Genomic DNA, 55,229 nt, shown 5'->3' on the forward strand with positions numbered 1-55,229 from the left:
GCTCCAGTGTGACCGCACGGAGTTCATCGGCTGCGCGTTTGGACGGACGCATGCATATCCCTTTCGACTTTCGTTCCGGAAAAACCGCCGTTTCTCCAGTGTATTCGTTGGGGCCTTGTAGACCCCAACTTCCTTCGCCGTAAAGGCCTTGCGTTGTGATACTTCACGCAAGCCCCCTTTTGCGCCTATATCTTTTTGATGAAAGCCCGGTCGACCCCGGTGAGTGGTCACATTCGGAGAACAAGCCTTGAGCCTCAGCGACCTCGACAAGAGATCCCGTGAAATCTTCCGTTCGATCGTGGAAACCTATCTGGAGACCGGCGAACCCGTCGGGTCCCGGAACGTTTCGCGCAAGCTCGGCATTTCGCTGTCCCCTGCCTCGATCCGCAACGTGATGTCTGATCTGGAACATATGGGCCTGCTGCATTCGCCGCATACCAGCGCAGGCCGGCTGCCGACCGAAATCGGGCTTCGGTTCTTCGTTGATGCCCTTCTGGAAGTGGGCGACCTGACCCAGGACGAGCGCCGGGCGATCGATGCCCAGGTGCGGGCCTCGCAAAAGGCGAATTCGGCCGAACAGGTACTGACGGAAGCCAGCCAGATGCTGTCCGGCCTGTCCATGGGCGCCGGTGTTGTCTTGACCCACAAGTCGGACATGCGGCTGAAGCACATCGAGTTCGTGCGCATCGAACCGCTGAAGGCCTTGGCGATCCTCGTCAGTGAAGACGGGTCCGTCGAGAACCGCGTTGTCGATCTGCCGGGTGACCTGCCGTCCTCGGCTCTTGTGGAGGCCAGCAACTACCTGAATGCCCAGATCAAGGGCAGGACCCTGTCGGAAATCCGCTCCGAACTGGAAAAGGTCCGCGATGCGGACCAGGCCGAACTGGACCTCTTGAGCCAGAAGGTCATTGATGCGGGTCTTGCGGTCTGGGGCGGCGAAAGCGCCACCGATCCGGGCACGCTGATCGTGCGGGGCCGGTCCAATCTCCTGACCGATCTCGACGCCGTCGAGGATCTGGAGCGCATTCGCCTGCTGTTCGACGATCTTGAAAGCAAGAAGGATCTTATCCAGTTGCTGGGTCTTGCCGAACAGGGCGACGGGGTGCGCATTTTCATCGGCTCGGAGAACAACCTGTTCTCGCTGTCCGGATCCTCCCTGGTGGTGTCACCCTACAGGGACAGCAACCAGCGCATCGTCGGTGTTCTCGGTGTCATCGGACCGACCCGGCTGAATTATGCAAGGGTGATCCCGATGGTCGACTACACCGCCCGGCTGGTGAGCCGGATACTCGGATAAACCTGCCGGAGACCGGATTTCCCGAGCGGGCACGGGCTTGACCTGCCGCCGCCACCACCCCCATGTGTACCCGAGACCAGCCAGACAGGACTTGACATGCTTTCGCCCGCCGAACTGGAACGCTACGCCCGCCACATCGTGCTGCAGGAGATCGGCGGTGCCGGCCAGCAGAAGCTGAAAAATGCACGCGTGCTGGTGATCGGTGCCGGCGGCCTCGGCGCGCCGGTGCTGCAATATCTGGCAGCTGCCGGTGTTGGCACGCTGGGCGTTGCCGACGACGACACGGTGTCTCTTTCCAACCTGCAGCGGCAGGTGATCCACGATACCGACCAGCTGGGTGAGCCCAAGGTTGCCAGTGCGGCAGAAGCGATTGCGCGACTGAACCCCAATGTGAAGGTCGAGCCGCACCCCACCCGCCTTGCCGGCCACAATGCCATGCAGCTCGTTTCCCGATATGACCTCGTGGTGGATGGATCGGACAATTTCGACACCCGCTACCTGGTGTCCGATGCCTGTTTCTTTGCGCAAAAGCCGCTAGTGACGGCCGCCGTCGGCCAGTTCGACGGCTCGCTGACCACCTTGAAGCCCTATGAGACAGGCCCGGACGGCAGCGCCAACCCGACCTATCGGTGCCTGTTCCCGCAAAAGCCGCGCGACGGCCTGCTGCCGACCTGTGCCCAGGCCGGCATTCTGGGTGCGCTGACGGGCATCATTGGCGCCATGCAGGCCATGGAAGTTCTGAAGGAGCTGACCGGAACGGGCGAAGGACTGGTTGGCCGGATGATCCTCTTCGACGCCAGAACCGTGCGCATGGAAACCATTCGCTACAAGCGTTCCGCGAAGAACCCACTCAACGGCGACACTCCGAAAACCTGGGCGGAGCTACTGGAGGGGGCGTGACACGAGATCGCCCTCCCGCAGGGAGTGAGAAACCTACTGTTGGCCGCTTCCCTAAAGTCTGACCGGACAGTCTTTCGGGCAAACAAAAACCCGCCCCGGTTTCCCGGCACGGGTTCTGTAAAACTATGGTCTGACTGACCTTAGTTCGGCTTCTGCTCGGTCGCCTGCTGAGCAGCGGCCTGCTGGGCCATGTTCTGGCGGTAGAGCTGAGCGAAATCGATCGGGTCGAGCATCAGCGGCGGGAAACCGCCGTTGCGGGTCGCTTCGGAAAGGATGTTGCGGGCGAACGGGAAGATCATGCGCGGGCACTCGATCATCACGAACGGATGCATGTGCTCTTTCGGCACGCCGGTGATCTTGAACAGGCCTGCGTAGACCAGCTCGACGTTGAACATCACCATGTCCGGGCGTTCTGCCTTGGCGGTCAGGGTCAGGACGACTTCAAACTGGTCGTCACCGATCTGCTGGGCACCGACGTTGACGTTGATGTCGAGCTTCGGCTGGTCGCCCTGTGCCAGGGAGCGCGGCGCATTCGGGTTTTCGAAAGACAGGTCCTTGATGTACTGGCCAAGGATGTGCATGCCCGGCGCTGCTGCGCTTTCCGCCTGCGGCTGAGCGCCGCCGTCATTGGTGTCGGTCATCATCTCATTCCATTGCGCGGTGCTGATCTGAAATGAAGAGCTATTAAATCCCTCCGGCTGGCCGCCGGCCCGCGTGATCCGGACAGCCGTGTTAGCGGGTGGCTACCACTTACGCCTTGTCGGCACAAGAGCCCCGGCCTTGCCAGCCGCCGGAATCCGCTTCAAAAGAGGGAAGTTGCCGTTCTCCAAGAAGTCCAGATGCACGAACAACCGACATCCAATATCACCCTGCCGCACCGGCGCCTGAAACTCGACACGCTGGTGCGCCTGCGCTGGCTTGCCGTGGGCGGCCAGTCCGCAGCGCTCCTGGTAGTGCATGTCGGTCTGGGCTATCCGACGCCGGCCGGACCTGCCTTTGCCATGGTGGCCCTGTCCGCCTGGCTCAACATTTTCCTGAAGATCCGCTGGCCCTCGGCCATGCGCCTGTCGGAACGCGCCGCAGCCCTGCAGCTTGCCTATGACATCCTGCAGATGAGCGGCCTTCTGTTCCTGACCGGCGGTCTGGGCAATCCATTCGCGTTCCTGCTGATGGCGCCGGTGATGGTGTCCGCGACGGGCCTGTCGGCCCGTTACACGGTGATCCTCGGTATTCTGGCCACGGTTTGCGCCAGCCTGGTTGCGGTTTTCCACCTTCCTCTGCCATGGCCGGTGGGTGACGACTTCTCGCTTCCAATCGTCTATTCGGTCGGCATCTGGACCGCGCTCGTCTCAACGCTCGGGTTCATGGCAATCTATGCGTTCCGGGTGGCCGAAGAGGCCCGCCAGATGGCGGACGCGCTTGCGGCAACCGAACTCGTGCTTGCCCGTGAGCAGCATCTCAACGCGCTTGACGGGCTGGCAACCGCGGCCGCACATGAGCTCGGCACACCGCTTGCCACCATCTACCTGGTGGCCAAGGAACTGACGGACGAATTCGAGGCGAGCGACCCCAGGGCCGAGGACGTGGACCTGATCCGCTCACAGGCCGAGCGCTGCCGGTCGATCCTGCGTCAGCTCACGAGCCTGTCGAGCGAGGAGGACCGGACCTACCAGCGCATGCCGGTGTCGCAACTGCTGGAAGATGTTGTCGACCCGCACCGGGGCACGGGCGTTGCGATCCATTCCACCGGGTCCGGTACCGGCGCCGAGCCGGTGGGTACACGAAACGCGGCAATCCGTTACGGACTTGGCAACCTGCTGGAAAATGCCGTCGACTTCGCCAAGACCCGCGTCGATGTGTCCGCCAGTTGGGACGAAACGACACTCTCGATTTCCATCAAGGACGACGGTCCCGGATTTTCGGTCGAAATTCTGGGCAAGATCGGCGACCCCTACGTTTCCGTGCGCGGCGGAAAGTCGCCGCAACGCGGCACCGGCGGAGGGCTTGGTCTTGGCATCTTCATTGCCAAAACCCTGCTGGAACGCACGGGTGCCAAGCTGCATCTGGAAAATTCGGCCCCACCCCAGACAGGGGCTCACATCCGTGTAAGCTGGCCGCGCAAGGTATTTGAACAGGACGGCAGAGTGGACGAAACGGCTTTTTCACCCCATAACGGCAATAAAGCGCAAACAATGCATGCTGTGCCCGTGAATCCATCCGGGGTGCAGGAGAAGACGCAAGAATAAGACCGGTAGAGCCAAATGACGGACCAGACACCTGCCCTGAACAGTTCGGAGGACATGACCCTCCTGATCGTTGACGACGACAAGCCGTTTCAGCAGCGCCTCGCACGCGCCATGGAAAAACGCGGCTTTACGACGGAAACAGCCGACAGTGTTCAGGACGCAGCCGGCAAGATTGCCCAGAATGCCCCGGCCTTCGCCATTGTCGACATGCGGCTTGAAGACGGCAACGGTCTTGATGTCATCGAACAGCTTCGCCAGCGCCGTCCGGATGCCCGCGCCATCGTGCTGACCGGATACGGCAATATTGCCACTGCTGTCACGGCGGTCAAACTGGGGGCCATCGACTATCTCGCAAAGCCCGCCGATCCGGACGATATCGTTGCCGCGCTTGCGCGCAAGCCCGAAGACAAGGCGCAGCCGCCGGAAAATCCGATGTCGGCCGACCGGGTCCGCTGGGAGCATATCCAGCGGGTGTACGAGCTTTGCGACCGCAACGTTTCGGAGACCGCACGCCGGCTGAACATGCACCGCCGAACCCTGCAAAGGATCCTGGCAAAGCGCGCGCCGCGCTGAGAAAGCCGGGGCTTCCCGCCATTGCGGGCTTGCCCTTAGACTGCCACTTTGCCTAAGTATTCCCAAACGGTGCTAACCTGCGCTCCCACGGAGATCGCTTATGCGGCTTGATGCTGCCCATGTTCTTGTTACCCCCGCGCTGAAATCCGGCCTGCTGGCCGCGTGCAGTGTGGTTCTTATGATGTCGGCTTTGCCTGCACAGGCTCAATCGGTTCCCGAAACCGTGCGCATCAACGTGGAACCGCCGCAACCCGGCATCCGGTCCATCACCGTGAACAAGAAATACCGGCCGATCATCAGCCGCGACGACAAGGGTGTCGTCATCGACACGATGGGCAGCGACAACAAGTTGCCGCCCTGTGATGTCAAGCTTGAAGTCACTCTGGAAAACAGCCGCGTCCTGCATCGGGATGCCAGCTTCTGCTCCGGTGGCACGCTTGTGGTCGACGTCTCGAACGACGGCAAGCCGGGCGCGGTCGCCCGCATCGTCGGCACAACTTCGGGAACGGCCGCCGGCCCGGTTTCCAATGCTCCGGCGGCAACACAGTCTTCCCAGCAGGATCGACCTGCCGAAGGACAACAGACCGCTTCCAACTCCAACGGATCATCGACCCCATCCGTTGAGGAAATCAAACCGCCTGCCGAAGAGGGCGGGCTGAAGCCGCTCGACCAGGTCGATACCCCGATTTCCGCACCCGGCACCGAAACGGCCTCCCTGCCTGATGACATCGACACGGTAACCGGTGACGGTTATCCGGGTGCCGCCAATTCCGAACCGGTTCTGGTGAGCCCGAACGAGGCGCGCGAGTGGCTGGCCGAACCGGGTACGCAGCCCGGAACACCATCGCTGCTTCAGCACGCCGTAGCGCAAACCGACGACCGGGATTTCCGGGCCGATTGCACCACCCAGTCCGGGTTTGCCAAGATCACGTTCCAGCAGGCTCCTGCCGGGCTTCTGGAAGGCATGCCGCAGGCCGTGCGCATTTCCGCAGGCGAATTCGACAGCGTCTACAATGCTTTCGGTTCTTCCAGCGCCAATGAAGCCGGCACGTCGCTGCCCGAAGTCAACATTGAAATGACCGACCCGCTGTGGGAGGCCATGATCAAGCAGTCTGCCCTGTCGATCGCGGTCGAAGGCCTGCCTGCACACGAAGTTTCCCTGAAAGGCAGCGCCAACCCGGTGCGCCTGTTCGTTGCCACCTGCGCCCAGCCTCAGCAGATCGTTTCAGACGATGCCTACGGCAGCGGTGCGGAAGAAGCGAACTCGGATCTTTCCTGCTCCGAGGCCGGCCGGGTGCGGTCGGTCGAAGCCGTCCGGCCTGGTCAGATCGTGTTCCGCAACGCCAGCCGTCAGCCCATTGAAGTGAGCTGGGTGGATTACCGCGGTGGCGAGCGGCCCTACGCGCGCCTTGAACCGGGGCAGATCCTGGAACAGCAGACCTATGTTTCCCACGCCTGGACCGTGCGCGGTTCCAGTGGCGAATGCCGGGGCATCTATGTCACCAAGACCCCGTACCGGGAGGTCGTGATCAACGGACCGGCGAACTTCGGTGCCCCCGGTAACAACGGCTTTGGTAACAACGGGTTCGGCAACAACGGGTTCGACAACAATGGCGGCACCTGGGGTGCCCCCAACGGTGGCGGTTTCGACGGTCAGCCCGGCAACGATTTCCCGTCCGGCCCTGTCCCCCCGGGATCCATCGAAGGTTCAAACCAGCCGAATTTCCAGCAACAGCAGACGGCTCGCGCCAATGTGGCCGACTACCTGTGCACCGCCGGCATAGATCTGAATGTCGTGTTTTCGCCGGACATGCAGTCCGCGACCGTTGCCGAAATGGGCTATGGCGCAGTCACCCTGCAGAGACAGGGCAGCGCCAACACGTTCTATTACGAATCCCAGGGGCATGTGCTGAAGGGCCAGGTTCAGAATGCCACCTGGTCCCGTCCCGGATTGCGGGACGTGTTCTGCGCCCGCAGATAAATTTCAGACACACCTGTAAAAAACGTCAGGTTTAATACTTGGTAGAAATCCGGACTGTCTGACAGTTTTCGGAGCCTTAATCGTTTTAACGGCATAAATCTTCTGTCTTCTTAAGCATTTGGTCAATTATTGAGAGGAAATCTTGTCGGACAGAGTTCGATAGGAATCACTTAACCATGTCCTTCGCCCGTTGGCCCATTACCTGGAAGATCAGCCTCCCGATCGCGACCATCCTGCTGTTCACAGCCGCGATCTGTGTGGTCAGTCTCAACAGTCTTTATTCGGCGATGTTCGCGGAACGCCTCAAAAAGATTGAAGAAATCACCGAAGGCGCGGTTTCGATCGCCGCCTATTACCATGGCCAGGAAGCAAGCGGGAAAATGACCCGCGAAGAGGCCCAGGCCTCAGCCCGGGAAGCCATTGGCGCCATCCGGTTCGAAGGCGACAACTATGTCTTCGCCTATGACTACCAGGGCATGAACCTGGTTCATCCGAACGCAAAGCTCGTCGGTACCAACATGATCGGCTTCTCCGACAAGACGGGTGTGAAGATCGTTGCCGAACTGATCAAGGATGCCAAGGCCGGCGGCGGTTCGCTGCTCTATTACTGGCCGCGCACAGCCGGCGAAGAACCGATTGAAAAATATAGCTGGGGTTCCGGTTTCGAACCCTGGGGCTGGATGATCGGCACCGGGGTTTACGTTGACGATCTCGAAGCTGCCTACTGGAGCGCTGCCACTTCGATCATCGCTCTGGCGCTTGTTGGTGCCCTGATTGCGACCGGCATTGCCTTTGTCGCCGTCCGAAACACGGTTCGCCCGCTGCGCGCGCTGACCGACAACATGAGCCTGCTGGCCGATGGCAACACCAGCATCACCATTGACGGCACCGACCGCGGCGACGAAATCGGCCAGATGGCAAGCGCCATGGAGGTTTTCGTCCGGAACGAAGCTGCCCGGCGCGAACTTGAAGAGCAGCAGAATTCCAGCCAGGAAGACGCTGCCCGCAAGGGAGCCGAAATCCAGCAGCTCAGCGGCGACTTCGATCGTCAGATCATGGAAATGCTCAACATCATCGACAGCTCCGTGCAGAACCTGCAGGCTGCTTCCGCCGACATGACCGGCGTCGCGGCACAGACCACGGAACAGAGCGGTCGCGTTTCCAACGCCTCCTCCCAGGCAGCCCACAACGTTGAAACCGTTGCGGCGGCGGCGGAAGAACTGTCGGCCTCGGTCAACGAAATCCGCCGTCAGGTGCAGTCTTCCAGCGAGATTGCGGCCCGCGCTGCCGGTGAAGCCCAGGCAACCAACCAGCGCATGCATGGCCTTTCCGAAAGCGCCAGCCGCATCGGCGAGGTCGTGAACCTGATCCAGGCGATCGCCGAGCAGACCAACCTCCTGGCGCTTAACGCGACCATCGAGGCGGCACGCGCAGGCGAAGCCGGCAGGGGATTTGCGGTCGTTGCGGCGGAAGTCAAGGAGCTGGCCACCCAGACTTCCAAGGCGACCGAGGAAATCTCCAGCCAGATCACGGCGATCCAGGATGAGACCGGTCATGCGGCCAGTGCCATCTCCTCGGTTACCGAGATCATCAACAACATGAACGAAATCGCCTCGTCCATTGCCTCTTCCGTGGAAGAGCAGGGCGTCGCGACGCAGGAAATCGCCAGCAACGCGACCGAAGCCTCGCGTAGCACGGTTGAAGTGACCACGAACATCGAGACCGTTGCAGCGGCTGCCGAAAACACCCGCGACACCGCGGAAAAGGTCGACAGTTCAGCCCAGCAGCTGAAGGAAAACGCCTCGATGCTGCGCAATCAGGTCGGCACCTTCCTGCAGGAAGTGCGCAAGCGCTCCGTGGCCTAAGGTCCGGGCACCAGACTCAAAAAAGCCCGCAGTCCGTCAATGGCTGCGGGCTTTTTCGTGTCTGCTTCCACGTGGTATGTCAGCCCGGCGGGGTCGTCAGAAGGCCTTCTCCAAGAACCTTGAAAGCGTCGATCACCTTCTTCAGGTCCGCTTGCGGGTCATCGCTTGCCGCAATCCAGAGCGCTGCATTGAAGGCAGCGCCGTTCAGAAGCCGCGCAGCGGCTTCCGCGTCAACGGGTTTTACCAGGCCTTCGGCGATCAGACGTTCAAGCGCATTGGTCGTTGTCTGCAGGCAAACATTCTGGCTCGGCCACTGTGACGGATCGCCAAGTACGGATGGTCCGTCCAGCAGCACGATACGCTGCACTTCCGGTTTCAGAGCCATCTCGATATAGGCGATGCCTTCTGCCATGAGCGACTCCCATTCGCTCCCGCCAAGCCGGCTGGCGGCTTCCTTGGCTTCGGCTGCAATTTCGCCATCGAGCTGATTGACCACCGCCTGCAGCAGGCCCTTCTTGTCTCCGAAATTGTGATAAAGCGCGCCGCGCGTCAGGCCGACAGAAGCGGTCAGTTCATCCATGGACGCAGCCGCGTAGCCCTGTTCGGCAAAGGCTTTTCGCCCTGCCGCTATCAGCTTTGCCCGCGTTTCCTCCATCATTTCGGCTCGTTTTCCAGGCGCCATCCTTACCTCGCAAATTCGCATACGCTGCGTATGCCAATTGACATACGGCGCGTATGTGAGTTATTCACATACGCAGCGTATCTCAATAAGCGCTCCCCGTTAAGCCCGGTTTCACACCGAAGCTCCAACCCTGAAAGGACTGAACATGACCAAGAGCCAATCCGTTTTCCCGGAGGGCCGTCACGCCCTTTATGACACGCATAAATATTCGGCTGCTCTTCGCTCCGGCGACCTTCTTTTTGTATCCGGTCAGGTCGGCAGCCGCGCAGATGGCACGCCTGAACCAAACTACGAAGATCAGGTGCGCCTGGCCTTTGAAAACCTGCAAGCCGTACTCAAAGCGGCCGGCTGCGGACTGGACGATATCGTCGACGTCACGACCTTCCACACGGACCCGGAAAACCAGTTCGAGAGCCTGATGAAGGTGAAGGACGAGGTTTTCGAAGAAGCGCCTTATCCGAACTGGACGGCTGTCGGCGTCAACTGGCTGGCCGGTTTCGATTTTGAAATCAAGGTCATCGCACGAATTCCCGACGACGCCTGACACCTTTTCGGCAGACCTGCCTTCCGGTTTCATCGAGCCTGAAGGCAGGCCGGACCGAAACCAACCGTTCAACCGTTGCAAGCAGCGACGTGGCACACCACGTGCGGATGGCGCTGGGAGACGGGCACTGACCTTCTCCAGCGCATGTCTGCCGATGCATGTTCAATGGAGACCAGGTTATGAACGACACCACGAATTGGCACCTTTCCGAAGAAATCCGGACATCTGCCGGTGTCGTGATGGCAGGCCGGGCAGGTGAAGGGCCGTCGCTGGTGCTCGCACACGGCTGGCCGTGGTCGTCCTGGTCCTGGCATCGGCTCATTCCGGAGCTCTCCAGGAAGTTCCGCGTCCACTGGTACGACATGCCGGGATACGGCCGGTCGGCAAAGTCACCTGAGCAACGCACATCCCTCGACATTCAGGGGAAGATCTTTGCCGAAATGCTCGATCATTGGCAACTCGAACGGCCCTCGGTCGTGGCCCATGACTTTGGCGGGGCAACAACGTTGCGGGCGCATCTTCTGCACGGCTGTGATTTCGGGAAATACGTCTTGATGAACGTCGTTGCCCTCAGCCCCTGGGGGTCGGAGTTCTTCGATCATGTCGGCCGCCATGTGGAAGCCTTTGTCGGGCTCCCGCCGCATATCCACCGCGCGGTTGTCGATGCCTATATCGGCGGCGCCCTTGTCAACGAAATCGGGGCCGAGGCCCGCGCGGCACTGGCTGGCCCCTGGCTGACCGAAGAAGGCCACGGCAGCTTCTATCGCCAGTTCGCCCAGGCAGACGAAGCCTATACCAACGAGATCGAACCGCTTTACGGCGACATTCGGTGCCCGGTGAAGATCCTTTGGGGAGAGGACGATCCGTGGATCCCGATCGACCGGGGCCGGGCTCTGCACGAAGCCATTCCGCAGTCGACATTCGAAGCGCTGCCGAACGCCGGCCACCTGCCGCAACTCGAGGTGCCGGATCTTGTTCTGGCCAAGCTGGGCACCTTCCTCTAAGGGACAGGTGTCAGCTGCAGTTCAGATCTTGCGCAGGGCGACCTTGGCAATCTTGTGACTGGAATCCTTGGTCAGGATCAGGTCGGCGCGGGGCCGCGTCGGCAGGATGTTTTCGCGCAGGTTGACCAGGTTGATGTCGTTCCAGATGCGATTGGCGGTCGTGACGGCTTCCTGATCGGTAATCCGCGAATACTTATGGAAATAGGATCCCGGATCGCGGAAGGCCGTCTCGCGCAGGCGCATGAAGCGGTCGACATACCAGTTCAGCAGCAGGGTTTCATCGGCATCGATATAGACCGAGAAGTCGAAGAAATCCGAAACGAACGGCACAGCGCGCCCGTCCTTGGGCAATTCGCGCGTCTGCAGCACGTTGAGGCCTTCGACAATCAGAATATCGGGGCGGTCGACCGTCACCGTGTGGCCGGGCATGACATCGTAGTAGAAGTGCGAATAGACCGGTGCCCGGACGAACCGCTTGCCTGCCTTGATGTCGGACAGGAATTTAAGCAGACGTGGCCTGTCGAAACTTTCCGGAAAGCCCTTCTTGGACATCAGCCCTTCGGCTTCCAGCACCGCGTTTGGATACAGGAACCCGTCGGTGGTGATCAGGTCGACCTTGGGACTGGCCGGCCAGCGGGCCAGAAGCTCACGCAGGACGCGCGAGGTGGTCGACTTGCCGACAGACACCGACCCGGCAACACCGATGATGAACGGCGTCTTGCCGTCGCGGGTGCCGAGGAAGTTCTGCGTTGCCTGAAAGATGCTGATGGTTGCTTCGGCATAGAAGGCAAGCAGACGGGAGAGCGGCAGGTAGATTGTCTCGACCTGCTCGATCGAGACCGGCGCATTGAGGCCCTGCAACTGGGCCACCTCGTGCGCATCCAGCGTCATGGGCGTGTCCGCACGCAGTCTTGCCCACTCGCGCTCGGTGAACACCTGGTAGGGGGACAGATCCATGTCCAGGGCCGTGGCGACTTTCTGATCCATTACTTCGCAGTTCCTGCTGCGCGGCTGAACGCCGGATCCGGTACAGAGCCTGCAGGCCCTGGATTATTCCTGAGGCCGGGACGCCTTTTCTTCCAGTCCGGTCTGTCCCGTACGGCTCGCAAGCTCCTTCATAACATCCCCGAGGGGGACATTGGAGACATTGAGAACCACCAACAAGTGATAAAGCACATCGGCGGCCTCGGCCGTCAATTCCTGCCGGTCCTTCTGAACGGCGGCAATCGCCGCCTCAACCGCTTCTTCCCCCAGCTTCTGGGCGCATTTGGCAACGCCCTTGTTGACGAGCTTGCGCGTATAGGACTTGTCGTCCGCGCTATTCGCACGTGCAGCAATAATGGCGTCCAGATCTTCCAAAGTGAAGTCGGTCATTCGGCTAGTTCCCTTGAGGCCGTTTCAGGCGTCGAGGCGCATCGGTACGCCGGCGTCGTTCATGTAGTGCTTGGCTTCCTGAATGGTGTATTCGCCAAAGTGGAAGATCGAGGCGGCCAGCACCGCAGTGGCATGGCCATCACGGATGCCTTCCACCATGTGGTCCAGGTTGCCGACACCGCCCGAGGCGATCACCGGCACCGGCACCGCATCGGCAATCGCCCGGGTGAAGGCGATATTGTAGCCGGACTTGGTGCCATCCCGGTCCATGGACGTGACCAGCAGTTCACCGGCGCCCAGTTCGACAACCTTCCTGGCGAACTCAACAGCATCGATGCCGGTGGCATTGCGGCCGCCATGGGTGAAGATCTCGAATTTTTCCGGTTCGCCCGGAGCGTTGACCTGCTTGGCATCGATGGAAACGACGATGCATTGCGCGCCGAATTTTTCCGCTGCTTCGCGCACGAAATCCGGATTGGTAACGGCCGCCGTGTTGATCGACACCTTGTCGGCTCCGGCAATCAGCAGCTTGCGGATGTCTTCCACCGTGCGCACGCCGCCACCGACGGTAACCGGCATGAAACAGGCCTCGGCCGTGCGCCGGACAACGTCGTAGATCGTGTCCCGGCCCTCGTGGCTGGCCGTGATGTCCAGAAAGCACAGTTCGTCCGCACCGGCCGCGTCATAGGCCTTGGCAGCTTCCACCGGGTCACCGGCATCGACCAGATCAACGAAGTTGACGCCCTTGACGACACGGCCGTCCTTGACGTCGAGACAGGGAATGACACGGGCTTTCAAGGTCATGATGCTTTGCTCCGCGCGGCCTGGATCAGATCCATGGCTTCTTTGGGATCGAGACGGCCATCATAAAGCGCCCGTCCGGAGATCGCGCCTTCCAGGATAGCGCAGTCGGGCTCCAGCAGACGGTGGATATCGTCAATCGACGCAAGGCCGCCAGAAGCGATGACCGGAATGGAGACCGCCCTGGCAAGTTCCAGAGTCGAGGGAATGTTAAGGCCCTTCAGGACGCCATCCCGGTCGATATCGGTGTAGATGATCGCCGCAACGCCTGCGTCCTCGAACTGTCTGGCCAGGTCGACAGCAGTCAGTTCGGACGTTTCCGCCCAGCCCTCGACAGCGACATAGCCGCCCTTGGCGTCGATGCCGACGGCAATTTTGCCCGGGAACTTGCGGCAGGCTTCCTTCACCAGCTCGGGATCGCGCACGGCAATCGTGCCAAGAATGACGCGGCTGATGCCCTTGTCCAGCCAGGTTTCGATATGATCCAGCGTCCTGATCCCACCACCCAGCTGCACCGGGTTCTTGGTTGCCCCCAGAATGGCATCGACAGCCGCGCCGTTGACGCTCTCGCCGGCAAAGGCGCCGTTGAGATCGACCACATGGAGCCATTCAAAGCCCTGGTCCTCGAACGCCCGGGCTTGCGCGCCCGGGTTGTCGTTGAACACGGTTGCCTGGTCCATGTCGCCCAGTTTCAGGCGAACGCACTGGCCATCCTTCAGATCGATGGCGGGAAAGAGGATCATGTCGTTTTAAATTCCTTCAACGATGACGATTTCGCCATCGGCTACTTTCTGGCGGATTTTCACCGCTTCCTGATATTCCGGCGAATTATAGCAATCCACCGCGTGCTGGAAGCTCGGAAATTCGATGATGACGTTGCGCGCCCGGCCCGGGCCTTCAATGGCATCGGTCTTGCCGCCGCGGGCAAGGAAATTGGCGCCGAACCGCTCGAAGGCGGGCTTTGCCGTTTCCACGTATGCCGGATATCCGTCGGCGTCATGCACGTCGACACGGGCGATCCAGTAACCTTTGCTCATGTTGGCCTCCCAGGCGCTTTTAGATTAAGGGGTCCAGTCCAGGAAATTGGCGATCAGCTCCAGACCGAGCCGCTGGCTTTTTTCCGGGTGGAACTGGGTGCCGATCATGTTGTCCTTCGCCACCATGGCGGTGAAGGTGCCGGCATAGTCGAACGTTGCCAGGCGGTCTTCCGCCCTGGCGCAGGCAAAGTGGAACGAGTGCACGAAATAGGCGTGCAGGCCATCCGGTCCCGTTTCCAGCCCCTTGAAAACCGGGTGGCTTTCCGGGCGGACCTCAATGGTGTTCCAGCCCATGTGGGGGATTTTCAGCGTCTTGTCTGCCGGTTCCATGGCTGTAACGTCGCCTTCGACCCAGCCAAGGCCTTCCACGGTCTCGAATTCCAGGCCGCGGCTTGCCATCAGCTGCATGCCGACGCAGATACCGAAGAACGGCTTGCCGTCCTTGCGCACGACCTGTTCCAGCGCCTCGGGCATGCCTTCGACAGCCCACAGGCCGCGCTTGCAGTCGGCAAAGGCGCCGACACCCGGCAGCACGACACGGTCGGCCTTCAGTACCCTTTCGGGGTCGGACGTCACGATAACGTCGGGCGTGTGGGCGTGGGCGCGGGCCGCGCGCTCAAACGCCTTTTCGGCCGAGCGCAGGTTGCCCGAGCCGTAGTCGATAATCGCAATTGTCATTGACGGGTCTCCGGACCGAGAGTCAGGCCCACCACCTGCTCGCTACCGATCCTCGGGATGATCGGTTGGGAGGCGGGGCGCTGTTGCCGGTCGATTTGAGGTCTGGGCGGCGACACTCGGTCAGCCGCCTTGTGGAGAAATCGGAATTCGGCTTCGCTCTTGTTGTGCGCGTCGACGATGCCGACAACGCGCCAACCCTTGCGCTCCAGCGACCAGCGGCGCAGCGCCTGGGCCTCAAGGCCGAACAGGATGGAGGTGAAGAGGGCAACGACGGCCATGGCTTCCTGACTGACGGACAGCGCCAGCAACTCGATCACCAGCGTCGCGGCGAGATAGCCAAGCAGCACCAGCCACATGCGGTTGACCAGCAGCCAGATGACGGCAAACAGGAACGCAAGTGTCGAGAAGCCGTCCGGAACGAAGGCGAGCCTGTCGGTCTGGCGAGGATCGCCAGCCACGTCTTCGAATTCTGGCGGAGCCATCACAACATATGTGCTCATGCGCCGTTTCCTGCCCTAGCTGCCGAGCTGGCCCTTGGTGGTCGGAATGCGGTCTGCCTGCCGCGGATCGATCTCCACCGCCTTGCGCAAGGAGCGCGCAACCGCCTTGAAGCAGGTTTCAGCGATGTGATGGCAATTGGAGCCATAAAGGTTGGCAATATGAAGGGTAATCCCGGAATTCATCGCAAATGCCCGGAAAAACTCCTCGAACAGCTCCGTGTCGAATTCACCGATCTTGTCCCGGTCGAAGGTGACGTCCCAGACCAGGAAGGGACGGCCGGACACATCCAGCGCGCAGCGGGTCAGTGCTTCATCCATGGCAAGATGGGTATCGGCGTAACGGGTGATGCCCGCCATGTCGCCCAGCGCTTCGGAAATTGCCTGGCCCAGCGCTATGCCGGTATCCTCGACCGTGTGGTGAAAGTCGATATGAGTGTCGCCATCGGCACGGGCCTTGATGTCGATCAGCGAATGTCGCGACAATTGCTCCAGCATATGGTCGAAGAACCCGACGCCGGTCTGGACGTCGTATGCGCCCGTGCCGTCCAGGTTGATCTCGACCGCGATGCGGGTTTCCTTGGTGTCGCGCGATACACTCGCTGTGCGCATGTGCTGATGCCCCGTGGGTAATGGGAAAGAAGAACCGCGGTGTTGTAGCAGCCTGAACCGTCTAAGAAAATAGCGGTTTCATAGTGAAAGGGTTCTGTGGCCGGTCTATCTTGCAGACAGGCAAATCGGCATTCGTCTGCCGCCGCGTTCCTGAAATCCATTTTGGGGGAAATCCATCATGTACAAAAAAGCCATTTCAGAAGGCGGGATTGCCGTCGTTACCGGTGCTGCCAGCGGCGTCGGACTGGCCGCAGCCACCCGCTTCGCCCAGGCAGGACTGGGCGTCATTCTTGCCGATCTGCCCGGTCCGGCACTTGAAGAGGCAACGGAAAAGGTGCGTGCCGCCGGTACGGTCGGTGTCGATATTTTCGCGGTTCCGACCGATGTCGGTGACATGGCGCAGGTCGAAGCCCTGGCCGAGAAGGCTTTTCAGACCGGGCCCGTCGCGGTCCTGATGAACAACGCCGGTATCAGCCTGCCGACCTCTGCCTGGGAGGGGTTCGACAACTGGGTCCGCCTGATGGACATCAATTTCTACGGCGTCCTGCGCGGTGTCCATGCCTTCACGCCGCACCTGATCGAGGCTGCCCGCCCGGCGGTCATCGTCAACACCGGATCGAAGCAGGGCATCACGACACCTCCGGGAAACCCTGGCTACAACACCACCAAGGCAGCCGTGAAAGTGCTCAGCGAACAGCTTGCCCATGAACTGCGGCAGGCCGGAGCGCCCATTTCCGTGCATCTGTTCGTTCCGGGGTTCACCTACACGGGCATGACCGCAAGCCATTTTCCGGAGAAGCCGGCCTCGGCCTGGACCAGCGAGCAGACCGTCGATCACTTCATCGAGCGGATGTCAGCGGGCGATTTCTACATCCTGTGCCCGGACAATGATGTCGACAGCACCAGGGACAATCGCCGGGCAGAATGGGCCATCGGCGATATCATTGAAAACCGGCCGCCGCTGTCGCGCTGGCATGACGACTACAAGGATGCCTTTGCGGAATTCGAGCGAACAGGCAAGGCGTAGTTCTGGGTAGTTCTGGCGCTGGGCGATCCTTGGTGCTATGCACTGGCACCTGCCCCAAAATCCGAGGATCTGCCCATGCCGACCAGCCCTTTCTCCCCGAAAACCGCTCTGGATCGCCTGATGCTGCCTGTCGACGTGCCGACGGTTGCCGAGGCCGAGAAGCTGGTAAAGCAGACTGAAGGCAAGGTCGGTGTCTACAAGATCGGCATGGAACTCCAGTTTGCCGGCGGGCTGGAATTCGCCCGTGACCTTGCGCGTGACGGCAAGAAGATCTTTCTGGACGTCAAACTGCACGATATCGACAACACCATCGAAAAGGCCGTACGCAACGTCGCCAAGATGGGCATGACCTTCATGACCCTGCACGGCTACCCGAAAACCATGCGTGCTGCCGTGAAAGGCCTGCGGGAAGAGGGTAATCCCGATCTGTGCCTGCTTGGGGTGACGGTGCTGACCTCCATGGACGAGCAGGACCTGGTCGATGCAGGGTATCGCGGCCCGATTGCCGATGTGGTGGAAGCGCGGGCGAAGGACGCCCGTGTGGCTGGCATGGGCGGCATCGTCTGCGCCGCCACCGAAGCCACAAAAATGCGCGCCATCCTTGGAGACGAGCTTGTGATCGTCACCCCCGGCATCCGCCCTGCCGGCAGCGATGCCGGAGACCAGCGCCGGGTGATGACCCCGGCGGACGCGATTCAGGCTGGTAGCGACTACCTGGTAGTCGGCCGCCCGATCAGCCGGGCCGAAGATCCGGGTGCGGCGGCCGATGCCGTGGTTGCCGAAATAGAAGAGGCGCTGAACCTGCCGCCGCTAGTCGATAACACCGGTAACCGGAAAGCCGCATCCTTCGGCAACTTTTCGATATGACGCGGTAAATCCGCTCAGGGAAGCGGTGTAGATGAGGCCACTCGGTCCGACGATATCGATCTGCCCGTTTCGTTGCATCGCCTGCAGGACGCGCTGAGCGTCCTCTATCGGGAAATAGGTCTGGGCGACGGCGAAACCGTCTTCATCGAAATAGGCTTGGACAGTTGCCTGCGCGCTGTCGCCGTCATCAAAGACGAAATTGACCTTCTGGTCATTCTGAAGAACCGTCGCATGGCCGCGGACGGCACGTTCCGTCAGCTGGACACCGGGGAAGAAGTCCGGCGGCAATGCATCGCTGTTGGACGTCGCAAAGCCTACGGTGGGCAGGCCGTCGCCGCCGGTCCACATGGTGCAGTTGATACGAAAGTCTTCGCCCGTATCAAACGACTGAATCTCTACATTCCAGTCCTTGTAAGAAAAATACTGTTCCTTGGCCTGAACAGCGGAAGCGGCAAGCAGGCCGAGTCCGAGGCCGGTCAAAATTCTGAATGTCATCAAAAAGTCCCCGAAAAGGTAGGATGACGCCAACTCAACACCGAAAACCTTAAAATACGTGACTGATGTCAGGCGTTTTTTGGCATTACCCTTGTCGGGTCCAACTTCCTCTCCTGAACCACGCGGACCGGGTTCCGCCATGCTTTCCCGGGATGACACAAGTACTTTCCGGAACCGTTTCTTTCCCTCGAGAGCAGGGGTAGCGGCCGGTTGACCAAGGCCAGAAAAAAACCACCGCCGAAGCGGTGGTCCAGTTTGCTACAATCACGTGATCTCAGGTCACGCTGCCTGGTTGTCTCCATTGGCCGCAGACCGGAGAACCATGCCGTAGAGGTCACGCGGGTCGTCCGGATCAGCCAGCAGGTCGAGCTTCTCGAAGTGACCGGTTCTGGGCAGAAGATCGCGGACGTAGCGCAGGGCGGCAAAGTCCTCGATGGCAAAGCCGACGCTGTCGAACAGCGTAATCTGGTCCTGCGAAGTGCGGCCTTCGGCCTTGCCGGCGTAGACCTGCCAGAGTTCGGTAACCGGATGATCGCGGTCGAGCTGCTGGAATTCACCCTCGATATGAGTCTGGTCCGGGAACTCGACAAAGATATCTGACCGCAACAGGATATCGCGATGCAGCTCGGTCTTGCCCGGGCAGTCGCCGCCGACCGCGTTGATGTGAACGCCGGTGCCGACCATGTTGTCGGTCAGGATCGTCGCCGATTTCTTGTCCGCGGTTACGGTGGTGATGATCTGCGCGCCTTCGATCGCATCTTCCGGCGTCTTGCAGATAGTCACGTTCAGTCCGGAATTGGCGAGGTTGCGGGCAAGGCGCAAGCTGGCGGCGCTGTCGATGTCGTAGGCGCGGATGTCGGTGATCCCGAGCATGTCCTTGAACGCCAGGCACTGGAAGTCGGACTGTGCGCCATTGCCGATGATCGCCATCGTGGTGGACCCCTTGGGTGCCAGGTATTTGGCGGCAAGTGCCGAGTTGGCTGCCGTGCGCAAGGCCGTCAGGATGGTCATCTCGGTGAACAGCACCGGATAGCCGGTCGTCAGGTTCGACAGAACACCAAAGCCGGTAACAGTCTGCAGACCATCACGGGTGTTGCCGGGATGACCGTTGACATACTTGAAGCCGAAGGTCTTGCCGTCACTGGTCGGCATCAGCTCGATGACACCCTGAGGCGCATGCGCCGGAATACGCGGTTTCTTGTCGAAGCTTTCCCATCGCAGGAAATCCTGCTCGATATATTCGGCGATGCCACGCATGAAGGTTTCGACGCCAATCGCGCGGACATTGCGCATCATGTTGTCGACGCTGACGAAGGGCACATAGGCCAGATCCGACGGCAGAAGATTGATGGGGCTGTTTGACATTGTTCGGTCCTCTAGAAGCTTCTTGTCGGCCGGTCGAAGACCCGGCGGCCAAACAGGCTGCCGGTCAGTTCGACCATCAGACGCGCGGTTTTTCCGCGTTCGTCCAGGAAGGGATTGAGCTCGACCAGGTCGAGAGAGGTGACGAGACCACTGTCATGCAGCATCTCCATCACCAGATGGGCTTCGCGGAAGGTCGCGCCGCCCGGTACGGTGGTGCCGACGGCCGGGGCGATTGACGGATCCAGAAAATCGACATCCAGGCTGACATGCAGAAGGCCGTTTTCGGCCCTTACGCGCTCCAGAAACGGCTTCAGAAGAGTGCCGATGCCTTCCTCGTCGATCCGGCGCATGTCGCTGACACCGACGCCGTGGCTGACCAGCAGGTTGCGCTCGGCATCATCGATCGAGCGAACGCCGAGGATCTCGACATTCTGCGGCTTCAAGGTGTGTTCCAGCGGGCTGCCGAGCAGATCGTCAAATCCGGGCAGGCCGCACAGAAACGCAAGCGGCGTACCGTGAAGGTTGCCGCTGGCGGTGCTGTCCAGCGTGTGAAAATCCGAATGCGCATCGAGCCAAAGCACGAACAGCGGGCGTCCGAGTGCGGCTGCCGCCCTTGCCTGACCCGAAACGGTGCCCGCCGCCATGGCGTGATCGCCGCCAAGATAGATCGGAAAACCCGGTCCTTCGCCAAGTTCCGCCGCCTTCTGGTGGAGCGCCCGGGTCCAGGCAACATAGGCGCGGTAATTCCGCAGTATCCTGTTGGGAGGGGTGAGGCTGCCAACCTCCGCCGGGCTCAGATTTCCGTGGTCGACGACCGAATGGCCGAGTTCCTGCAGCGTCTCCTGCAGGCCGGCGGTTCGATAGGCGTCCGGTCCCATGAGGCAGCCGCGCTGACCGGCGCCTTCATCCACCGGAGCTCCAACCAGCACAATCTGTTTCTCAACGACGTTCACGTCCTGCTCCGCCCCAAAATTCAACTGTCAAAAGTGTGCTGAAACGCCGCGGCGGAGTAAATCCGGACACTTGATCAAAAGAGCAGCCAGATTTATCATTTTGATAAGCTGAATTTATCGGAATGGAAAAATGGACGATCTGGATCTTCGATTGATCTCGCTTCTGCGCCATGACGGGCGACGGTCAGTGTCCGAATTGGCAGGTGATCTGAAGGTCTCGCGCGCCACCGTGCGCTCTCGCATGGAGAAGCTGGTCGACACGGGAGAAATCCTGGGATTTACGGCCGTTCTGCGCGACGACTGGCGCGATCTGCCGATCCGCGCTGTGACGCTGGTGGTCGTAGACGGCCACAACACCGAACCGGTGATCCGCTCGCTCAGCGCCATGACGGAGGTTCGCGCGATCCATTCCACAAATGGCAAGTGGGATCTGGTACTAGACGTCGCCACGCGCGATCTTGCTGCCTTTGACGATGCACTCAATCGCATTCGCCTTATCGAAGGTATTACCGGCACGGAGACGAGCCTGCTTCTGACCACCCGCAAGGGACCGGCGGTTTCGGCCAGCGAATTCAAGGATGTTCTGGGGTAGGAACGCCAATCCCGGTTTCTGTGCCGTCATTCCGGCCGAATGAAGCGGAAACTGGTACCAAAGCGCCAAGGATCATGAGACGGATCGCAAATCGGGTCGATCCCCCGTTGTTCGCCGACTAAGATCGGAGCAGACTTCAAGTTCAGCATGAAGAAACCGCCATGACCAAAGCGCTCGACCTTACCAGCCTGACGTCCGAACCGACCCCGATCTCCATCGGCGAGGAGGCTGCACAGCACTACGACGTCGTTCGCCGCACCTTGAAACGGATCACCGAAGACTGGCGCGAGCAACCCACGCTGGACCAGTTGGCCAGGGAAGCCGGTCTTCAACCCATCCAGCTACAACGTGTGTTTTCGCGCTGGGCCGGACTGACGCCAAAGCAGTTCCTGCAGGCAATCACGCTGGATCACGCCAAGGCGCTGCTGCGCGAGTCCGCCAGTGTTCTCGACGCAACCTACGAAGTGGGCCTGTCGGGATCCGGCCGGCTGCACGACCTTTTCGTCACCCATGAAGCCATGACGCCTGGCGATTACCGCAATCGTGGCGCGGGTCTTTCAATTGCCTACGGCTTTCATCCATCCCCTTTCGGCCAGGTTCTGGTGATGGCCACCGACAAGGGTTTGGCCGGTCTGGGATTTGCCGATCCGGGCGAGGAAACCTCTGCCCTGGAAGACATGTGCGAGCGCTGGCCCGCAGCCGCTTTCGTCCAAGATCAGGATGCGACGGTGCAATTTGCCCGGCGCGTCTTCGATCCGAAAAAGTGGCAAGAGGATCAACCGCTCAACATCGTTATGATTGGTACCGATTTTGAAATCAGGGTCTGGCAAACGCTGCTGAAGATCCCGATGGGCAAGGCTACCACCTATTCCGACATCGCCGCCTGCCTCGGCAACCCGAAGGCATCCCGCGCTGTCGGCACCGCAGTCGGCCGCAACCCGCTCTCGTTCGTCGTCCCCTGCCACAGGGTGCTCGCCAAAGGCGGCAAACTCGGCGGCTACCACTGGGGCCTCACCCGCAAACGCGCCATCCTCGGCTGGGAAAGCGGCTTGTCCGGGCCGGTTCTGGAGTGTGTTTGAGGGGGCAAAATGAACCCACTGTCCGTCATTCCGGACAAGCGCAGCATCGATGCGCGCAGATCCGGAATCCAGACATCAGCATGAGCGAAGCGAAACCCGCTTGAAAGAAGAAGCGGCCGCGCCTTAGGCGCGAAAAGCATCTGGATTCCGGATCTGCGTTCGGCTTGCCTCACTTGTCCGGAATGACAGCCGGATGTCCTAAAACACCGGCCCCTTCGGCATCGGATAGTTGCCGGTGATTTCCCAGCCGAATGCGGCGATGCGTTCGGCGGCCATGGGCGTGACGTCGCCGGTGATCAGGAAGTCGACGCCCGTTGGCGGGAAGGGCAAGGTGCCGAGGCCTTCGTGCATGGCGGAGAAGGTCTGCGCCACGGTCTGGGTCCAGGCCACATGATCGAAAGGCATGACGATGGCGGCGATGCCGTCACGGCGCAGGGCGACGGGAATGCCGGACACCAGCTTGATGTCCCCCAGCGGCGAAACCGTGCTGTTGTAGGTTTCCATGAGAACGACACGACGAAGCTGGAAATAGGCAAGATCCCGGCTGTCGGCATCAGCCGCCTTTTCGGCAATCAGGTAAAGGTCCTTCACACCGGGCATTGCCTGCATCTGATAGGCGATCGCGGCCTTTTCCGACGCCGTGTAGAACGGATTGCCCATGAGCTTGGCGTTCGTCACCTCGGGCACGCCCACGGCGCGAAGAACGCTGGAGGTGCGTTCCTGCAGCTCGGTCGGCGTGCTGTCGACGATGAGATTGCGGAAATTGTCTGCCTGCCGCGCGGCATTGACGATGATACCACCGGGCAGGAGGCTGGTAATTGCGCTTACCGTCCAGTTGCCTGCCGTGGTCACGCTGGCGGTTTCGTCGAGCTTTTCCGATAGCGGCCGGTAGAACGTATAGGGATCGACACCCACATCGACCGCAAGTTCGCGCCGGGCCTTGGCCTGGCCGGTGATCGACTTGGCAAGTTCCGCCGGAGAGCCGCCCTTGCCGCTGACTGCGGCCTCGACGCCCTTGGTGAGGCGGCCGAACATGCGGCCGACACCCGAAACGGTGTTCTTTGCGGTTCCCACAGGATCGGTCACCGTGCTTTCGACAAACTCGACCGGCTTCATGGCCGCCTGCTTGAGGCCGTCGACGAAACTGGCGTCGTTTTTCAGACTGTCGAGGGCAATCAGTACCTGGATTTCGTGCAGGCGCAGCTTGAGCATGCCGTCGCCTTCGATCTGCTCGACGCCGAGATCGGTCTGAACCTGATAAATCCGCAGGAAACCGTCGCCGCGCACCGGCGAGAGTACCGCATAGCCGGGACCGAGTTCCTTGCCGTCAAGAAGTGTGGCCGGATCCTGCTCCGGTGGCGTTTCATATTGTTCGGTGAGTGCGTTTGCAGGCACGCTCAAGAGCAGAGCGCCCAGGAAAGCGCCTGCGAGCTTTGGGCGACAGGTTTCAAAACCGAACATTCAGGGCCTCCTCGGGCAGAGGCCGGTGACGCCTCAGACCGGCGCCAGACCGCTGCGCGCCAGAACTTCACCAGCCAGATAGAGCGACCCGCAAATCAGGATCCGGGGCGGCTCGCCATCTTTTGCCGCACAAGCTGCCACATCTGCCAGCGCTGCGTCCAGTGATTGAAACGGCGTCGCTTCAAGTCCCGCACAGCGGGCAAGATCGGCCAGGTCTTCCGGCTCCCTTGCGGTGGGTGTCGTGGTGATCGGCACGGTGCCCACGTGGCGTGCCAGTCCGTGGAACGGACGGAAGAATCCGACGGGATCCTTTGTCGTCAGCATGCCGGACACGAGGTAAAGCGGCCGGGGTGAGCGCTCTTCCTGTTCGCCCATGAACTGGGCGATCGAAATGCCCGCGCCGGGATTGTGGCCACCATCGACCCAGACTTCCGACCCTTCCGGGCACAGGTCATGCAACGGTCCGCTGGTGATCGGCTGCAGCCGTCCGGGCCAGTTGACCGTTTTCAGGCCGTGGGCAATCGTATCGCCATTCGGCAACATGCCCGCCGCCTTCAACGCCGCAATGGCGACAGCCGCATTGGAGAACTGGTGACGGCCACCAAGCACGGGCACAGGCAGGTCGATCAACTCGTCCTCGTCCTGAAACGCCATGCGGCCCTGGTCTTCCTGCGCTGCGAAATCCTGCCCGAACACTTCGATCGGCGCCTTGTTGCGCGCTGCCTGACGCGCAATCGTTGCCATGGCGCTGTCTTCCTGCGCAGCGCAGATGACCGGCACGCCCGGCTTGATGATACCGGCCTTTTCGGCAGCGATCACCGACAGGTCGTCACCCAGAAACTTCTCGTGGTCCATCGAAACCTGGGTGATCACCGTGGCAAGCGGCCGGTCGATCACGTTGGTCGCGTCAAGACGGCCTCCGAGACCGACTTCAAGCAGCAGCACATCTGCGGGATTTTCCGCGAACAGGAGCAAGGCAGCAGCGGTGGTGATCTCGAAAAAGGTGATTTCCTCACCGCCATTGGCTTCTTCGCAGCGGTGCAGGGCCTCATAGAGGACAGGATCGGAGACGAATTTGCCATTCGAGCCGAGCCGAATGCGCTCGTTGAAGGAAACCAGGTGCGGCGAGGTGTAGACGTGGCAGCGTTTTCCGGAAGCTTCCAGGATCGCCCGCATGGTGGCGGTAACCGAGCCCTTGCCGTTGGTACCGGCGACGTGAATCACCGGCGGCAGGCGCTGTTCGGGATGCCCGAGCGCTTCCAGCAGGCGGTACATGCGACCGAGCGAGAGATCTATCTCCTTCGGATGCAGCGCCAGCAAACGGTCCAGAATTTTCGTGATTTGATCCAAGGCGCCCTCCGCAGGGTCCCTTTTTCCCGGTTGCGTTTGACTAACGCCTTTACGGGAAGGCCGCCCGCGAGACAAGCGGACAGCCCGGAAATGTCGTGTCAGGCCGCTTTCGCGACGTATTCGTGTAACGAAGCCACCTAGCTGGCAGCTTCCGCGCCCTTGGCAGGCTCCGCAGCCGCTTCGGCAGGCTTGGCTTCGGCTTCCGGTGCCGGCTCCTTCGGCGCTTCAAGCTTCGGCAGTTCGACTTCCCGCTTCATCAGGATACCGCAGATGCGTGCCAGTGTTTCCTTCATCTTCTGGCGCGGCACCACCATGTCGATCATGCCGTGGTCGAGAAGATATTCGGCAGTCTGGAAATCGTCCGGCAACTTTTCGCGCACGGTCTGTTCGATCACGCGGCGGCCTGCGAAGCCGATCTGGGCGCCCGGTTCGGCAATGTGCACGTCGCCAAGCATGGCGTAGGAGGCCGAGACGCCACCCGTGGTCGGGTTGGTCAAGACGACGATATAGGGCAGTCCCGCTTCGCGCAGCATCTGCACACCGACCGTGGTGCGTGGCATCTGCATCAGCGACAGAATGCCTTCCTGCATGCGTGCACCGCCGGAAGCGGCAAACATGACGAAAGGCGTCTTGTCCTCGACCGCTTTCAGCATGCCGGCAAGGATCGCTTCACCCGCGGCCATGCCGAGCGAGCCGGCGATGAAATCGAAGTTCTGCACGGCAATGGTCAGCGGCATGCCGTTGACCTGGCCCTGGGCCACGATCACGGCTTCGTCTTCGCCGGATTTGGTGCGGGCTTCCTTCAGGCGGTCGGTGTAGCGCTTGCTGTCGCGGAACTTGTGCGGATCGGCATGCACTTCCGGGGTATCGACCTCGGTGTATTTGCCTCCGTCAAACAAAGCCTCAACGCGTTTGCGCGCCGGGATGCGCATGTGATGACCGGAATTCGGGATCACCCAAAGATTGGCTTCCAGGTCCCGGTGAAACACCATTTCACCGGTTTCCGGACACTTGATCCAAAGGTTTTCCGGAACTTCGCGCTTTTTCCAAAGATCACGGATCTTGGGGCGTACGATAGAATTGATCCAGTTCACGTCAAACGCGTCCCGCTACTCGAGTTACCATTGGACGGAGATATGGGGTCCGTCCGAAATCCTTCAATTCAGACCAGCCGATGGCTGACCAGTCAGGCTGTTCTTGACCGGGCGCATCCGGAGGCCAGGTCGGACACCAGGTCGACGACGGTCTGAACGGTTTTGTCAGTCGCCTTGCCGGCCTCATCGAGGCTGTCACGGATGGCATTGACCAGAACCGACCCGACCACGACACCGTCGGCATCCTTGCCGATTTCCGCTGCCTGGTCTGCGGTCTTCACGCCGAAACCGACGGCAACCGGCAGGTCCGTATGGCCCTTGATCCGCTTGACCGCGGTGGTCACCCGACCGGTGTCGGCGATATTGGCGCCGGTGATGCCGGTCACGGAGACGTAATAAACGAAACCGGAGGTGTTGGCCAGAACGGCAGGCAGACGTTTGTCGTCAGTGGTGGGTGTTGCCAGGCGAATGAAATTGAGACCTGCTTCCAGGGCCGGAATGCAGAGTTCGTCATCTGCTTCTGCCGGAATATCGACAATGATGAAGCCGTCGACACCAGCGTCCTTGGCTACTTGCACGAAAACCTTCGGGTCCCGCACGTAGATCGGATTGTAATACCCCATCAGGATGATCGGCGTATCCTGGTCCTGCTTGCGAAACTCACGAACCATGTCCAGGGTCTTGTCCATGGTGTGCCCCGCAGCCAGCGCACGCTGGTTGCCAAGCTGAATCGGGATGCCTTCGGCCATCGGGTCGGAAAACGGCATGCCGAGTTCGATAACGTCGGCACCTGCTGCCGGAAGGGCGTTCAGGAGGGCTTGCGAGGTCTGCAGATCCGGATCGCCTGCGGTGATAAAGGTGACCAAGGCCGGCCGGCCGGCATCCGCACAGGCTTTAAAACGGCGGTCGATACGCGTATCCGTCATTCACTGCTACCCTTTTTCGCGCCGTCCGGGACCCTCCGGGGCGTTTCCGTTTCAGCGATGTACGGGGGCAGTGCGTGCAATGTCAATTGTCTCATGCAGATTCGGAGCGTTGAAACAGGCTCCGAACCCAGACCGGTCAGCGGCTTGGATAGTCGATCAGGCCGATAGCGCGCAGGGCGGCATCCGCCCGGTAGACATGTTCGCTGCCCATGGGCTTCGCCCGGCCGGAGCGCGTGAACGGGTTTCCGGCACCGCGAAACACGGTGGCGAGGGGCGCTGCCGATGGCGCGCTGATATGGAGGGCCTGCAAGGTGCTCATCTCAAAAACCAAAAAAGATTGATGCCGCGATCCGGAATCGCAACCGGGCCGCACCTTATGGCTTTTTCGCAGTGCAGCAAGCTGTGGAAGCGCGGGTCAGACCCGCAAAAAATGCATGGCTGATAGGCGAAATGTGCACAAATTGCGCCTAGAAAAATGCACTGCGTGCACTTATTGTAAAACGAACCACTGAGCCACCAAACAAATAAGGAGCTGAAAATGGCCCATTCCCTGTTCGAACCCGCTCCTCAGCCTTTCACTGAAAAGCTGTGGCGCCGGATGAGGGATCTTCACCTGGGTTTTGCCCAGCGCAAGGGTGTTGCCGAAGTTTCTTCCGCGCAATCAGAGCCGGTGCTGGCACAACAGGCGACCGGTCTGGACGCCCGGGGCCGCCAGCAGTTGCTGGAAGCCATGTTGACGGCAAAACCCATAGCCGTGCCACCGCGCGCTGCTTACAAACGCAGTGCCTGACCGGCTGCAGCCTTAGCGCCGTTTGAAATGACGGGCGAAGGCGCGGCTGGTGATTTCGCTGCGTTCCAGGCCGAGATCGGCAAGCTGGGCGTCGTTCAGGTGGTTCATGCGTGCGATTTCGCCGGCAACCTTGCGGGAAGCGCGAAAGTCGCGGACGAAGCCGGTCAGAAGATCGAAAGCCATTTCGGGGTTTCCTCAAGCGGCCGGCAATAGCGCCGACCCTGTTTCATTCGCGGCTGATTTAGTCTTTCCCGGCGGATTCACAACGCACAAGTTTGCATTGCAGCATTTCCAAACTGGCGGGGCTGGTTAACCGGCGTTAGGGGCCGGTGGCAAGCCGCGTTGTCATCGCGGTCAAAGCGGAACGTCGGCCCTATCCAAAACCCGCATTGATGACCAGCAGGCTCCAGGTCTTTCTCTTGGCGGAGGGGATGACTCTCCGGACCGGCCAAAAGAAAAACCGCGCACCTTTCGATACGCGGTTTTCCAGGGTTCCGTTCGAAGCGGGCTGTCAGAGATCGAAGCCCAGCATCTGGCCAACGGCAAAGACGTCCTTGTCGCCCCGGCCGCACAGGTTCATGACGATAATCTGGTCCTTGTCCATCTGCGGGGCCAGTTTCACGACATGGGCCAGCGCGTGGGCCGGCTCCAGCGCCGGGATGATGCCTTCAACGCGCGTCAGCATCTGGAAAGCTTCCAGAGCCTCGTCGTCCATGACCGGTACATAGTCCACACGGCCGATTTCCTTCAGCCAGGAATGCTCCGGCCCGATGCCCGGATAATCGAGACCGGCGGAAATCGAGTGACCTTCCAGGATCTGGCCGTCGCCGTCCTGCAACAGGTAGGTGCGGTTGCCGTGCAGAACGCCCGGCTTGCCTGCGGTCAGGGATGCGCAGTGTTCTTCCCCCTGCAGGCCGCGGCCACCAGCTTCGACGCCGTAAATCTTGACGTCCTTGTCGTCCAGGAACGGATGGAACAGGCCAATGGCATTGGAACCACCACCGACGGCGGCAACCAGCGCATCCGGCAGCCGGCCTTCGGCTTCCATCATCTGTTCGCGCAGTTCCTTGCCGATCACCGACTGGAAGTCGCGCACCATTTCCGGATAGGGATGCGGGCCCGCGGCAGTACCGATCAGGTAGTAGGTGTCCTCGACGTTGGTCACCCAGTCGCGCAGCGCCTCGTTCATGGCGTCCTTCAAGGTGCCCGCACCGGCGGTCACCGGCACGATTTCCGCGCCCAGAAGTTTCATGCGGAAGACGTTCGGCTTCTGCCGTTCCACGTCGGTCTTGCCCATGTAGACAACGCAGGGCAGGCCGAAGCGGGCACAGACTGTCGCTGTCGCGACACCGTGCTGACCGGCGCCGGTTTCCGCGATGATACGGGTCTTGCCCATGCGCTTGGCGAGCAGGATCTGACCGACGCAATTGTTGATCTTGTGCGATCCGGTGTGATTCAGCTCATCACGCTTGAAATAGACCTTGGCACCGCCGAGTTCCTTCGTCAGACGCTCGGCAAAATAAAGCGGCGATGGCCGGCCGGTGTAGTGCTTGTTCAGCGTCTCGATCTCGGCCTTGAAAGCCGGATCGTTCTTGGCGTCCTTGTAGTGTTGTTCCAGGTCCAGGATCAGCGGCATCAGCGTTTCGGCAACATAGCGGCCGCCAAAAATACCGAAATGCCCGCGATCGTCCGGACCGGTCCGGATGCTGTTAGCCATATCGTTCACGCGTTTACTCCTTCACCCGGGCTTCAGCCCGGAACCTTGACGCCCTTGGCCGCCGCCAAGAATGCGCGAATGAGACCACTGTCCTTGACGCCCTTTTCCCGCTCGACGCCGGAGGAAACATCCACCTCGCTGACGCCGCTCAAACGGATCGCCTCGGCGACGTTCTCCGGATCAAGTCCTCCGGAAAGCATGAAGGGCTTCTTCAGGTCAAGGTCTTTCAGGATCGTCCAGTCGTAGGACACGCCGTTGCCGCCGGGCAGTTCGGACCCTTTCGGCGGCTTGGCATCGAACAGGAGACGATCTGCCACAACAGCATAATAGTGCGCCTGCTCCAGATCTGAACGGTCGGAAATCGAAATCGCCTTCATGACCTTGGTGCCCTGCATCACCTTGGCCGCTGCCAGGGCTTCCGGAGCTTCCTCGCCATGAAACTGGAAGGTATCGGGTTTCACAAGCTCGTTGATACGGGACAGGCCGTCGAGATCCATGTTGACGGTTACCGCCACGATCTCCGCCCGGCCGCGCGCCATATCGGCCAGCCGGCAGGCCTGGCTGAGCGACACATGACGCGGGCTCTTCGGGAAGAACATCAACCCGACCATATCCGCACCGGCATCCAGCGCCGCCGCCATGGTGTCCTCGGTCGAAAGACCGCAGATTTTGACTTTAATATCCGACATGGTTTCGAGGTATCGCCGTTGGGGCAGGGTTTGTCAAAAAAGATTAGCTATCCCGACGAGAAAAGGCGCAATTGCACGCTATCGCACCCCTGTCGAGTGACTTGCAGCTTGAGTACGACGAGACACCGGACTTTGGATTTCCATGTGTGTTGCGGCAGCGCTTTGGGGCTCCCCGATCCCGGATCTTCGCTGCGCTGCCTCCGGGATGACGACGATAGGTGTCCGGACAATGATTACCGATTGAGCTCCAGATAGAGATCCTGCCAGCCCGGATTCATCTTCTCGATCAGATCGAATTTCCATTGTCGGCGCCAACGCTTGATCTGTTTTTCGCGGGCAATCGCAGCCCCGGTCTCTTCGTGCTGTTCGTACCAGACCAGGGATTTCGTACCGTATCGGTTGGAAAAACCCTCAATCAGACCTTCGCGGTGCTCGTAAGCCCGGCGGGCCAAGTCCGTCGTTACGCCCGTGTAAAGAGTTTCGAACGGTCGCGACGCGAGGATATAGACCCAGGCTGTCAAGCGATGGTCACTCCGGGATTCGAGAGGTTGGGTGGCTCCCCGATCCCGGATCTCCGCTGCGCTGCGTCCGGGATGACGACGACAGGTCTGGTAAAAACCTTTCAGTCGTCATCCCGGGCAAGCAAAGCGCGACCCGGGATCGGGGGTCCCCTAATTCAGCGGAAAAATCAACCACCTCACGTCACATTGAACGCCGCGATGGCGGCCATGTTGACGATGTCGCTGTCCTTCGCCCCCAGGGGAACGATCTGGATCGACTTGTCGAAGCCGACGAGCAGCGGGCCGATGACCGTGGCGCCGCCCAGTTCCTGCAACATCTTGGTGGAGATGGATGCCGAGTGGAACGCCGGCATGACCAGAACGTTGGCCGGACCGGAGAGGCGGCAGAACGGATAGGCGGCCATTCGATCCATGTTGAGCGCGATGTCCGCGGCCATTTCGCCGTCGTATTCGAAGTCGACCCGGCGGCGTTCGAGGATCTTGACCGCCTCGATGACCTTTTCCGAACGTTCACCCTTCGGGTGGCCGAAGGTGGAATAGGCCAGCATGGCAACACGCGGTTCATAGCCGAACTTGCGTGCGACATGCGCCGCTTCCTCGGCGATGTCCGCCAGTTCTTCCGATGTCGGCATGTCGATCACCGCCGTATCGGCGATCAGAACGGTACGGCCGCGGGCCAGTGCCAGCGACACGCCGATGACCCGGTGACCGGGCTTCGGATCGATGGTGGCCTTCACGGTATCGAGGGCGACGGAATAGTTCCGGGTCAGACCGGTCACCATGGCATCAGCGTCGCCGCGCGCAACCATGATCGCACCCCAGTAGTTGCGGTCGTTGTTGACCATGCGCTGGCAGTCGCGCAGCAGGTAGCCCCGGCGCTGCAGGCGGCCGTAGAGATACTGCGCGTAGTCGCTGTTGCGGTTGGAAAGCCGCGCGTTCTGGATGGAAATGCCCGGCCGGTCGATGTCGATGCCGGCGCGTTCGGCCATGGATTTGATCTCGTCCTCGCGGCCGATCAGGATGGCCTCACCCAGGCCCTGCGACACGAAGCTTGTCGCTGCGCGGATGACCGGTTCTTCCTCGCCCTCGGCGAAGACGACCCGCTTGGGCTGCTGGCGCACCTTGGAGAAGATCCTCTGCAAGGTGCCGGCGACAGGGTCGCGGCGGGCGGAGAGCTGGTGCTTGTACGCCTCCATATCGACAATCGGCTTGCGGGCGACGCCGGACTCCATCGCTGCCTGGGCGACCGCGGGTGGAATGGTGTGGATCAGGCGCGGATCGAAGGGCACCGGAATGATGTATTCCGGACCGAACTTCGGCCGGTTGCCCCGATAGGCCGCTGCCACTTCGTCCGGCACTTCCTCACGCGCCAGTTCTGCCAGTGCGTGCGCGCAGGCAACTTTCATGGCGTCGTTGATCGTGGTGGCCTGAACATCAAGCGCGCCGCGGAAAATATAGGGAAAGCCGAGCACGTTGTTGACCTGGTTCGGATAGTCCGAACGCCCGGTCGCGACAATTGCATCGTCGCGCACTTCCGCCGCCTCTTCCGGCGTGATTTCCGGGTCCGGATTGGCCATGGCGAAAATGATCGGGTTCGGTGCCATGACCCGCAGCATGTCGGGCGTCAACGCGCCTTTTGCAGAAACGCCGAAGAAGACATCCGCGCCCTTGAGGGCGTCATAGAGCGAACGCGCCTTGGTTTCGACCGCATGGGCGGACTTCCATTGGTTCATGCCCTCTTCGCGGCCCTTGTAGATGACACCCTTGGTGTCGCAGAGGGTGACGTTCTCGTTCGGAATGCCCATTGCCTTCACGAGTTCGATGCAGGCAATGCCGGCCGCGCCCGCGCCATTGCAGACCACCTTGGTGTCCTTCATATCGCGACCGGTCAGGTGAAGGGCGTTGATGAGACCCGCCGCCGCGATGATGGCCGTACCATGCTGGTCGTCGTGAAAGACGGGAATGTTCATCAGTTCGCGCAGACGCTGTTCGATGATGAAACAGTCCGGTGCCTTGATGTCCTCCAGGTTGATCCCGCCGAAGGAAGGACCGAGATAGCGGACCGCATTGATGAATTCATCGACCTCTTCGGTATCGACTTCCAGATCGATGGAATCGACGTCGGCAAAGCGCTTGAACAGGACGGACTTGCCTTCCATCACCGGCTTTGAGGCAAGCGCGCCCAGATTGCCGAGGCCCAGAATGGCCGTGCCGTTAGAAATCACCGCAACCATGTTGCCCTTGGTGGTGTAGTCGTAGGCACGGCTGGGGTCTTCCGCGATCGACCGCACCGGCACCGCCACGCCGGGCGAATAGGCCAGCGACAGGTCGCGCTGGGTCGCCATCGGTTTGGTGGGCGCAATTTCCAGCTTCCCGGGGCGGCCTTCCTGGTGGAATTGCAGCGCTTCCTGGTCGGTGAAGCTGACATTGGTCTTGGTCGGTTTCTTGTCGGCGGACATGGTTTGGGCGTTTCCTCTTGCGCGCTCTCTTTACGGGGCGGGAGCACGACCTTATCCCCTGGAAAATGAAGCCTCAAGCCAAGATGGAATAGGCCCTTGGTGGAATGGTCCGCTCAGTTTGCTAGGTATCAGGCATGAGTGGACAGAGCGCGCAAGAAATCACCCCGGCGGACAGCAAGGTCACGCCAATGATGGCCCAGTTCCTGGAGATCAAGGCTGCCAATCCGGACAGCCTTCTGTTCTACCGGATGGGCGATTTCTACGAACTGTTTTTCGAAGACGCCGAAGTCGCCTCCGTCGCGCTCGGCATCACGCTGACCAAGCGCGGCAAGCACCAGGGTGCCGACATTCCGATGTGCGGGGTGCCGGTGCATGCAGCCGACGACTATCTCAACAAGCTGATTGCCAAGGGGCACCGGGTATCGGTCTGCGAACAGACGGAAGATCCGGCCGAGGCCAAGAAACGCGGCTCCAAATCCGTCGTCCGGCGCGATGTCGTGCGTCTCGTTACCCCCGGAACGCTGACGGAAGAGCGCCTGCTGGATGCCGGTGCCAACAACTACCTGATGGCGCTGACCCGGTTGAAGGGCGGCTCGCTGGACGGCAGCGCGGTCTATGGTCTTGCCTGGATCGACATGTCCACCGGCTCCTTCCAGGTGTCGGAAACCGATCATCAGCGCCTTGCCGCCGACCTTGCCCAGGTTTCCCCGCGCGAACTGATCCTGTCGGACAATCTGCTGCAGGAAAGCGAGTTGCGCCTGACCGCCGAACAGGCCGGTGGTGCGCTGTCACCGGTGCCGCGTGCCTTTTTCGACAGTTCCACCGCCACGGACCGGCTTGCGCATTACTTTGGTGTGAAGACCCTCGACGGCTTCGGCACCTTTAGCCGGGCGGAGCTTTCCGCCGCCGCCGGCATTCTTGCCTACATCGAGAAGACCCAGCTCGGCGAACGCCCGCCGCTGGATCCGCCCGTGCGCGAGGCCGGCGCCGGGCGCATGTTGATCGATCCGGCAACCCGGGCCAATCTGGAGCTGTCCCGCACGCTTTCGGGCGAAAAGCAGGGCTCGCTGCTGGCGACGATCGACCGGACAGTGACAGGCGGCGGCTCACGCCTGCTCGCCAGCCGCCTGGCCGGACCGCTGGTCAATGTGGATGCGATCCAGCACAGGCTCGACGGCGTTGCCTTCTTTCTTGAAAACGAAATCATGCGCGAAGGCCTGCGCCAGACGCTGAAAGGCGCCCCGGACATGGCCCGGGCCCTGTCGCGGATCGCGCTCAACCGCGGCGGGCCGCGCGATATTCTGTCGGTTGCCCAGGGGCTTGAGGCCGCGCGGGCAGTGCTCGACCAGACCAGTGCGACGGCGGGAACGATTCCGGCGGAAATCGCTGCTGCGCGCGCCAGTCTTGAACAGGCTCCGCACGATCTCGGCAGCGAATTGACGACGGCGCTGAAAGAAGAGCCGCCGCTTCTGAAACGCGACGGCGGTTTCATCGCCACCGGTTACAACGCCGATCTGGACGAACTGCGCTCCCTGCGCGACGAAAGCCGAAAGGTCATCGCGAAGCTTCAGGCAGACTATTCGGAAGAACTCGGCCTGAGGTCGCTGAAGATCAAGCACAACAATGTGCTCGGCTGGTTCATCGAGGCGCCTTCCGCGCAGACGGAAAAGCTGACCGCAGATCCCGGTCGGTTCATCCACCGCCAGACCATGGCCGGCGCCATGCGCTTCACCACCACGGAGCTGGCGGATCTGGAATCGAAGATCGCCAGTGCCGGCGAACGCTCGCTTGCCATCGAGCTGGAAATCTTCGACCGGCTTGCCAAGTCGATCATCGACGCAGGGGAAGCAATCAAGGCCGCTGCCCACGGCCTCAGCATTCTGGATGTTTCGGCGGCGCTTGCGAAACTTGCCCAGGAAGAAAGCTATGTCCGGCCCGTGGTCGATGACAGCCGCGCCTTCGACATCAAGGGTGGACGTCATCCAGTGGTCGAAAAGGCGCTGAAGAAGTCCGGCGGCGACAGTTTTGTTGCCAATGATGCCAATCTCGGTCCGGAAGCGGACGAGGATATCGGCCATATCTGGCTGATTACCGGTCCGAACATGGCCGGTAAATCGACTTTCCTGCGCCAGAACGCACTGATTGCCGTGATGGCCCAGATGGGCGGATATGTGCCGGCAGCAGCAGCCCATATCGGCGTGGTCGACAGGTTGTTCTCCCGCGTCGGCGCGGCAGACGATCTTGCGCGTGGCCGATCCACCTTCATGGTGGAGATGGTCGAGACCGCTGCAATCCTCAATCAGGCCGGTGACCGCTCACTCGTGATCCTGGACGAAATCGGCCGTGGAACGGCGACGTTCGACGGCCTGTCGATTGCCTGGGCGACGATCGAACATCTTCATGAGGTCAACAGGTCCCGTGCCCTGTTTGCGACTCACTACCACGAACTGACTGCCCTTTCCGCCAAGCTGGCCCGGCTTTCAAATGCCACCGTCTCGGTGAAGGAATGGAAGGGCGACGTTATCTTCCTGCACGAGATCGTTCCCGGTGCAGCCGACCGATCCTACGGCATTCAGGTGGCCAAGCTGGCTGGTCTGCCGGTATCCGTCGTCGAAAGATCCAAGCAGGTGCTCAGCCAGCTGGAAGAGCAGGACCGCCGCTCGCCGGCTGAGAGCCTGATCGACGAACTGCCGCTTTTCGCCAGCCTGACCGCGCCTGCGTCCAGCGCTCCGGCAGGGTTTGCGGAACCCGATCCTGTTTCGGTCGCTCTCGAGGCAATCAATCCGGATGACATGACCCCGCGCGAAGCGCTGGAAGCGCTGTACCGGCTGAAGACATTGCGATTGACCCCGGACGACTAGTTGTCAGGTTCGAATTGTGCCGCTGATTTGAGTGACGATAGCGTTCGGGAATGTCTGGTTTTCGAAACTTTCCGAAACGGGCTGCGCAATCGGCAGACGCGCGTTCGGCAAAAAAAGCGGTGACGAGGCGATACAACCCAGTTAGGTTGTAATTCTTGCTTATTTCACTTTTCCGGCGATCGTCATGTTGTCCCTCCTGCAACTGCCCCGACAGGCATTGCTGATTCTGCTTCTTCAATTCACCAACAGCCTCGGCGTTTCGGCGCTGGTGCCGCTGATGAGTTTTTTCATTGTGGAAGGGCTGGGCGCCGAACCCTGGCAGGTGGGTCTTTACTCCGGTCTGGTGATGCCGCTGACGCTGGCCGTCAATCGATGGGCAGGCGAACGGCTGGACAACCGTTTCCCGGTCAAGAGCCTGCTGGTCGTCTCTGTTGTCGCCTATATCACGCTCGCCGCGCTGCTGACTCAGATCAGCAGTCTGGTGATGCTGCTCGTTCTGATCGCCCCCCTGATGAGCCTTTCCAACATGGGCGCGGGTGTCGTCTTTACCTTCGGCCGCCTTTTTGCCGAACAGGAGGGCATGGACGTTGCCAGGGTCAATTCCTGGCTGCGCATGATGGTTTCACTTGCATGGATGATCGGGCCGGCGGTCTCCTTTTCGGTGGTTGCAGCCTTCGGCTTTGCCGCCGCCTTCCTGTGCGCCTTTGCGATCGGCATTGTCTACCTGATGCTCTGGTACATTGTCGTTCCGGCGGACTTCAGGTCAGCACGAGAGCGTTCCAAGACAAACGGCAAGGCGCCGATCAACTGGGGTCTTCAGATTGCCGGGCTAACCTGCCTTGGCTTTGTCATCACCAATTCGCTGTTCGTCTCGGCGATGCCGCTGTTCTTCGTGCAGGAAACACATCTGCCCGGCGCAACACCCGGCTTGGCACTGTCGGTCAAATGCCTGCTGGAAGTCTTTGTCATCTTCGGCTCGGTTCGCCTTGCCGAGCGCATCGGCGTTCGCCAAGTGCTGATGCTGGCAGCGTGCCTTGCCGCGGTCAGCATGGTGCTGTTTGCCCAGGTGACCGCACTCTGGCAGGTGCTGGCCATCGCGGTACTGGAAGGGACTTATTATGGCCTGTTTGCCGGTGTCGCGATCAGCTTCGTGCAGAGCTTCGCACCGGACCGGCCGGGCCGGGCAACGGCGGTTTACATGAACAGCCTGTTCCTCGGTGGCATGATCGGCAGCATTTCGATGGGTTTCATCGCCAGTGCGGCCAGCTTTCAGACCGTGCTTTACACCGCAGCGCTTTCGGCAACCGCGGCCCTGGCCGTTCTGCTTGCAACGCTCAAGGTGCAGCCCAAAGTCATTGAAGAAGGAGCCTAGACACCGCCTGACTTGGCGACGGACAACGCATTGGCCATGGCACCGGCAAAACTCGTTCTGTCATCGGGATTCAGGAAATTGCCGAGATCGACCTGTTCACCCCGACTGAGGAGGGTCACCTTGACGACCCCTTCGTCCTCGATCCGGTCCACCGTCAGGCGGACCCAGAAGGGATTGAAACGGTATTCCTGGTATTTCTTGCCCGGGCCAACCTTGCGGATCGCGATCTCGTGCCGCGAGACGACCACTTCCTCGAAAGTTCGGGCGGAGTGGTAGTTCATCCGAAAGGCAAACCAGAGCAGCGCGATATCAAGTCCGAAGAACCCGAAAACCGGCCAGGCGCCGATACGCAGAAACAGAATACCGGCGATGAAACTGACACCGCCGAAGAAGCACATGAGAACCAGGAATCCGTTTGGCCCCAGAGACCGGTGAGGGGTCAGGACGGCAGTGAAAAACGGCCGGTCCTGATCCGGCAATTCACCATCCCGCAGGGGTTTCGGATTGTTCTCGCTCATGAGGCATGATTATAGAGAGAAGATGACGCAAGCAAAGAGCCCTTCCAAGACTGCGGCAGCACGCCGGCCCGCAAAATCCAAACAGACCCGGAGAAAAGCACCCTCCGTGGACAACCCCGGCAAGGTGCTGAAACGGTCCCGCTATACGAAGGCGGAAACCTTTGCGATCTTCCAGCGCTTCCATGCCGACAACCCGGAACCGAAGGGCGAACTGGATTATGTCAATGCTTTCACGCTTTTGGTTGCCGTGGTGCTGTCGGCCCAGGCAACCGACGTTGGTGTGAACCGGGCAACAAGACACTTGTTCCAGATTGCCGACACACCGGAAAAGATGGTGGCGCTCGGGGAGGACCGGGTGCGGGAGGAAATAAAGACGATCGGCCTTTACAAGAACAAGGCCAAGAACGTCATCCTGTTGTCCGAGCAGCTGATCCGCGACCATGGCGGCGAGGTTCCGGAAGACCGCGAAGCGCTGGAAGCGCTGCCCGGTGTCGGCCGGAAGACCGCTAATGTGGTTCTGAACATCTTTTTCGGCCACCCGACCATTGCCGTCGATACGCATCTGTTTCGCCTGGGCAACCGCATAGGCATTGCCCCCGGCAAGACGCCTCTCGACGTGGAAAAAGCGATGGAGAAAGTCGTGCCGGTGGAATTTGCGCTCCATGCCCACCACTGGCTCATCCTGCATGGCCGGTACATCTGCAAGGCGCGCAAACCGGAGTGCCGGCGCTGTGTGATTTACGATCTGTGCCGGAGCACGGAGAAAGAACTTTTTGATGCGGTGCCGGATATTGCCCTGCGCACCAAAGCCCTTATTGAAAAGGAAACAGTTGCGTGAGTTTCCCGCTTGGACCATTTCCCGTGAGCGAGAGGCTTCGCTTCCGCTTGCCTTCCAGCAATGATGCCGCTTTTTACCACCAGCTCATGAATGAGCCGGATTACATCCGATTTATCGCCGACCACGGTATCAAGACCGAGGAAGACGCGGCCAACTACATCAAGAACAAGACGCTGGCGCGCTTTGCCGCCCATGGAGTCGGGCTTTGGATCCTGGATCTGAAACCATCGCTGACACCGGTTGGTGTGTGCGGTCTGGTGGTGCGCAAGGAACTGAAGTACCCGGACCTTGGTTTTGCCTTTCTGGAAGACCACCGCGGAAAGGGGTTCGGCCGCGAGGCCGGGCAGAGCGTACTGGACTTCGTTACCCGGGAACTGAAGCTGCGCACGCTGTGCGCGATCACGCATCCGGAGAACGTCCGCTCCGCCAACCTCCTGAAGAAACTTGGCTTCGAGCCGGATGGCCAGCGGCATCTGGCGGAGATCGGGACGACCTCCGACTATTACGAATGGAAATTGCGTTATGTGGAAAGCGGTCTGGCCTGAGGGCCGCCGCAATCAATCGTGACGGTCAGCGTTTCTCGCGAACGCGTACGACCACGTCGACACGAACGATTTCCATGCCTTCGGGTGCTTTCGGCAGAGCGCCGATGCCCACACCTTCGCCCGGAATGTCGATCACCCGGTTTTCGCCTTCGATGAAGAAGTGATGGTGGTCGGACACATTGGTGTCGAAGTAGGTCTTGTTGCCGTCGATCGCGACTTCGCGCAGCAGACCGGCTTCGGTGAACTGGTGCAGCGTGTTGTAGACCGTGGCGAGAGAGACCGGCACATCGGCGTCGACCGCCTCTTCATGAAGCAGCTCGGCCGAGATGTGGCGATCGCCCCGGGAGTACAGAATTTCTGCAAGCGAGACACGCTGGCGCGTCGGCCGAAGGCCTGCAGACCGCAGCATGTCGGTCACATTCTTCTTGTCGCCGGTTTCATGCACCACAAGTGTTGTCATTCCGATCCGATCCAGGTCCAGGGTCGCTTCTTGAAACGGCGCAAATATATACCGCGCAAACGTTGCGCCGGGCCGTTTTCACTAACATTGGCCTATATCTGCCATTTCTTGTACCCAAGATGCAAGTTTTAAACGTAAAGGGCAACCTGAGCGGAAATCAGGGCGCAACTGCGGCGCGTTCGGAAGGTTCGTGCAAGCGCTGACCAAACAGCCGCAAGCCGGTGTCCCGGAGCCGGATGCGCAGATTACGTCGAATACGCACAAAACTTGGCGAAACGCCCGAAAAAACCGAGTAACTTCGCGCAAGTGACATCTTTCGGTCATGGTTCCCCTGTGTTAGGAAGGCGCCTCAAACGAACCGAAAACAAACCGAACCTGCCTTGGGAATTTCCCTGGCAGGAGACAAAACACGGATCCCGAATGACCGATCGCCGCTCCAGCTACGATTATGAAGCACTTCTCGCCTGCGGCCGCGGCGAGCTGTTTGGCCCGGGCAATGCCCAGCTGCCTCTTCCCCCGATGCTGATGTTCGACCGGATCACGGAACTTTCCGAAACCGGCGGTGAATTCGACAAGGGGTTCGCTCGCGCCGAGTTCGACATCAAGCCGGATCTCTGGTTTTTCCCGTGCCATTTCCAGGGAAATCCGGTGATGCCGGGCTGCCTTGGTCTCGACGCCCTGTGGCAGCTGACCGGTTTCTTCCTTGGCTGGCTGGGCCTTGAAGGCAAGGGCATGGCCCTGTCGACCGGTGAAGTGAAGTTCAAGGGCATGGTTACGCCGGACGTGAAGCTGGTGGAATACGGTGTCGACTTCAAGCGGGTCATGAAGGGTCGCCTGGTTCTCGGCATTGCCGACGGCTGGTTGAAGGCGGACGGTGAACAGATTTACAAGGCGACCGATTTGCGCGTCGGCCTGGCAAAGACCTGACACCCGTTCGCAGGATCAATTGATGGCACCGGCGCTTCTTTTTCATTGGGGGCGCCGGTTTGCATATTATGTATGTGCCTGCAGGCTCTCGACACACCCCCTGAGAGCTGTGGTGCAGTCAAGACAATAGGAGACCGCAATGAGACGCGTTGTCGTCACCGGCATGGGTATCGTGTCGTCCATCGGAGCAAACACCGAAGAAGTGCTGTCCAGCCTTCGAGAAGGCAAGTCCGGCATCAGCTTCGCTCCGGATTACGCGGAACACGGCTTCAGAAGCCAGGTACACGGCATGCCGAATGTCGATATCGCTTCGCTCATCGACAAGCGCCAGCTGCGCTTCATGGGCGACGGTGCCGCCTATAACTACATCTCCATGCAGCAGGCGATTGCCGACAGCGGTCTGGAAGAAACCGACATCTCCAACCCGCGCACCGGCCTGATCATGGGTTCCGGTGGTCCGTCGACCAAGAACCTGTTCCAGGCACACCAGATCGTGCTGGAAAAAGGGTCGCCCAAGCGCATGGGCCCGTTCATGGTGACCCGCGGCATGAGCTCCACCAACTCTGCCTGCCTGGCGACGCCGTTCAAGATCAAGGGCATCAACTATTCCATCACGTCGGCCTGCTCCACTTCGGCGCATTGCATCGGTGCAGCTACCGAACAGATCCAGTTCGGCAAGCAGGACGTCATGTTTGCCGGTGGCGGTGAGGAACTAGACTGGACCCTGTCCTGCCTGTTCGACGCCATGGGCGCCATGTCCTCCAAGTACAACGACACCCCTCAGACCGCATCGCGGGCCTATGACGCGACCCGCGACGGCTTCGTGATCGCCGGTGGTGGCGGTGTGGTGGTTCTGGAAGAACTGGAACACGCCAAGGCGCGCGGCGCGAAAATCTATGCCGAGGTTACCGGCTACGCAGCCAACTCCGACGGCTACGACATGGTGGCGCCTTCCGGTGAAGGCGGCGAGCGCTGCATGCGCCTTGCCACCTCGACCCTGGGCGACCGCAAGGTCAACTACATCAACAGCCATGGCACTTCGACACCCGTCGGCGATATCGGCGAAATCGAAGCGATCCGCCGCGTATTCGGTGAAAACCAGCCGCCGGTGTCTTCGACCAAGTCGCTCACCGGCCACAGCCTGGGTGCGACCGGCGTTCAGGAAGCCATTTACTGCCTGCTGATGCTGCAGAACGACTTCATGACCGCGTCTGCCAACATCAACGAGCTGGATCCGGCCCTGAAGCCGGGCGAGATCGTGACCGAGCGCGTGGACAATGCAGGCCTCGACACGGTTCTTTCCAACAGCTTCGGCTTTGGCGGCACCAACGCGTCGCTCGCGCTGTCGCGCTTTCACGGCTGAGGAGTTTTGAATGTCTGATCTGATGAAGGGCAAACGCGGCCTGATCATGGGCGTTGCCAACGACCACTCCATTGCCTGGGGTATTGCCAAGACGCTCGCCGATCACGGTGCCGAACTTGCCTTCACCTATCAGGGAGAGGCTTTCGGCCGCCGTACCAAGCCGCTGGCGGATTCCGTCGGTTCCAAGATCCTTGTGCCGTGCGACGTGGAAGACATTGCATCGGTCGACAGCGTGTTCGACACGTTGAAGGAAGAGTGGGGCAGCATCGACTTCCTGGTGCATGCGATCGCCTTTTCCGACAAGACGGAACTGCGCGGGAAATACGCCGACACCACGCGGGAGAACTTCTCCCGCACCATGCTGATCTCCTGCTTCTCCTTCACCGAGATCGCCAAGCGGGCTGCCGCTTTGATGACCAATGGCGGTTCCATGGTGACGCTGACCTATGGCGGTTCCACCAAGGTCATGCCGAACTACAACGTGATGGGCGTTGCCAAGGCTGCTCTGGAATCTTCCGTCCGTTACCTGGCGGTGGACTACGGTGAGCAGAACATCCGCGTGAACGCGATTTCCGCCGGCCCGGTTCGGACGCTTGCAGGATCCGGCGTTTCCGATGCCCGCCTGATGTTCAACTTCCAGAAGCGCAATTCTCCGCTCTGCCGGACCGTTTCCCTGGACGAAATCGGCGGAACCGGCCTCTATCTCCTGTCGGATCTTTCCGGTGGCGTGACCGGTGAAGTGCACTTTGTCGATAGTGGCTACAACATCATGTCGATGCCGCGTCTGGAAGAACTCAAGGTTCAGGAAGTTCAGGCCGACTGAGGCCTGTCCAACAATCCAAACATGCAAAAGGCGGCCGTTGGCCGCCTTTTTTGTTCCAGAATTTCCGTTCCTTTTTCCTCAGGATGAGGGATCAGGAAACCCAGGCAATCGAGGGAGGAGGAGGTCAGTCTCCGATCAGCTCGTCCGGATAGACACCGAACAGGCGGGTCTGATCCAGCCAGCCGTCATAATTCTCGCCGTTGACCCGGCACCAGCCTCCGGCACATTCGGAAACTGTCGTCAGCACGAAGGGATCCAGTTCGGCAACGATATCGGCATCGGAGCGGGAGCGGGAGCGCAGCGGTGTGCGGTCGCTTTTTTCCCATGGGGTGACGAGAGCCGTACGGCGGCTGGACAGCAGCGAGCGGAACACCCAGCCCTGCTTGCCTTCCCAATCGCGAATGCGGCGCCAGTTCTCGAATTCACCGACGATTTCCACGGGCAAACCGGACTGCACGAAGGTCCACGCGATATCATGTTCGCGCGAAGGCCCGATGCGCACATTGACCCGGTCGGACTTCAAACTGACAAATCTCGGCACCGGCAGGCCGCTGGCGCCGGTCGTGGTGCCCTGGGCCTGCGAAGCGACCGAAGTTGCAAGCAGACCGCACAGCAATGTCATCACAGTGAGGAAGATCCGGGTAGCCTGGAACGAGCGAGCCATATTGTCCGGTTGTCCAATTGTTATTGATCTTTGATTTGAGGCAAATCTCTACCGAAAAATTTGCGCGAAAACCAGCTTGGTCGTTTTGGCCGGTTGGCGATCCGCAGCGATTGAAACCGATCCCTTGTTTCTGCCGGACCATCTGGTAAGGAAAAGGGGTGGTCTCATCCGCTCGCGCAACGCGCAGCGTCAAAGTGGTACCGTTGAGGTTAACAAGTCCTCAACGAAGCGCGAAAGGCAATTGGTATGGCGAAAAAGAAGCCTGTCGTTGTGGTGACCCGGAAGCTTCCGGACGTGGTGGAAACACGGATGCGTGAGCTTTTCGAGACGCGTCTCAATGATAATGACAGGCCCTTCAGCCAGGCGGAACTGGTGGAAGCGGTGCGAACCGCCGATGTTCTGGTGCCGACCGTTACCGACCGGATCGACTCATCTGTCCTCTCGCAGGCTGGTGAAAATCTGAAGCTCATCGCAAACTTCGGTAATGGTGTCGACAACATCGATGTCGTGAGTGCCAACAACCGGGGAATCAATGTCACCAACACGCCGGGCGTGCTGACCGAAGACACCGCGGACATGACCATGGCGCTGATCCTGGCCGTGCCGCGTCGACTTGCCACAGGCATCAAGGCGCTGGAAGCCGGCGACTGGGCCGGCTGGTCGCCGACCTGGATGCTTGGCCACCGGATCTGGGGAAAACGCCTGGGTATCATCGGCATGGGCCGCATTGGCCAGGCCGTCGCGCGCCGTGCCAAGGCCTTCGGCATGTCGATCCACTATCACAACCGCCGCCGTCTTGCCGAAAGTGTCGAGGAAGAGCTTGAGGCAACCTACTGGGACAGCCTTGACCAGATGCTGGCGCGCATGGATGTCGTCTCCATCCACTGCCCGCACACGCCGGGAACGTTCCACCTTCTGTCCGCCCGCCGCCTGAAGCTTCTGAAAAAGGATGCCTACGTCGTGAACACCGCCCGTGGCGAGGTGATCGACGAAAACGCCCTGATCCGGATGCTCGAGAGCGGTGAGCTTGCCGGCGCCGGTCTGGACGTGTTCGAGCACGAACCCGCGGTCAATCCGAAGCTGGCCAAGCTGGAAAGCGTTCTGCTGCTGCCGCACATGGGGTCGGCCACCATCGAGGGCCGTATCGAAATGGGCGAGAAGGTCATCATCAACATCAAGACCTTCATGGACGGACACCGCCCGCCGGATCGTGTTCTGCCATCGATGCTTTGACCCGTTTGCGAGTCTCATGTCTTGGCTGATCGTTTCATCGGCAGCGCGGTTGCCGTGCCGGCCAGTCTCGACTGGCTGAAGGCGACCGAAACCGGCCGTATCTGGCTCGACAAGCTGCCGGTGCTGCTTGAAACCGCGTGCGAACACTTCGGGCTTTCAGAAATTGGGAGCCCGTTTTCTGGCGGTAATGTATCTCTCGTCGTTCCGGCAAGACACGACGGTGAGGATGTTGTCCTCAAACTGCAGTTTCCCGATCACGAATGCCGCCATGAAGCCGAGGCACTGGGGCGCTGGAACGGCAAGGGTGCTGTTCGGCTTTTGAAGCATACGCCGGAACTGGGCGCACTGCTGCTGGAGCGCTGCAGGCCGGGACAGTATCTGGCCGACGACACCGAAACGGACCGGATTGGCGTTGTTGCAGGGTTGCTGCGTCTCCTGACAATCCCCGCCGGTGATCCGTTTACTCGCCTCAACGATGAAGCCGCACGGTGGCGGGATAGCCTCGACCATAACTGGATGGCTGCCGGGAAGCCTTGCGAGCAATATCTCGTGGACGCTGCGCGCAAGGCCTTGCAGGACCTTTGTCTTGAGAAAGAGACGGAAGAGGTCCTGCTCCACCAGGACCTGCACGGACACAACATTCTGTCCTCTGAAAGAGATACCTGGCTTGCCATCGACCCGAAGCCTCTCGCCGGCGATCCTGCCTTTGCGCTAAGCCCGATCGTCAGGAGCTTCGAATTCGGACATTCGAAAGCCGAAGCGCGTTACCGCCTGGACCGACTGTCGGAAGAACTGGAGCTTGACCGGGAGCGGGCAAGATATTGGACCATCGGCCAGACCATGGCCTGGGCATTCAGCAGCAGCTATGCCGAGCGGCACTTTGAAACAGTGCGCTGGTTGCTGGCGGACAATTGATCCACCAAATCCGTTTAAGTGGTCTTTCGAGCCTCAGCCGTTGTATTTTGACCAGATCGCACTGTCGCCCATGCCTTCGATGAAGGCCTTGTGGGCTTCAAGTTCGCTTTCCTGCAGCAGGCGCTGCAACGGCGAGGGACGCTGGCGGGCGTTAAAAGTGCCGAGTTCGCCAGGTTCGAAGCTGGAGCCTGCAGAAGAGGTTTCTTCCTCGTCCGTCATCAGGCCAAGGGCCGTCTGACGGCCGCCGATAAGCTCCAGATAGACTTCAGCCAGGATTTCCGCATCCAGAAGAGCGCCGTGCTTGATGCGCTTGGAGTTGTCGATGCCATAGCGAGAGCACAGCGCATCCAGCGAATTCGGCCCCGATGGGTGCTTGCGGCGGGCGAGATCCAGCGTATCGAGCACCTGGGTATTCGGAATTGTGCGCCGTCCGGCCCGTTCCAGCTCCATGTTGATGAAGCCCATGTCGAAAGCCGCGTTGTGGATCACCAGCGTGGCATCGCCAACGAACTCCAGAAACTCATCCGCAACGTGCTCGAACAAGGGCTTGTCGGACAGGAACTCCGCCGACAGGCCATGAACCCGGAAAGCTTCTTCCGGCATGTCGCGCAGCGGGTTGATGTAGACATGATAGGAATTGCCCGTCGCGATGTGGTTGATCAACTCCACACCGCCGATTTCCACCAGCCGATCGCCTCCGCGCGGGTTCAGGCCTGTTGTTTCCGTATCGAACGAGATCTCGCGCATTTTTCCGCCTTTTGCCTATGGATTCACTGTGCAGCTTGCAGGGTGAGTGGCAAGAGTTGCGCGTGGTTTTCCCCGGTGTTCTGGGGTTCTGGCGTTTGATCCCAGTGCCCCTGTGCCTGTTCCGTCCAACACTTCATTCAGAGGAGCCCGGCATTGCCGGGTGTCTCGAAGGATGGGTCACTGGTTTCGGAGTATGCCGCCCATCCTTCGAGACGGGCCTTGCAGGCCCTCCTCAGGATGAGGGCGAAGTTGAAAAGACCTTCGGTGCAAGAGGAGATCAGAGAGACGTCACCCTGCCGAGGCCAATGCCTTCAGGATCGCTCTCACCTGCCGCTTGGCCGCTTCCATGCCCCGGCCGGTATCGACCAGGAAATGCGCGCGGCGGCGTTTTTCTGCGTCTGGCATCTGCTTGGCGAGGATCGCCTCGAACCTGTCTTCGCTCATGCCAGGCCGGGCGAGGACACGGTCTCGCTGAACCTGTGCATCGGCGGTGACAACAACGACGACATCCACACGGGCCTCACCGCCGGTTTCAAACAGCAACGGGATATCCAGCATGACGATACGCCGGTGGTCCGCCCGGGCGCGTTGCAGAAAGAGTTGCTCTTCCTCACGCACCAGGGGGTGAACGATGGCTTCGAGCTTTTTCATGGCCTCGGGCTTGCCAAGCACATGCGGAGAGAGCAGCGTACGGTCGACCTTGCCGTCTGATACCGTGCCGGGAAACGCCGCCTCGATCAGCGGCGCGGCCCGGCCCGAATAGAGCGCGTGGACCGCGGCATCGGCATCGTGCACGGGAACACCTTCGGCTGCGAACATTTTTGCCGTTGTCGATTTGCCCATGCCGATGGAGCCGGTGAGGCCGATCCGGATCACGCAGTTACTCCAAGGTCTGCGAGTATAAGGTTGCGCAGGGTGTCGTCCACTTCCGGCCGAACCCCGAACCAGCGTTCGAAAGCCGGTACGGCCTGATGCAGCAGCATGCCAAGGCCGTCCACAGTCTGGTTGCCCCGCGCCTTCGCGCTGCGCAGCAGATCGGTTTCAAGTGGTGCATAGACCGCATCAGTGACAATTGCCGTCTTCGGCAAGGGTGACAGATCGATTTCCAGCGGTGCCTTGCCGGCCATGCCGAGCGAAGTGGTGTTCACCAGAAGATCAGCTTCTTCAAGCACTGTCCCCAAGTTGTCCCATTCATGGGCAATTGTTCCGGAACCAAACATATCCGCAATAGCTTTTGCTTTCTCGAATGTCCGGTTGACGATATGCACTCTTGTGAATTTCCGCGAGAGCAATGCCCACACAACGGCACGTGCGGCTCCGCCTGCCCCCAGGACCACGGCAGATTCACGTGAAACGTCCCACCCGGGGGCGAGCTGATCAAGATTGCCGAGAAAGCCGAGACCATCAGTATTGGCCCCGCACAGCCGGCCGCTGTCGTCCAGCCAGATCGTGTTGGCAGCCCCCATGGATTTTGCCGCATCATCCAGCCAGTCGCAGGCCGCGGCAGCCACTTCCTTGTTCGGAACAGTGACATTGGCGCCGGACAGACCCGCGTCGGCAAAATTCCGGTAGAAGTCCTCGGCAGTTTCCGGCGTAACGTCGACCCGGCCATATTCTCCGGCGATGCCGTGCTTCTTCAACCAGTATCCATGCACCAGCGGAGAGCGGGAATGTGTCACCGGATGGCCTGTGATGGCCGCTTTTTTCACGGATCCGCTCATGTTTCGATCACCTTCAGGCTGCGCAACTCTGCCAGAAGAGGCAAAAGCGGCAGGCCAAGAATGGTGAAATAGTCGCCATCTATCTTTTCAAAAAGCTGCACGCCGAGACTTTCCAGCTGATAGGCGCCGACACTGGAAAGCACGTCCTCACCGGCCGCAGCCAGATAATGGCCAATGAAGGCCGGGCTCAGTTCGCGCATGGTCAGCCGTGCCGTGGAAACGTGGCGCCAGATTGCTTCGCCATCCTTTGAAATCACCACGGCGGAATGCAGTTCGTGGGTCTTGCCGGAAAAGGCGAGCAGTTGCCGGCGCGCAGCTTCCATGTCCTCCGGTTTTGTGCGTCTTTCACCTTCGAACGCCAGAATCTGATCGGCACCGATGACAAGATCTCCGGCGCGGCGGTCACTGACGTCATTCGCCTTGGCTTCCGCCAGAACGCTTGCCAGGTCTTCCGGAGGAAAGCCTGCTTCCAGGAGCGGAGCTTCGACAACACGCTCGTCGACATCGGCCGGGTCGACCTCGATGTCGAGCCCGGCGTTTTTCAGAAGATCAGCGCGGATCCTGCTTCCGCTTGCCAAGACAAGTGCCATTTCCATCCCTTTTGTTGGTTATCCGGCGCGCCCGGTTTCTCCTCCGCCTTCCTGCCCTGATTTGAATTCCTTGAAAAGGGTCAGGATCTCCGCAGCTGTCTCCTCGACAGAACGACGCGTAACGTCAATCAACGGCCAGCCATGTTCCGTGCAGAGCCTGCGGGTCATGTTGATCTCCTGGGAGATCTCCTTCCGGTCGACATACGTGTCGTTATAGCCTTCCGAATTCAATGACAGCACACGGTTGCGGCGGATCTGCTGAATGCGTTCGGCAGAAGCGATCAGGCCGACAATCATCGGCTGCTTGAGTTTCTTCACATGTTCGGGCAGGGCGATGCCCGGGACCAGCGGCACGTTTGCTGCCTTGATGCCCCGGTTGGCCAGATAGATGCAGGTTGGCGTCTTGGATGTGCGCGAAATGCCGATCAGCACGATATCGGCGGATTCCAGATCGTCCCAGATCTGACCGTCATCATGCAACATGGTGTAGTTGAGCGCTTCCATCCGGCGAAAATATTCCGCATCCAGTTCATGCTGTCCGCCGACCCGGTGGGTTTGGGTGACATTGAGATAGGACTGGAAGACCGCGAAGACCGGATCCAGGATATTGACGAAAGGCACACCCAGCTCGCGGCATTTCAGTTCCAGCCGGCCGGCGATTTCCACATCGACCAGGGTATAGAGGACGATGCCGGGTGCCTTTTCGATTTCAGTGATTACCCGGTCGAGCTGCTTCTGGGAGCGCACCAACGGATAGACATGCTCGATTTCCTGCACGTTCTCGTACTGAACCGTCGCCGCACGGGCCACTGTCATCAGCGTTTCACCGGTGGAGTCGGACACGAGATGGAGATGGAAGTAGTGTCTCGACTTGTTCACGTTGTCATCCCCAGGCCTGTTGATGATTTGGGTAAGATGTCTGCCACCCAGTGCCTAGCACGAAGTTTATGCCCGCTCAGCCGAATTTATTAACAATGCTTAAACGAGCGGAAACTGATGCCGAAACGGTTGTGCATGGATGTGGATTCACAAAGGCGCTGTGACATATCGACAGATTGTCCACTGCCGCCCAATTCCTTAACGAAACGTAAACAAGCGGACAAGTGATTGTAATTCAATTCGTAATCCTGTTATCGACTCCTGGGGAGGAAATCTGCTTAACAAGTAGCGGATTTTTTCCCGCCGAGAAAATCAGGCTGATGGATTGTGGATAGAAAATGATCCCGGTAATCCACGCACAAATAGAAAAAACAGATTCAAAATAAGAATCTTTATTGATTTGAAATGTGGGAAAGGCGACCTCATGAAATCCCAAGACAGGTCCGTGATGCGGGTACTCTCCGGAGAAAAGCTCTGGCCGCCTCCCATCTGGATGATGCGTCAGGCCGGACGCTATCTTCCCGAATATCGCGAAGTGCGTTCGAAGGCGGCAAACTTTCTGGAGTTCTGCTATTCGCCGGACCTTGCAACAGAGGTCACGCTCCAGCCGATCCGCCGGTATGGTTTTGATGCAAGCATTCTGTTTTCAGACATCTTCGTCGTACCGGACGCCATCGGGTACCCGGTTCGTTTTGAAGAAGGACGTGGTCCCGTTCTGGAACCGCTGTCTTCCGATCTTCTGGATCGTCTGGAACAGGATCGTGCCGAGGATCATCTCAAACCGGTCATAGAGACGGTTTCCCGCCTGCGGGCGGAGCTGCCAGAGGAAACGACGCTGCTGGGCTTCTGTGGCGCTCCCTGGACGGTTGCCTGCTATTCCGTTGCCGGCCACACCACCCAGGATCAGGTTGCCGCTCGTGTGGGCGCCTATCGCGATCCTGACCTGATGCAGCGTTTCGTCGATCAGCTCGTCACCGCCTCGATCCGCTATCTCATCCGACAGCTGGATGCGGGCGCGGATGCGGTCCAGATTTTCGATACCTGGGCAGGCGTACTGGATGAAGCCGGTTTCAAGCGCTGGTCGATAGAACCGACCCGCCGGATCGTTGACGGTGTTCGGGCCGTGCGACCGGACGCGAAGATCATCGGTTTCCCGAAAGCTTCCTCGGCTCGGATGATGGCATTCGTGGAAGGTACGGGTGTGGATGCGGTCGGTTTCGACTGGACGGCTCCGGACCAGGTTGCGCTCGACATTCAGAAGAAGGTCCCGATCCAGGGCAATCTCGATCCGATGCGGCTGGTGGCCGGCGGCAAGGCGCTGGAAGAGGGCGTGGCCCATATCCTGAACACCTTCGACAAGGGTCCGCTGGTCTTCAACCTGGGGCATGGTGTGACGCCGGACGCGGATCCGGAAAACGTTGCCCGCATGGTCGAGCTGGTCAGGAAGGGATAAGCGCATGGATCTCTTTCTCTGGATCAAGGCGCTCCACGTCATCTCGATCATCGCGTGGATGGCCGGCATGCTCTATCTGCCGCGGCTGTTCGTCTACCATGCGGCCACGGAAATCGGATCGGAACAGTCCGAGACCTTCAAGATCATGGAACGGCGGCTGCTCAAGGCCATCATCAATCCGGCCATGATCGCCTCCTGGGGGTTTGGCCTGTGGCTCGCCTGGGAACTTCAGGCCTGGCAGGACGGGTGGTTCCACGCCAAGTTCACGTTTGTCCTGATCATGTCCGGTGTTCACGGCCATCTCAGCAGCTGTGTGAAGAAATTCGCCCGCGACGAGAACAAAAGGTCGCAGCGTTACTACCGGATACTCAACGAAGTTCCGACTGTCCTGATGATCGGGATCGTCATCTTCGTCATCGTCAAACCGTTTTAAGCGGCACGAAACAGGCAATAGAGACAGCCGCAGACATGCGGCCGTCATTTTCACCTTTCGAATTCTAAGTGTGGCCTAAAAAACCGGCAGAATTCCGGGCTTGCGCTTTATTGCAAATCAACGTATCTTTCGCGCATCTTCATACGGCACAGTGTTCGTTTTCAATCGCTCCGCAGTCGCCGTACAATCTGGACACGCCTAAAAGTCTCTCAGATATCTTCTGGCCGACCCATCCATCCGGCGCAGAACGACCTTTCCAAACCTAAATCCATAACAACACAAAAAAAGACCCCAACTCGATGCGGGAAATGAAACTCAAAGACCTAAAAGAAAAAACACCGACAGAGCTGCTCCAAACTGCTGAGGAGCTTGAAGTCGAAAACGCCAGCACCATGCGCAAGCAGGAGCTGATGTTCGCCATCCTGAAGAACCTAGCTGCTCAGGATGTGGAGATTATCGGCGAAGGCGTCGTTGAAGTCCTTCAGGACGGCTTCGGCTTTCTCCGGTCTCCGGATGCGAACTATCTGCCGGGCCCGGACGACATTTACGTCTCGCCCTCGCAGATCCGCCGCTTTTCGCTGCGGACAGGGGACACCGTTGAAGGCCAGATCCGCAGCCCCAAAGAGGGCGAACGGTATTTTGCCCTTCTCAAAGTCAACACCATCAATTTCGAGGATCCGGAAAAGGCCCGGCACAAGGTTCACTTCGACAACCTGACGCCGCTTTATCCGGATGAACGTTTCCGGATGGAGATCGAAGATCCGACCATCAAGGATCTCTCCTCCCGCGTTATCGACCTGGTAGCGCCTCTCGGCAAAGGCCAGCGTGCGCTGATCACCGCGCCGCCGCGCACAGGTAAAACGGTGTTCCTGCAGAACATCGCGAAGTCCATCACCACCAATCATCCGGAATGCTATCTGATCGTTCTTCTGATCGATGAACGTCCGGAAGAAGTGACCGACATGCAGCGCACGGTCGACGGCGAAGTGGTTTCCTCCACGTTCGACGAACCGGCCGCCCGCCACGTGCAGGTTGCCGAAATGGTGATCGAGAAGGCTAAGCGCCTGACCGAGCACGGCCGCGACGTCGTCATCCTGCTGGACTCCATCACGCGTCTGGGACGTGCGTACAACACCGTCGTTCCGTCTTCAGGCAAGGTCCTGACCGGTGGTGTCGACGCCAACGCCCTGCAGCGGCCGAAGCGCTTCTTCGGTGCGGCCCGTAACATTGAAGAGGGTGGCTCGCTGACGATCATCGCGACCGCACTGATCGATACCGGCAGCCGCATGGACGAAGTCATCTTCGAAGAGTTCAAGGGTACGGGTAACTCCGAAATCATCCTGGACCGCAAGATCTCCGACAAGCGTGTTTACCCGGCCATCGATATCCAGCGCTCCGGTACACGTAAGGAAGAGCTTCTGGTACCGGCCGAGCGTCTCAAGAAGACCTTCGTGCTGCGCCGGATCCTCAACCCGATGGGGACGGTGGATGCGATCGAATTCCTGCTCGACAAGCTGAAACAGACCAAGTCGAACGACGATTTCTTCGACAGCATGAACACTTGATCCCAAACGGATCCGGTTCTATTCAAAGGCGCGGCCCGCGAGGGTTCGCGCCTTTACTTTTTGTTAAGAATTAAAAACCCCGCCACCGTGTTTCACGTGAATCCTGCCTTTGTTGAATCGGACCCGTTCTGATGACTGAAGCTTCGTTCCTGTTAGAGACTGACCGGCTCCTGCTTCGTCCATGGAAGGATGAAGACCTGGACCCATTTGCCAGGCTCTGTGCCGACCCCGAGGTGATGAGATTTTTCCCTGAGGTGCTGACGCGGGAGAAATCCGACTTGCTGGTTGCGCGATGCCGGGAAAAGACGGTGAAGGACGGTTTCAGCATGGCGCCGATTGAAACCAAGGAGACGGGAGAATTTCTCGGCTTCGTCGGTTTGAACGTTCCGTCCTATGCGGCACCCCTGCCGTTCGAGCCTTGTGTCGAAATCGGCTGGCGCTTGAAGCGGACTGCCTGGGGGAAGGGCTATGCAGGCGAGGCTGCGCGGGAGTGGCTTCGATTCGGTTTTGAAACCATCGGTCTTGAAGAGATCGTGGCTTTCACCATCCCGGACAATCTCCCGTCGCAAAGGGTCATGGAAAAGATCGGCATGACCCGCGACCTGGAGGGGGACTTTCTCCATCCCAGTCTTCCGGCAGATCATCCGATCGCGAAGCATGTGCTCTATCGCCTCAAGAAGACGGACTGGATATCCAGCCCGAAGCAAGTCTGACTTCTGTTCCGGTGTGTCGATCAGATTCACGTGAAACAAAACCGCATCGAATCCGTTTCGACGGGCTTGATGTTGAAGACGAAGATGCGCTGCCCAATGCTGCCTGTGTCGATATCGCTTGGTAACTGACGCCTTTCCCGACAATTTTCCCACGCAGGGACTGACGAGCCGAATTGGAATGGGGTGCGATACACCCGGCGATTTCCTGCATCCGAACCTTCGAGACGGATGCCGCTTTAAACGGAATGTTCTCGAAAAGTCTGACAGAAACCGATTGCCAGATGCCGGCGCTGGGTAAGATCTCTTCAAGACGAATACTGCCAGCGCATAGATTCACGTGAAACAGAAGAGGGGCGACGTCACAGCTTGAATTTGTTTCACGTGAATCCGTCACCTTGAATCGGCTCCGATCCGACAGCCGGAATTGTCACCTGAGGAGGGTGCTTCTTTCTCACATCCTGAAGGCTCAACATCGAACCCGATGTCACGCCTGATTGCAGTGGCTGGACCAGAGGGCGACGGAAAAATCCCGGAAGCGGTGTTTCACGTGAATCTCCTGTTTTGAATCGGCTACTGTTGTGTTCAGGAGCTCAACCGCCTCCACTTACATCGTGTGACGACATGGGTGAAAGACCTCGCCCCTAGGCCTACAAACAGATTGTGAGGTTGTGACGTAGTCTCGCCAAACGAAATGCAATTCCCTCATTCAGTGTGTTTCCGTCCTGGGCCCGATTTGAAGGGGAAACAGATACTGTCGGAGGCTGCGTGTGTGAGGGACGAGAACCGCGCCGGAAAGGAAAGCCGCTCCTGGTCAGGACAGGTATTTTTCTGACAATTGATTCACGTGAAACAGATCGCCGTCTCACCGATCACTTCGATTCGGCGGCGGAATGGCGAGGCTTGTTCTTTTCCGCGGTGACGAGAGTTGATAAAGAGGCGGTCCACGACTCGACCACGAACCGGAAGACACCATGGCTGACACGATCTTTGCGCTCTCCAGTGGAGCTGTGCCTTCGGGCGTTGCGGTGATCCGTGTGTCTGGTCCAGGTACCAGGGAGATCGTTGAGACACTGGCTGGCAAGGTGCCACAGCCGCGGAAGACGATGCTGGCCAAGCTCCGGGATCCGGAAACG

At 60.0% G+C, this 55,229-nt stretch carries 59 protein-coding genes (2 of these 59 running past the window's edge); 27 read left to right on the plus strand and 32 right to left on the minus strand.

What is annotated here, in order from left to right:
• Positions 1-52 carry the start of a ribonuclease PH gene (gene rph, locus B0E33_RS12020; protein WP_023002406.1) on the minus strand. 662 nt of this gene lie to the left of the window's left edge, so the window shows 52 of its 714 coding nt (coding positions 1-52); the start codon lies at positions 50-52; the stop codon falls past the left edge of the window.
• Positions 53-223: 171 nt separating this feature from the next.
• Here rph and hrcA point away from each other — a divergent pair, with 171 nt between their 5' ends.
• Together hrcA and B0E33_RS12030 are read left to right on the plus strand one after the other, a co-directional pair.
• A complete protein-coding gene (hrcA, locus tag B0E33_RS12025; protein WP_031269953.1) occupies positions 224-1,297 on the plus strand; it encodes a heat-inducible transcriptional repressor HrcA in 1,074 nt (357 codons plus the stop codon).
• A gap of 96 nt (positions 1,298-1,393) precedes the next feature.
• Positions 1,394-2,197 (plus strand): HesA/MoeB/ThiF family protein, encoded by an 804-nt coding sequence (locus B0E33_RS12030; protein WP_077291346.1) that lies wholly within the window; start codon positions 1,394-1,396, stop codon positions 2,195-2,197.
• A 140-nt stretch (positions 2,198-2,337) separates the two neighbouring features.
• Here B0E33_RS12030 and secB read toward each other — a convergent pair whose 3' ends face one another.
• Positions 2,338-2,838 carry a protein-export chaperone SecB gene (gene secB / locus B0E33_RS12035; protein WP_031269955.1) on the minus strand — a complete coding sequence of 167 codons (501 nt, stop codon included), beginning with the start codon at positions 2,836-2,838 and terminating at the stop codon, positions 2,338-2,340.
• A gap of 198 nt (positions 2,839-3,036) precedes the next feature.
• Between secB and B0E33_RS12040 the strand changes: the two genes are divergently transcribed.
• The 4 genes from B0E33_RS12040 (at position 3,037) to B0E33_RS12055 (ending at position 8,862) form a co-directional block, all read left to right on the plus strand.
• Positions 3,037-4,443: an ActS/PrrB/RegB family redox-sensitive histidine kinase gene (locus B0E33_RS12040; RefSeq protein WP_023002410.1), complete on the plus strand. Its 1,407-nt coding sequence runs from the start codon at positions 3,037-3,039 to the stop codon at positions 4,441-4,443.
• 15 nt (positions 4,444-4,458) lie between these two features.
• Entirely contained in the window at positions 4,459-5,016 is a 558-nt protein-coding gene (locus tag B0E33_RS12045; protein ID WP_031269958.1) for an ActR/PrrA/RegA family redox response regulator transcription factor, read from the plus strand.
• A 100-nt stretch (positions 5,017-5,116) separates the two neighbouring features.
• Positions 5,117-6,997, plus strand: a complete 1,881-nt coding sequence (locus B0E33_RS12050) for a VHL beta domain-containing protein (protein WP_077291347.1) — start codon at positions 5,117-5,119, stop codon at positions 6,995-6,997.
• A gap of 176 nt (positions 6,998-7,173) precedes the next feature.
• A complete protein-coding gene (locus B0E33_RS12055) occupies positions 7,174-8,862 on the plus strand; it encodes a methyl-accepting chemotaxis protein (RefSeq protein WP_023002413.1) in 1,689 nt (562 codons plus the stop codon).
• A gap of 79 nt (positions 8,863-8,941) precedes the next feature.
• Here B0E33_RS12055 and B0E33_RS12060 read toward each other — a convergent pair whose 3' ends face one another.
• A complete protein-coding gene (locus tag B0E33_RS12060) occupies positions 8,942-9,520 on the minus strand; it encodes a TetR/AcrR family transcriptional regulator (RefSeq protein ID WP_023002414.1) in 579 nt (192 codons plus the stop codon).
• Between the two features lie 169 nt (positions 9,521-9,689).
• Here B0E33_RS12060 and B0E33_RS12065 point away from each other — a divergent pair, with 169 nt between their 5' ends.
• Positions 9,690-10,088, plus strand: a complete 399-nt coding sequence (locus tag B0E33_RS12065) for a RidA family protein (RefSeq protein WP_077291348.1) — start codon at positions 9,690-9,692, stop codon at positions 10,086-10,088.
• Between the two features lie 179 nt (positions 10,089-10,267).
• Positions 10,268-11,092 carry an alpha/beta fold hydrolase gene (locus B0E33_RS12070; protein WP_077291349.1) on the plus strand — a complete coding sequence of 275 codons (825 nt, stop codon included), beginning with the start codon at positions 10,268-10,270 and terminating at the stop codon, positions 11,090-11,092.
• A gap of 21 nt (positions 11,093-11,113) precedes the next feature.
• On the opposite strand, the gene coaA is transcribed toward B0E33_RS12070, so the two are convergent.
• From coaA to hisB, 8 genes are all read right to left on the minus strand, one after another.
• Positions 11,114-12,079 (minus strand): type I pantothenate kinase, encoded by a 966-nt coding sequence (gene coaA, locus B0E33_RS12075; protein ID WP_023002417.1) that lies wholly within the window; start codon positions 12,077-12,079, stop codon positions 11,114-11,116.
• 63 nt (positions 12,080-12,142) lie between these two features.
• Positions 12,143-12,466, minus strand: a complete 324-nt coding sequence (locus B0E33_RS12080; protein ID WP_023002418.1) for a phosphoribosyl-ATP diphosphatase — start codon at positions 12,464-12,466, stop codon at positions 12,143-12,145.
• Positions 12,467-12,490: 24 nt separating this feature from the next.
• Positions 12,491-13,270 (minus strand): imidazole glycerol phosphate synthase subunit HisF, encoded by a 780-nt coding sequence (hisF, locus tag B0E33_RS12085; RefSeq protein WP_077291350.1) that lies wholly within the window; start codon positions 13,268-13,270, stop codon positions 12,491-12,493.
• Positions 13,267-14,010 carry a 1-(5-phosphoribosyl)-5-[(5-phosphoribosylamino)methylideneamino]imidazole-4-carboxamide isomerase gene (gene hisA / locus B0E33_RS12090; RefSeq protein WP_077291351.1) on the minus strand — a complete coding sequence of 248 codons (744 nt, stop codon included), beginning with the start codon at positions 14,008-14,010 and terminating at the stop codon, positions 13,267-13,269. The genes hisF and hisA overlap by 4 nt, the downstream gene beginning before the upstream one ends.
• Before the next feature lie 6 nt (positions 14,011-14,016).
• The gene (locus tag B0E33_RS12095; protein ID WP_023002421.1) at positions 14,017-14,304 is read right to left on the minus strand and encodes a DUF1330 domain-containing protein; all 288 of its coding nucleotides are present in this window, start codon (positions 14,302-14,304) and stop codon (positions 14,017-14,019) included.
• A gap of 24 nt (positions 14,305-14,328) precedes the next feature.
• Positions 14,329-14,982 carry an imidazole glycerol phosphate synthase subunit HisH gene (hisH, locus tag B0E33_RS12100; protein WP_023002422.1) on the minus strand — a complete coding sequence of 218 codons (654 nt, stop codon included), beginning with the start codon at positions 14,980-14,982 and terminating at the stop codon, positions 14,329-14,331.
• Positions 14,979-15,482 carry a DUF2628 domain-containing protein gene (locus B0E33_RS12105; protein ID WP_055660297.1) on the minus strand — a complete coding sequence of 168 codons (504 nt, stop codon included), beginning with the start codon at positions 15,480-15,482 and terminating at the stop codon, positions 14,979-14,981. The genes hisH and B0E33_RS12105 overlap by 4 nt, the downstream gene beginning before the upstream one ends.
• Positions 15,483-15,497: 15 nt before the next feature.
• Positions 15,498-16,091, minus strand: a complete 594-nt coding sequence (gene hisB / locus B0E33_RS12110; RefSeq protein ID WP_023002424.1) for an imidazoleglycerol-phosphate dehydratase HisB — start codon at positions 16,089-16,091, stop codon at positions 15,498-15,500.
• 178 nt (positions 16,092-16,269) lie between these two features.
• Here hisB and B0E33_RS12115 point away from each other — a divergent pair, with 178 nt between their 5' ends.
• Positions 16,270-17,118, plus strand: a complete 849-nt coding sequence (locus tag B0E33_RS12115; protein ID WP_077291352.1) for an SDR family NAD(P)-dependent oxidoreductase — start codon at positions 16,270-16,272, stop codon at positions 17,116-17,118.
• A gap of 75 nt (positions 17,119-17,193) precedes the next feature.
• Positions 17,194-17,985 (plus strand): orotidine-5'-phosphate decarboxylase, encoded by a 792-nt coding sequence (pyrF, locus tag B0E33_RS12120; RefSeq protein ID WP_062485957.1) that lies wholly within the window; start codon positions 17,194-17,196, stop codon positions 17,983-17,985.
• On the opposite strand, the gene B0E33_RS12125 is transcribed toward pyrF, so the two are convergent.
• The 3 genes from B0E33_RS12125 to rocF form a co-directional block, all read right to left on the minus strand.
• On the minus strand, positions 17,929-18,480 hold the full coding sequence (locus B0E33_RS12125; RefSeq protein WP_139314178.1) for a hypothetical protein: 552 nt from the start codon (positions 18,478-18,480) through the stop codon (positions 17,929-17,931). The two genes, pyrF and B0E33_RS12125, sit on opposite strands and share 57 nt — an antisense overlap.
• Positions 18,481-18,759: 279 nt before the next feature.
• Positions 18,760-19,845, minus strand: coding sequence for an ornithine cyclodeaminase (gene ocd, locus B0E33_RS12130; protein WP_062485961.1), 1,086 nt, complete (start codon positions 19,843-19,845; stop codon positions 18,760-18,762).
• Positions 19,846-19,856: 11 nt separating this feature from the next.
• The gene (gene rocF, locus B0E33_RS12135; protein ID WP_051990073.1) at positions 19,857-20,723 is read right to left on the minus strand and encodes an arginase; all 867 of its coding nucleotides are present in this window, start codon (positions 20,721-20,723) and stop codon (positions 19,857-19,859) included.
• A gap of 205 nt (positions 20,724-20,928) precedes the next feature.
• Here rocF and B0E33_RS12140 point away from each other — a divergent pair, with 205 nt between their 5' ends.
• Positions 20,929-21,390: an Lrp/AsnC family transcriptional regulator gene (locus B0E33_RS12140; RefSeq protein ID WP_023002430.1), complete on the plus strand. Its 462-nt coding sequence runs from the start codon at positions 20,929-20,931 to the stop codon at positions 21,388-21,390.
• 161 nt (positions 21,391-21,551) lie between these two features.
• On the plus strand, positions 21,552-22,469 hold the full coding sequence (locus B0E33_RS12145; RefSeq protein ID WP_077291354.1) for a methylated-DNA--[protein]-cysteine S-methyltransferase: 918 nt from the start codon (positions 21,552-21,554) through the stop codon (positions 22,467-22,469).
• Between the two features lie 198 nt (positions 22,470-22,667).
• Here B0E33_RS12145 and B0E33_RS12150 read toward each other — a convergent pair whose 3' ends face one another.
• The 5 genes from B0E33_RS12150 to B0E33_RS12170 all read right to left on the minus strand — a co-directional run bounded on the left by B0E33_RS12150 (position 22,668) and on the right by B0E33_RS12170 (position 27,619).
• Positions 22,668-23,930 (minus strand): hypothetical protein, encoded by a 1,263-nt coding sequence (locus B0E33_RS12150; RefSeq protein ID WP_023002432.1) that lies wholly within the window; start codon positions 23,928-23,930, stop codon positions 22,668-22,670.
• Positions 23,931-23,963: 33 nt separating this feature from the next.
• The gene (locus B0E33_RS12155; RefSeq protein WP_077291355.1) at positions 23,964-25,280 is read right to left on the minus strand and encodes a bifunctional folylpolyglutamate synthase/dihydrofolate synthase; all 1,317 of its coding nucleotides are present in this window, start codon (positions 25,278-25,280) and stop codon (positions 23,964-23,966) included.
• 137 nt (positions 25,281-25,417) lie between these two features.
• Complete coding sequence (gene accD, locus B0E33_RS12160; protein WP_077291356.1) at positions 25,418-26,374, minus strand: acetyl-CoA carboxylase, carboxyltransferase subunit beta; 957 nt, start codon at positions 26,372-26,374, stop codon at positions 25,418-25,420.
• Positions 26,375-26,466: 92 nt separating this feature from the next.
• On the minus strand, positions 26,467-27,300 hold the full coding sequence (gene trpA / locus B0E33_RS12165) for a tryptophan synthase subunit alpha (protein ID WP_023002436.1): 834 nt from the start codon (positions 27,298-27,300) through the stop codon (positions 26,467-26,469).
• A gap of 136 nt (positions 27,301-27,436) precedes the next feature.
• Positions 27,437-27,619 (minus strand): hypothetical protein, encoded by a 183-nt coding sequence (locus B0E33_RS12170; protein WP_023002437.1) that lies wholly within the window; start codon positions 27,617-27,619, stop codon positions 27,437-27,439.
• A 219-nt stretch (positions 27,620-27,838) separates the two neighbouring features.
• Between B0E33_RS12170 and B0E33_RS12175 the strand changes: the two genes are divergently transcribed.
• Positions 27,839-28,090 (plus strand): hypothetical protein, encoded by a 252-nt coding sequence (locus tag B0E33_RS12175; protein WP_077291357.1) that lies wholly within the window; start codon positions 27,839-27,841, stop codon positions 28,088-28,090.
• Positions 28,091-28,102: 12 nt separating this feature from the next.
• On the opposite strand, the gene B0E33_RS12180 is transcribed toward B0E33_RS12175, so the two are convergent.
• From B0E33_RS12180 to B0E33_RS12200, 5 genes are all read right to left on the minus strand, one after another.
• Positions 28,103-28,273: a DUF1127 domain-containing protein gene (locus B0E33_RS12180; RefSeq protein ID WP_023002439.1), complete on the minus strand. Its 171-nt coding sequence runs from the start codon at positions 28,271-28,273 to the stop codon at positions 28,103-28,105.
• A gap of 328 nt (positions 28,274-28,601) precedes the next feature.
• Positions 28,602-29,807, minus strand: coding sequence for a tryptophan synthase subunit beta (gene trpB / locus B0E33_RS12185; protein ID WP_077291358.1), 1,206 nt, complete (start codon positions 29,805-29,807; stop codon positions 28,602-28,604).
• 32 nt (positions 29,808-29,839) lie between these two features.
• A complete protein-coding gene (locus B0E33_RS12190) occupies positions 29,840-30,496 on the minus strand; it encodes a phosphoribosylanthranilate isomerase (RefSeq protein ID WP_023002441.1) in 657 nt (218 codons plus the stop codon).
• Positions 30,497-30,729: 233 nt separating this feature from the next.
• Positions 30,730-31,017 (minus strand): GIY-YIG nuclease family protein, encoded by a 288-nt coding sequence (locus B0E33_RS12195; RefSeq protein WP_062485982.1) that lies wholly within the window; start codon positions 31,015-31,017, stop codon positions 30,730-30,732.
• A 176-nt stretch (positions 31,018-31,193) separates the two neighbouring features.
• Complete coding sequence (locus B0E33_RS12200; protein WP_077291359.1) at positions 31,194-33,476, minus strand: NADP-dependent malic enzyme; 2,283 nt, start codon at positions 33,474-33,476, stop codon at positions 31,194-31,196.
• Between the two features lie 134 nt (positions 33,477-33,610).
• Here B0E33_RS12200 and mutS point away from each other — a divergent pair, with 134 nt between their 5' ends.
• Together mutS and B0E33_RS12210 are read left to right on the plus strand one after the other, a co-directional pair.
• Positions 33,611-36,337 (plus strand): DNA mismatch repair protein MutS, encoded by a 2,727-nt coding sequence (gene mutS / locus B0E33_RS12205; protein ID WP_077291360.1) that lies wholly within the window; start codon positions 33,611-33,613, stop codon positions 36,335-36,337.
• A 184-nt stretch (positions 36,338-36,521) separates the two neighbouring features.
• Positions 36,522-37,709 carry an MFS transporter gene (locus B0E33_RS12210; protein ID WP_077291361.1) on the plus strand — a complete coding sequence of 396 codons (1,188 nt, stop codon included), beginning with the start codon at positions 36,522-36,524 and terminating at the stop codon, positions 37,707-37,709.
• Here the strand turns inward: B0E33_RS12210 and B0E33_RS12215 are convergent.
• The gene (locus tag B0E33_RS12215; protein WP_075282752.1) at positions 37,706-38,227 is read right to left on the minus strand and encodes a DUF2244 domain-containing protein; all 522 of its coding nucleotides are present in this window, start codon (positions 38,225-38,227) and stop codon (positions 37,706-37,708) included. The genes B0E33_RS12210 and B0E33_RS12215 overlap by 4 nt on opposite strands.
• A 22-nt stretch (positions 38,228-38,249) precedes the next feature.
• Between B0E33_RS12215 and nth the strand changes: the two genes are divergently transcribed.
• Positions 38,250-39,065, plus strand: coding sequence for an endonuclease III (nth, locus tag B0E33_RS12220; protein WP_023002447.1), 816 nt, complete (start codon positions 38,250-38,252; stop codon positions 39,063-39,065).
• Positions 39,066-39,088: 23 nt separating this feature from the next.
• The gene (locus B0E33_RS12225) at positions 39,089-39,610 is read left to right on the plus strand and encodes a GNAT family N-acetyltransferase (RefSeq protein ID WP_158514150.1); all 522 of its coding nucleotides are present in this window, start codon (positions 39,089-39,091) and stop codon (positions 39,608-39,610) included.
• A 25-nt stretch (positions 39,611-39,635) separates the two neighbouring features.
• Here the strand turns inward: B0E33_RS12225 and irrA are convergent, their stop codons facing one another.
• A complete protein-coding gene (irrA, locus tag B0E33_RS12230; RefSeq protein WP_023002449.1) occupies positions 39,636-40,070 on the minus strand; it encodes an iron response transcriptional regulator IrrA in 435 nt (144 codons plus the stop codon).
• A gap of 420 nt (positions 40,071-40,490) precedes the next feature.
• Between irrA and fabA the strand changes: the two genes are divergently transcribed.
• The 3 genes from fabA (at position 40,491) to fabI (ending at position 43,183) form a co-directional block, all read left to right on the plus strand.
• Complete coding sequence (gene fabA, locus B0E33_RS12235) at positions 40,491-40,997, plus strand: 3-hydroxyacyl-[acyl-carrier-protein] dehydratase FabA (protein ID WP_023002450.1); 507 nt, start codon at positions 40,491-40,493, stop codon at positions 40,995-40,997.
• Positions 40,998-41,136: 139 nt separating this feature from the next.
• The gene (gene fabB / locus B0E33_RS12240; protein ID WP_031269976.1) at positions 41,137-42,360 is read left to right on the plus strand and encodes a beta-ketoacyl-ACP synthase I; all 1,224 of its coding nucleotides are present in this window, start codon (positions 41,137-41,139) and stop codon (positions 42,358-42,360) included.
• A 10-nt stretch (positions 42,361-42,370) separates the two neighbouring features.
• Positions 42,371-43,183 carry an enoyl-ACP reductase FabI gene (fabI, locus tag B0E33_RS12245; protein ID WP_023002452.1) on the plus strand — a complete coding sequence of 271 codons (813 nt, stop codon included), beginning with the start codon at positions 42,371-42,373 and terminating at the stop codon, positions 43,181-43,183.
• Positions 43,184-43,307: 124 nt separating this feature from the next.
• Here the strand turns inward: fabI and B0E33_RS12250 are convergent, their stop codons facing one another.
• Positions 43,308-43,805: an SH3 domain-containing protein gene (locus B0E33_RS12250; RefSeq protein ID WP_031269978.1), complete on the minus strand. Its 498-nt coding sequence runs from the start codon at positions 43,803-43,805 to the stop codon at positions 43,308-43,310.
• 288 nt (positions 43,806-44,093) lie between these two features.
• Here B0E33_RS12250 and B0E33_RS12255 point away from each other — a divergent pair, with 288 nt between their 5' ends.
• Both B0E33_RS12255 and B0E33_RS12260 read left to right on the plus strand, forming a co-directional pair.
• Positions 44,094-45,080 (plus strand): 2-hydroxyacid dehydrogenase, encoded by a 987-nt coding sequence (locus B0E33_RS12255; RefSeq protein WP_023002454.1) that lies wholly within the window; start codon positions 44,094-44,096, stop codon positions 45,078-45,080.
• 21 nt (positions 45,081-45,101) lie between these two features.
• On the plus strand, positions 45,102-45,995 hold the full coding sequence (locus tag B0E33_RS12260) for an aminoglycoside phosphotransferase family protein (protein WP_077291363.1): 894 nt from the start codon (positions 45,102-45,104) through the stop codon (positions 45,993-45,995).
• A 33-nt stretch (positions 45,996-46,028) separates the two neighbouring features.
• Here the strand turns inward: B0E33_RS12260 and dnaQ are convergent, their stop codons facing one another.
• The 5 genes from dnaQ to B0E33_RS12285 form a co-directional block, all read right to left on the minus strand.
• Positions 46,029-46,742, minus strand: coding sequence for a DNA polymerase III subunit epsilon (gene dnaQ, locus B0E33_RS12265; RefSeq protein ID WP_023002456.1), 714 nt, complete (start codon positions 46,740-46,742; stop codon positions 46,029-46,031).
• Positions 46,743-47,030: 288 nt separating this feature from the next.
• Positions 47,031-47,618, minus strand: a complete 588-nt coding sequence (gene coaE, locus B0E33_RS12270; protein ID WP_077291364.1) for a dephospho-CoA kinase — start codon at positions 47,616-47,618, stop codon at positions 47,031-47,033.
• Positions 47,615-48,463, minus strand: a complete 849-nt coding sequence (locus B0E33_RS12275) for a shikimate dehydrogenase (RefSeq protein WP_206051433.1) — start codon at positions 48,461-48,463, stop codon at positions 47,615-47,617. The genes coaE and B0E33_RS12275 overlap by 4 nt, the downstream gene beginning before the upstream one ends.
• Complete coding sequence (locus tag B0E33_RS12280) at positions 48,460-49,059, minus strand: Maf-like protein (protein ID WP_062486005.1); 600 nt, start codon at positions 49,057-49,059, stop codon at positions 48,460-48,462. The genes B0E33_RS12275 and B0E33_RS12280 overlap by 4 nt, the downstream gene beginning before the upstream one ends.
• A gap of 12 nt (positions 49,060-49,071) precedes the next feature.
• Complete coding sequence (locus B0E33_RS12285) at positions 49,072-49,932, minus strand: pyruvate, water dikinase regulatory protein (RefSeq protein WP_077291365.1); 861 nt, start codon at positions 49,930-49,932, stop codon at positions 49,072-49,074.
• A 424-nt stretch (positions 49,933-50,356) separates the two neighbouring features.
• On the opposite strand from B0E33_RS12285, the gene hemE reads away from it, so the two are divergent.
• The 5 genes from hemE to mnmE form a co-directional block, all read left to right on the plus strand.
• The gene (gene hemE / locus B0E33_RS12290; RefSeq protein WP_077291366.1) at positions 50,357-51,385 is read left to right on the plus strand and encodes a uroporphyrinogen decarboxylase; all 1,029 of its coding nucleotides are present in this window, start codon (positions 50,357-50,359) and stop codon (positions 51,383-51,385) included.
• 4 nt (positions 51,386-51,389) lie between these two features.
• Positions 51,390-51,818, plus strand: coding sequence for a protoporphyrinogen oxidase HemJ (gene hemJ / locus B0E33_RS12295; protein WP_023002462.1), 429 nt, complete (start codon positions 51,390-51,392; stop codon positions 51,816-51,818).
• Between the two features lie 299 nt (positions 51,819-52,117).
• The gene (gene rho / locus B0E33_RS12300; protein WP_023002463.1) at positions 52,118-53,383 is read left to right on the plus strand and encodes a transcription termination factor Rho; all 1,266 of its coding nucleotides are present in this window, start codon (positions 52,118-52,120) and stop codon (positions 53,381-53,383) included.
• Positions 53,384-53,514: 131 nt separating this feature from the next.
• Positions 53,515-54,096: a GNAT family N-acetyltransferase gene (locus B0E33_RS12305; RefSeq protein ID WP_077291367.1), complete on the plus strand. Its 582-nt coding sequence runs from the start codon at positions 53,515-53,517 to the stop codon at positions 54,094-54,096.
• A gap of 971 nt (positions 54,097-55,067) precedes the next feature.
• Positions 55,068-55,229 carry the start of a tRNA uridine-5-carboxymethylaminomethyl(34) synthesis GTPase MnmE gene (mnmE, locus tag B0E33_RS12310; protein ID WP_077291368.1) on the plus strand. 1,188 nt of this gene lie beyond the right edge of the window, so only the first 162 of its 1,350 coding nucleotides appear in the window; it begins with the start codon at positions 55,068-55,070; its stop codon lies off the right edge, out of view.

The organism is Roseibium algicola (genome assembly GCF_001999245.1).
Classification (GTDB): Bacteria; Pseudomonadota; Alphaproteobacteria; order Rhizobiales; family Stappiaceae; genus Roseibium; species Roseibium algicola.

What these genes read in the sequence shown, in the direction of transcription:
- B0E33_RS12055 (WP_023002413.1), top strand. Translation starts at nt 7,174, where the DNA reads ATGTCCTTCGCCCGTTGGCCCATTACCTGGAAGATCAGCCTCCCGATC.
- B0E33_RS12105 (WP_055660297.1), bottom strand. Translation starts at nt 15,482, where the DNA reads ATGAGCACATATGTTGTGATGGCTCCGCCAGAATTCGAAGACGTGGCT.
- fabA (WP_023002450.1), top strand. Translation starts at nt 40,491, where the DNA reads ATGACCGATCGCCGCTCCAGCTACGATTATGAAGCACTTCTCGCCTGC.
- B0E33_RS12070 (WP_077291349.1), top strand. Translation starts at nt 10,268, where the DNA reads ATGAACGACACCACGAATTGGCACCTTTCCGAAGAAATCCGGACATCT.
- B0E33_RS12115 (WP_077291352.1), top strand. Translation starts at nt 16,270, where the DNA reads ATGTACAAAAAAGCCATTTCAGAAGGCGGGATTGCCGTCGTTACCGGT.
- dnaQ (WP_023002456.1), bottom strand. Translation starts at nt 46,742, where the DNA reads ATGCGCGAGATCTCGTTCGATACGGAAACAACAGGCCTGAACCCGCGC.
- trpB (WP_077291358.1), bottom strand. Translation starts at nt 29,807, where the DNA reads ATGGCTAACAGCATCCGGACCGGTCCGGACGATCGCGGGCATTTCGGT.
- B0E33_RS12175 (WP_077291357.1), top strand. Translation starts at nt 27,839, where the DNA reads ATGGCCCATTCCCTGTTCGAACCCGCTCCTCAGCCTTTCACTGAAAAG.
- mutS (WP_077291360.1), top strand. Translation starts at nt 33,611, where the DNA reads ATGAGTGGACAGAGCGCGCAAGAAATCACCCCGGCGGACAGCAAGGTC.
- B0E33_RS12170 (WP_023002437.1), bottom strand. Translation starts at nt 27,619, where the DNA reads ATGAGCACCTTGCAGGCCCTCCATATCAGCGCGCCATCGGCAGCGCCC.
- B0E33_RS12045 (WP_031269958.1), top strand. Translation starts at nt 4,459, where the DNA reads ATGACGGACCAGACACCTGCCCTGAACAGTTCGGAGGACATGACCCTC.
- hisB (WP_023002424.1), bottom strand. Translation starts at nt 16,091, where the DNA reads ATGCGCACAGCGAGTGTATCGCGCGACACCAAGGAAACCCGCATCGCG.
- B0E33_RS12065 (WP_077291348.1), top strand. Translation starts at nt 9,690, where the DNA reads ATGACCAAGAGCCAATCCGTTTTCCCGGAGGGCCGTCACGCCCTTTAT.
- B0E33_RS12180 (WP_023002439.1), bottom strand. Translation starts at nt 28,273, where the DNA reads ATGGCTTTCGATCTTCTGACCGGCTTCGTCCGCGACTTTCGCGCTTCC.
- B0E33_RS12255 (WP_023002454.1), top strand. Translation starts at nt 44,094, where the DNA reads ATGGCGAAAAAGAAGCCTGTCGTTGTGGTGACCCGGAAGCTTCCGGAC.
- B0E33_RS12095 (WP_023002421.1), bottom strand. Translation starts at nt 14,304, where the DNA reads ATGAGCAAAGGTTACTGGATCGCCCGTGTCGACGTGCATGACGCCGAC.
- rho (WP_023002463.1), top strand. Translation starts at nt 52,118, where the DNA reads ATGCGGGAAATGAAACTCAAAGACCTAAAAGAAAAAACACCGACAGAG.
- B0E33_RS12145 (WP_077291354.1), top strand. Translation starts at nt 21,552, where the DNA reads ATGACCAAAGCGCTCGACCTTACCAGCCTGACGTCCGAACCGACCCCG.
- hisH (WP_023002422.1), bottom strand. Translation starts at nt 14,982, where the DNA reads ATGACAATTGCGATTATCGACTACGGCTCGGGCAACCTGCGCTCGGCC.
- irrA (WP_023002449.1), bottom strand. Translation starts at nt 40,070, where the DNA reads ATGACAACACTTGTGGTGCATGAAACCGGCGACAAGAAGAATGTGACC.
- B0E33_RS12125 (WP_139314178.1), bottom strand. Translation starts at nt 18,480, where the DNA reads ATGACATTCAGAATTTTGACCGGCCTCGGACTCGGCCTGCTTGCCGCT.
- B0E33_RS12280 (WP_062486005.1), bottom strand. Translation starts at nt 49,059, where the DNA reads ATGGAAATGGCACTTGTCTTGGCAAGCGGAAGCAGGATCCGCGCTGAT.
- fabB (WP_031269976.1), top strand. Translation starts at nt 41,137, where the DNA reads ATGAGACGCGTTGTCGTCACCGGCATGGGTATCGTGTCGTCCATCGGA.
- B0E33_RS12305 (WP_077291367.1), top strand. Translation starts at nt 53,515, where the DNA reads ATGACTGAAGCTTCGTTCCTGTTAGAGACTGACCGGCTCCTGCTTCGT.
- B0E33_RS12040 (WP_023002410.1), top strand. Translation starts at nt 3,037, where the DNA reads ATGCACGAACAACCGACATCCAATATCACCCTGCCGCACCGGCGCCTG.
- B0E33_RS12080 (WP_023002418.1), bottom strand. Translation starts at nt 12,466, where the DNA reads ATGACCGACTTCACTTTGGAAGATCTGGACGCCATTATTGCTGCACGT.
- coaA (WP_023002417.1), bottom strand. Translation starts at nt 12,079, where the DNA reads ATGGATCAGAAAGTCGCCACGGCCCTGGACATGGATCTGTCCCCCTAC.
- hisA (WP_077291351.1), bottom strand. Translation starts at nt 14,010, where the DNA reads ATGATCCTCTTTCCCGCCATCGATCTGAAGGATGGCCAGTGCGTTCGC.
- B0E33_RS12150 (WP_023002432.1), bottom strand. Translation starts at nt 23,930, where the DNA reads ATGTTCGGTTTTGAAACCTGTCGCCCAAAGCTCGCAGGCGCTTTCCTG.
- secB (WP_031269955.1), bottom strand. Translation starts at nt 2,838, where the DNA reads ATGACCGACACCAATGACGGCGGCGCTCAGCCGCAGGCGGAAAGCGCA.
- B0E33_RS12210 (WP_077291361.1), top strand. Translation starts at nt 36,522, where the DNA reads ATGTTGTCCCTCCTGCAACTGCCCCGACAGGCATTGCTGATTCTGCTT.
- B0E33_RS12190 (WP_023002441.1), bottom strand. Translation starts at nt 30,496, where the DNA reads ATGTCGGATATTAAAGTCAAAATCTGCGGTCTTTCGACCGAGGACACC.
- nth (WP_023002447.1), top strand. Translation starts at nt 38,250, where the DNA reads ATGACGCAAGCAAAGAGCCCTTCCAAGACTGCGGCAGCACGCCGGCCC.
- rocF (WP_051990073.1), bottom strand. Translation starts at nt 20,723, where the DNA reads ATGGGACCGGACGCCTATCGAACCGCCGGCCTGCAGGAGACGCTGCAG.
- B0E33_RS12250 (WP_031269978.1), bottom strand. Translation starts at nt 43,805, where the DNA reads ATGACATTGCTGTGCGGTCTGCTTGCAACTTCGGTCGCTTCGCAGGCC.
- fabI (WP_023002452.1), top strand. Translation starts at nt 42,371, where the DNA reads ATGTCTGATCTGATGAAGGGCAAACGCGGCCTGATCATGGGCGTTGCC.
- B0E33_RS12275 (WP_206051433.1), bottom strand. Translation starts at nt 48,463, where the DNA reads ATGAGCGGATCCGTGAAAAAAGCGGCCATCACAGGCCATCCGGTGACA.
- hemE (WP_077291366.1), top strand. Translation starts at nt 50,357, where the DNA reads ATGAAATCCCAAGACAGGTCCGTGATGCGGGTACTCTCCGGAGAAAAG.
- B0E33_RS12215 (WP_075282752.1), bottom strand. Translation starts at nt 38,227, where the DNA reads ATGAGCGAGAACAATCCGAAACCCCTGCGGGATGGTGAATTGCCGGAT.
- ocd (WP_062485961.1), bottom strand. Translation starts at nt 19,845, where the DNA reads ATGTCAAACAGCCCCATCAATCTTCTGCCGTCGGATCTGGCCTATGTG.
- pyrF (WP_062485957.1), top strand. Translation starts at nt 17,194, where the DNA reads ATGCCGACCAGCCCTTTCTCCCCGAAAACCGCTCTGGATCGCCTGATG.
- B0E33_RS12030 (WP_077291346.1), top strand. Translation starts at nt 1,394, where the DNA reads ATGCTTTCGCCCGCCGAACTGGAACGCTACGCCCGCCACATCGTGCTG.
- hisF (WP_077291350.1), bottom strand. Translation starts at nt 13,270, where the DNA reads ATGACCTTGAAAGCCCGTGTCATTCCCTGTCTCGACGTCAAGGACGGC.
- trpA (WP_023002436.1), bottom strand. Translation starts at nt 27,300, where the DNA reads ATGACGGATACGCGTATCGACCGCCGTTTTAAAGCCTGTGCGGATGCC.
- hemJ (WP_023002462.1), top strand. Translation starts at nt 51,390, where the DNA reads ATGGATCTCTTTCTCTGGATCAAGGCGCTCCACGTCATCTCGATCATC.
- B0E33_RS12060 (WP_023002414.1), bottom strand. Translation starts at nt 9,520, where the DNA reads ATGATGGAGGAAACGCGGGCAAAGCTGATAGCGGCAGGGCGAAAAGCC.
- B0E33_RS12050 (WP_077291347.1), top strand. Translation starts at nt 5,117, where the DNA reads ATGCGGCTTGATGCTGCCCATGTTCTTGTTACCCCCGCGCTGAAATCC.
- B0E33_RS12140 (WP_023002430.1), top strand. Translation starts at nt 20,929, where the DNA reads ATGGACGATCTGGATCTTCGATTGATCTCGCTTCTGCGCCATGACGGG.
- B0E33_RS12200 (WP_077291359.1), bottom strand. Translation starts at nt 33,476, where the DNA reads ATGTCCGCCGACAAGAAACCGACCAAGACCAATGTCAGCTTCACCGAC.